The 57,007-nt window shown below is 74.1% G+C and carries 45 protein-coding genes and 1 pseudogene (2 of these 46 only partly in view); 26 read left to right on the forward strand and 20 right to left on the reverse strand.

Going from position 1 to position 57,007, the window contains the following annotated elements:
* A protein-coding gene (locus tag ACF9IK_RS33700) for a carbohydrate kinase family protein (protein WP_395297858.1) crosses the window boundary here: on the forward strand, window positions 1-604 show its 3' portion. The gene continues 314 nt to the left of window position 1, outside the view; the window shows 604 of its 918 coding nt (coding positions 315-918); its start codon lies beyond the left edge, outside the window; the stop codon is at window positions 602-604.
* Between the two features lie 33 nt (window positions 605-637).
* Here the strand turns inward: ACF9IK_RS33700 and ACF9IK_RS33705 are convergent, their stop codons facing one another.
* Window positions 638-1,180, reverse strand: a complete 543-nt coding sequence (locus tag ACF9IK_RS33705; RefSeq protein WP_395297859.1) for a GNAT family N-acetyltransferase — start codon at window positions 1,178-1,180, stop codon at window positions 638-640.
* Window positions 1,181-1,437: 257 nt separating this feature from the next.
* On the opposite strand from ACF9IK_RS33705, the gene ACF9IK_RS33710 reads away from it, so the two are divergent.
* Entirely contained in the window at window positions 1,438-2,388 is a 951-nt protein-coding gene (locus ACF9IK_RS33710; protein ID WP_428846377.1) for a polysaccharide deacetylase family protein, read from the forward strand.
* Between the two features lie 62 nt (window positions 2,389-2,450).
* On the opposite strand, the gene ACF9IK_RS33715 is transcribed toward ACF9IK_RS33710, so the two are convergent.
* Window positions 2,451-2,888, reverse strand: a complete 438-nt coding sequence (locus ACF9IK_RS33715) for a YchJ family protein (protein ID WP_395297861.1) — start codon at window positions 2,886-2,888, stop codon at window positions 2,451-2,453.
* Between the two features lie 465 nt (window positions 2,889-3,353).
* Between ACF9IK_RS33715 and ACF9IK_RS33720 the strand changes: the two genes are divergently transcribed.
* The 4 genes from ACF9IK_RS33720 to ACF9IK_RS33735 all read left to right on the forward strand — a co-directional run bounded on the left by ACF9IK_RS33720 (window position 3,354) and on the right by ACF9IK_RS33735 (window position 15,837).
* Window positions 3,354-8,354, forward strand: a complete 5,001-nt coding sequence (locus tag ACF9IK_RS33720; RefSeq protein WP_395297862.1) for an amino acid adenylation domain-containing protein — start codon at window positions 3,354-3,356, stop codon at window positions 8,352-8,354.
* On the forward strand, window positions 8,351-13,870 hold the full coding sequence (locus tag ACF9IK_RS33725) for a non-ribosomal peptide synthetase/MFS transporter (RefSeq protein ID WP_395297863.1): 5,520 nt from the start codon (window positions 8,351-8,353) through the stop codon (window positions 13,868-13,870). Before ACF9IK_RS33720 ends, ACF9IK_RS33725 begins: the two co-directional genes overlap by 4 nt.
* A 156-nt stretch (window positions 13,871-14,026) precedes the next feature.
* Window positions 14,027-15,334, forward strand: coding sequence for a tyrosinase family protein (locus ACF9IK_RS33730; protein WP_395297864.1), 1,308 nt, complete (start codon window positions 14,027-14,029; stop codon window positions 15,332-15,334).
* Window positions 15,334-15,837, forward strand: a complete 504-nt coding sequence (locus ACF9IK_RS33735) for a hypothetical protein (RefSeq protein WP_395297865.1) — start codon at window positions 15,334-15,336, stop codon at window positions 15,835-15,837. Before ACF9IK_RS33730 ends, ACF9IK_RS33735 begins: the two co-directional genes overlap by 1 nt.
* A 64-nt stretch (window positions 15,838-15,901) precedes the next feature.
* Here ACF9IK_RS33735 and ACF9IK_RS33740 read toward each other — a convergent pair whose 3' ends face one another.
* The gene (locus ACF9IK_RS33740; protein WP_395297866.1) at window positions 15,902-16,558 is read right to left on the reverse strand and encodes an NADPH-dependent F420 reductase; all 657 of its coding nucleotides are present in this window, start codon (window positions 16,556-16,558) and stop codon (window positions 15,902-15,904) included.
* 157 nt (window positions 16,559-16,715) lie between these two features.
* Here ACF9IK_RS33740 and ACF9IK_RS33745 point away from each other — a divergent pair, with 157 nt between their 5' ends.
* A complete protein-coding gene (locus ACF9IK_RS33745) occupies window positions 16,716-18,308 on the forward strand; it encodes a PQQ-binding-like beta-propeller repeat protein (protein WP_395297867.1) in 1,593 nt (530 codons plus the stop codon).
* A gap of 171 nt (window positions 18,309-18,479) precedes the next feature.
* On the opposite strand, the gene ACF9IK_RS33750 is transcribed toward ACF9IK_RS33745, so the two are convergent.
* Together ACF9IK_RS33750 and ACF9IK_RS33755 are read right to left on the reverse strand one after the other, a co-directional pair.
* Window positions 18,480-19,565, reverse strand: a complete 1,086-nt coding sequence (locus tag ACF9IK_RS33750) for a polyprenyl synthetase family protein (protein ID WP_395297868.1) — start codon at window positions 19,563-19,565, stop codon at window positions 18,480-18,482.
* Complete coding sequence (locus ACF9IK_RS33755) at window positions 19,562-19,981, reverse strand: hypothetical protein (protein ID WP_395297869.1); 420 nt, start codon at window positions 19,979-19,981, stop codon at window positions 19,562-19,564. Before ACF9IK_RS33755 ends, ACF9IK_RS33750 begins: the two co-directional genes overlap by 4 nt.
* A gap of 456 nt (window positions 19,982-20,437) precedes the next feature.
* Between ACF9IK_RS33755 and ACF9IK_RS33760 the strand changes: the two genes are divergently transcribed.
* Window positions 20,438-20,755 (forward strand): hypothetical protein, encoded by a 318-nt coding sequence (locus ACF9IK_RS33760; RefSeq protein ID WP_395297870.1) that lies wholly within the window; start codon window positions 20,438-20,440, stop codon window positions 20,753-20,755.
* 101 nt (window positions 20,756-20,856) lie between these two features.
* Here the strand turns inward: ACF9IK_RS33760 and qcrB are convergent, their stop codons facing one another.
* Entirely contained in the window at window positions 20,857-22,443 is a 1,587-nt protein-coding gene (gene qcrB / locus ACF9IK_RS33765; protein ID WP_395298757.1) for a cytochrome bc1 complex cytochrome b subunit, read from the reverse strand.
* Between the two features lie 441 nt (window positions 22,444-22,884).
* Between qcrB and ACF9IK_RS33770 the strand changes: the two genes are divergently transcribed.
* Complete coding sequence (locus ACF9IK_RS33770) at window positions 22,885-23,301, forward strand: hypothetical protein (protein WP_395297871.1); 417 nt, start codon at window positions 22,885-22,887, stop codon at window positions 23,299-23,301.
* Window positions 23,302-23,368: 67 nt separating this feature from the next.
* Here the strand turns inward: ACF9IK_RS33770 and ACF9IK_RS33775 are convergent, their stop codons facing one another.
* Entirely contained in the window at window positions 23,369-23,794 is a 426-nt protein-coding gene (locus ACF9IK_RS33775) for a DUF2267 domain-containing protein (RefSeq protein ID WP_395297872.1), read from the reverse strand.
* A gap of 232 nt (window positions 23,795-24,026) precedes the next feature.
* On the opposite strand from ACF9IK_RS33775, the gene ACF9IK_RS33780 reads away from it, so the two are divergent.
* From ACF9IK_RS33780 to ACF9IK_RS33800, 5 genes are all read left to right on the forward strand, one after another.
* Window positions 24,027-24,395, forward strand: coding sequence for an STAS domain-containing protein (locus ACF9IK_RS33780; protein ID WP_395297873.1), 369 nt, complete (start codon window positions 24,027-24,029; stop codon window positions 24,393-24,395).
* A 309-nt stretch (window positions 24,396-24,704) separates the two neighbouring features.
* On the forward strand, window positions 24,705-28,928 hold the full coding sequence (locus ACF9IK_RS33785; RefSeq protein WP_395298758.1) for a HAMP domain-containing protein: 4,224 nt from the start codon (window positions 24,705-24,707) through the stop codon (window positions 28,926-28,928).
* Complete coding sequence (locus tag ACF9IK_RS33790; protein WP_395297874.1) at window positions 28,925-31,438, forward strand: SpoIIE family protein phosphatase; 2,514 nt, start codon at window positions 28,925-28,927, stop codon at window positions 31,436-31,438. Before ACF9IK_RS33785 ends, ACF9IK_RS33790 begins: the two co-directional genes overlap by 4 nt.
* A gap of 146 nt (window positions 31,439-31,584) precedes the next feature.
* Entirely contained in the window at window positions 31,585-32,187 is a 603-nt protein-coding gene (locus tag ACF9IK_RS33795) for a hypothetical protein (protein WP_395297875.1), read from the forward strand.
* Between the two features lie 73 nt (window positions 32,188-32,260).
* Window positions 32,261-32,614 carry a hypothetical protein gene (locus tag ACF9IK_RS33800; RefSeq protein WP_395297876.1) on the forward strand — a complete coding sequence of 118 codons (354 nt, stop codon included), beginning with the start codon at window positions 32,261-32,263 and terminating at the stop codon, window positions 32,612-32,614.
* 75 nt (window positions 32,615-32,689) lie between these two features.
* On the opposite strand, the gene ACF9IK_RS33805 is transcribed toward ACF9IK_RS33800, so the two are convergent.
* Window positions 32,690-33,604, reverse strand: coding sequence for a LysR family transcriptional regulator (locus ACF9IK_RS33805; protein ID WP_395297877.1), 915 nt, complete (start codon window positions 33,602-33,604; stop codon window positions 32,690-32,692).
* A gap of 71 nt (window positions 33,605-33,675) precedes the next feature.
* On the opposite strand from ACF9IK_RS33805, the gene ACF9IK_RS33810 reads away from it, so the two are divergent.
* On the forward strand, window positions 33,676-34,458 hold the full coding sequence (locus ACF9IK_RS33810) for an NAD(P)-dependent oxidoreductase (RefSeq protein WP_395297878.1): 783 nt from the start codon (window positions 33,676-33,678) through the stop codon (window positions 34,456-34,458).
* Between the two features lie 451 nt (window positions 34,459-34,909).
* On the opposite strand, the gene ACF9IK_RS33815 is transcribed toward ACF9IK_RS33810, so the two are convergent.
* A complete protein-coding gene (locus ACF9IK_RS33815) occupies window positions 34,910-36,670 on the reverse strand; it encodes a serine/threonine-protein kinase (RefSeq protein WP_395297879.1) in 1,761 nt (586 codons plus the stop codon).
* A gap of 160 nt (window positions 36,671-36,830) precedes the next feature.
* Here ACF9IK_RS33815 and ACF9IK_RS33820 point away from each other — a divergent pair, with 160 nt between their 5' ends.
* Both ACF9IK_RS33820 and ACF9IK_RS33825 read left to right on the forward strand, forming a co-directional pair.
* Entirely contained in the window at window positions 36,831-37,715 is an 885-nt protein-coding gene (locus ACF9IK_RS33820) for an ArsR/SmtB family transcription factor (RefSeq protein ID WP_395298759.1), read from the forward strand.
* Entirely contained in the window at window positions 37,715-38,059 is a 345-nt protein-coding gene (locus ACF9IK_RS33825) for a hypothetical protein (protein ID WP_395297880.1), read from the forward strand. Before ACF9IK_RS33820 ends, ACF9IK_RS33825 begins: the two co-directional genes overlap by 1 nt.
* Before the next feature lie 81 nt (window positions 38,060-38,140).
* Here the strand turns inward: ACF9IK_RS33825 and ACF9IK_RS33830 are convergent, their stop codons facing one another.
* Window positions 38,141-39,022, reverse strand: coding sequence for an MBL fold metallo-hydrolase (locus ACF9IK_RS33830; protein ID WP_395297881.1), 882 nt, complete (start codon window positions 39,020-39,022; stop codon window positions 38,141-38,143).
* A 150-nt stretch (window positions 39,023-39,172) separates the two neighbouring features.
* Here ACF9IK_RS33830 and ACF9IK_RS33835 point away from each other — a divergent pair, with 150 nt between their 5' ends.
* The 5 genes from ACF9IK_RS33835 to ACF9IK_RS33855 all read left to right on the forward strand — a co-directional run bounded on the left by ACF9IK_RS33835 (window position 39,173) and on the right by ACF9IK_RS33855 (window position 44,337).
* Window positions 39,173-40,225 carry an AraC family transcriptional regulator gene (locus ACF9IK_RS33835; protein WP_395297882.1) on the forward strand — a complete coding sequence of 351 codons (1,053 nt, stop codon included), beginning with the start codon at window positions 39,173-39,175 and terminating at the stop codon, window positions 40,223-40,225.
* A 395-nt stretch (window positions 40,226-40,620) separates the two neighbouring features.
* Window positions 40,621-41,715: a sugar ABC transporter substrate-binding protein gene (locus tag ACF9IK_RS33840; RefSeq protein ID WP_238859207.1), complete on the forward strand. Its 1,095-nt coding sequence runs from the start codon at window positions 40,621-40,623 to the stop codon at window positions 41,713-41,715.
* Between the two features lie 113 nt (window positions 41,716-41,828).
* On the forward strand, window positions 41,829-42,617 hold the full coding sequence (locus ACF9IK_RS33845; RefSeq protein WP_395297883.1) for an ATP-binding cassette domain-containing protein: 789 nt from the start codon (window positions 41,829-41,831) through the stop codon (window positions 42,615-42,617).
* Window positions 42,614-43,891 (forward strand): sugar ABC transporter permease, encoded by a 1,278-nt coding sequence (locus ACF9IK_RS33850; protein WP_395297884.1) that lies wholly within the window; start codon window positions 42,614-42,616, stop codon window positions 43,889-43,891. The genes ACF9IK_RS33845 and ACF9IK_RS33850 overlap by 4 nt, the downstream gene beginning before the upstream one ends.
* Before the next feature lie 209 nt (window positions 43,892-44,100).
* On the forward strand, window positions 44,101-44,337 hold the full coding sequence (locus tag ACF9IK_RS33855; RefSeq protein ID WP_395298802.1) for a hypothetical protein: 237 nt from the start codon (window positions 44,101-44,103) through the stop codon (window positions 44,335-44,337).
* Between the two features lie 118 nt (window positions 44,338-44,455).
* Here ACF9IK_RS33855 and ACF9IK_RS33860 read toward each other — a convergent pair.
* From ACF9IK_RS33860 to murQ, 4 genes and pseudogenes are all read right to left on the reverse strand, one after another.
* Window positions 44,456-44,881 (reverse strand): annotated as a pseudogene (locus ACF9IK_RS33860) (Rieske (2Fe-2S) protein); the annotation flags it as partial.
* A 137-nt stretch (window positions 44,882-45,018) separates the two neighbouring features.
* On the reverse strand, window positions 45,019-45,777 hold the full coding sequence (locus ACF9IK_RS33865) for an SOS response-associated peptidase (RefSeq protein WP_395297885.1): 759 nt from the start codon (window positions 45,775-45,777) through the stop codon (window positions 45,019-45,021).
* 113 nt (window positions 45,778-45,890) lie between these two features.
* Window positions 45,891-46,274, reverse strand: a complete 384-nt coding sequence (locus ACF9IK_RS33870) for a hypothetical protein (protein ID WP_395297886.1) — start codon at window positions 46,272-46,274, stop codon at window positions 45,891-45,893.
* Between the two features lie 203 nt (window positions 46,275-46,477).
* Window positions 46,478-47,452, reverse strand: coding sequence for an N-acetylmuramic acid 6-phosphate etherase (gene murQ, locus ACF9IK_RS33875; protein WP_395297887.1), 975 nt, complete (start codon window positions 47,450-47,452; stop codon window positions 46,478-46,480).
* A gap of 122 nt (window positions 47,453-47,574) precedes the next feature.
* Between murQ and ACF9IK_RS33880 the strand changes: the two genes are divergently transcribed.
* Complete coding sequence (locus tag ACF9IK_RS33880; protein WP_395297888.1) at window positions 47,575-48,231, forward strand: endonuclease; 657 nt, start codon at window positions 47,575-47,577, stop codon at window positions 48,229-48,231.
* Window positions 48,232-48,286: 55 nt separating this feature from the next.
* Here the strand turns inward: ACF9IK_RS33880 and ACF9IK_RS33885 are convergent, their stop codons facing one another.
* Window positions 48,287-48,967 carry a DUF6445 family protein gene (locus ACF9IK_RS33885; protein ID WP_395297889.1) on the reverse strand — a complete coding sequence of 227 codons (681 nt, stop codon included), beginning with the start codon at window positions 48,965-48,967 and terminating at the stop codon, window positions 48,287-48,289.
* Between the two features lie 195 nt (window positions 48,968-49,162).
* On the opposite strand from ACF9IK_RS33885, the gene ACF9IK_RS33890 reads away from it, so the two are divergent.
* Window positions 49,163-49,825 (forward strand): GOLPH3/VPS74 family protein, encoded by a 663-nt coding sequence (locus tag ACF9IK_RS33890; protein WP_395297890.1) that lies wholly within the window; start codon window positions 49,163-49,165, stop codon window positions 49,823-49,825.
* Window positions 49,826-49,911: 86 nt separating this feature from the next.
* On the opposite strand, the gene ACF9IK_RS33895 is transcribed toward ACF9IK_RS33890, so the two are convergent.
* From ACF9IK_RS33895 to ACF9IK_RS33910, 4 genes are all read right to left on the reverse strand, one after another.
* A complete protein-coding gene (locus ACF9IK_RS33895) occupies window positions 49,912-51,465 on the reverse strand; it encodes an extracellular catalytic domain type 1 short-chain-length polyhydroxyalkanoate depolymerase (RefSeq protein WP_395297891.1) in 1,554 nt (517 codons plus the stop codon).
* Between the two features lie 279 nt (window positions 51,466-51,744).
* Complete coding sequence (locus tag ACF9IK_RS33900; RefSeq protein ID WP_395297892.1) at window positions 51,745-52,743, reverse strand: YdcF family protein; 999 nt, start codon at window positions 52,741-52,743, stop codon at window positions 51,745-51,747.
* Between the two features lie 18 nt (window positions 52,744-52,761).
* Window positions 52,762-53,238, reverse strand: coding sequence for a hypothetical protein (locus tag ACF9IK_RS33905; protein ID WP_395297893.1), 477 nt, complete (start codon window positions 53,236-53,238; stop codon window positions 52,762-52,764).
* A 114-nt stretch (window positions 53,239-53,352) separates the two neighbouring features.
* A complete protein-coding gene (locus ACF9IK_RS33910) occupies window positions 53,353-54,621 on the reverse strand; it encodes an MFS transporter (RefSeq protein ID WP_395297894.1) in 1,269 nt (422 codons plus the stop codon).
* Window positions 54,622-54,700: 79 nt separating this feature from the next.
* On the opposite strand from ACF9IK_RS33910, the gene ACF9IK_RS33915 reads away from it, so the two are divergent.
* Entirely contained in the window at window positions 54,701-55,249 is a 549-nt protein-coding gene (locus ACF9IK_RS33915) for a MarR family winged helix-turn-helix transcriptional regulator (RefSeq protein ID WP_395297895.1), read from the forward strand.
* A gap of 84 nt (window positions 55,250-55,333) precedes the next feature.
* Here the strand turns inward: ACF9IK_RS33915 and ACF9IK_RS33920 are convergent, their stop codons facing one another.
* On the reverse strand, window positions 55,334-56,011 hold the full coding sequence (locus tag ACF9IK_RS33920; RefSeq protein ID WP_395297896.1) for a TetR/AcrR family transcriptional regulator: 678 nt from the start codon (window positions 56,009-56,011) through the stop codon (window positions 55,334-55,336).
* Window positions 56,012-56,187: 176 nt separating this feature from the next.
* Here ACF9IK_RS33920 and ACF9IK_RS33925 point away from each other — a divergent pair, with 176 nt between their 5' ends.
* Window positions 56,188-57,007, forward strand: the 5' portion of a protein-coding gene (locus tag ACF9IK_RS33925) for an MFS transporter (RefSeq protein WP_395297897.1). 788 nt of this gene lie beyond the right edge of the window; 820 of the gene's 1,608 nt are visible here — the first part of the coding sequence; it begins with the start codon at window positions 56,188-56,190; its stop codon lies beyond the right edge, outside the window.

The raw sequence follows: 57,007 nt of genomic DNA on the forward strand, positions 1-57,007 counted from the left end.
GAGCCTGCCCGACCGCCCGGACCTCGAACTCCCCGGCCCGCCGGGTCACCTGCACCTCGGTTCGATCGCCGCGGTCACCGAGCCCGGTTCCTCGGCGGTGCTGGCGCTGGCCGAGCGCCTGCGCGGCCGGGCCGAGGTCAGCTACGACCCCAATGTGCGGCCGGCGCTGATGGGCGACCACGGGGCGGCCGTCCGTCGGGTGGAGCGCTGCGTGGCGCTCAGCGGCCTGGTCAAGGCCAGCGACGAGGACCTCGCCTGGCTCTACCCCGGGCAGGACGCCGAGGACGTCGCCCGGTACTGGCTGGGTCTCGGACCGGCCGTGGTGGCGGTCACCCGCGGGGCGGTGGGCGCCTTCGCCGTCACGGCGGACGGTCGCCGGGCCGAGGCGCCGGCGCGACCGGTCGCGGTCGCGGACACGGTGGGGGCCGGCGACTCCTTCATGGCCGCCCTGCTCGGTTCCCGGTGGGCCGGCGCGGGCCTGGAGCAGGCGCTCGCCCGGGCCGTCGCCGCCGCTGCCGTCACCGTCTCCCGCCCCGGCGCCAACCCGCCCGACGCCGCCGAGCTCCGAGCCGCCCTGGCGGCCGGGGCCGCCGGCCGCCCGTAGCGCCGACTGCCGCGGCCCGCCCGGGCATCGGGCTCACCTGCTGTCGGCCACCTCGGCGGTGAGGTCCTTGCCGTACCAGATCTGGGCGTACGGGCCGCTGTTGTAGGCGGGTATCTCGCGGTAGCCGTGCCGGGTGTAGAGCGCGCGGGCCTCGACCAGGTCGAGCCGGGTGTCGAGCACGATCCGCTCGGCGCCGAGCTCGCGGGCGGCCGCGTCGACGGCGGCGAGCAGCCCGGCGCCGCCGCCGGTCCCGCGCACCGCGGGCCGGACGAAGACCCGGGTGAGCTCGACGGAGCGGTCGTCCAGGACGCGCAGGCCTGCGCAGGACTGCGGTTCGCCGTCGTAACGGCCGAGCAGGAAGACGCCGGTGGGTCCGGCGAGGTCGTCGCTGGGGGAGTCGGCCAGTCCGGTCTCGATCTCCTCGGGGGTGCCCTCGCGGCCGAGGTGGAGGAGGTAGTAGCGGTTGGCGACGTCGACGAAGTACTCACGCAGCAGGGCCGCCGCCTCGGGGGAGCCGACGTCGGCCCTGGAGACGGTCCAGAGGCCGGTGGCGGTGTGCGGCGTGCTGATCGTCATGCGCGCATTGTCGAGGACGGCCCGTCCCATGGCGAACGAATAGTCGGTCCGGCCGGCCCGTGGGGGCGCGGGAGCCGTGACCCGGCCCGGGGCGGGGGGTGGTTGCGCCGGGAGGGTGACGAGGGGATTGGGCGGCAGGCGTGTCGGGGGAGCACTGCTCCATGGACAGACAATCAGTTAATCGTAATTCTTGGGGGTTGAGGGGGCGTCTACAGCCGGGCCGTGCGGCCCGAAGCGCCGGGGCCGGAGTGGCCGCGGTGATCTGCCTGTCGGTCGCGGTGGCCGGGTGCACCGCACCCGTCGGCCCGGGCGGCCCGTCCGCGGGGGCCGGTGCCGCTGCCGGCCCGGCCGGGGCCGCAACGGAGGCCGGGGCGGGTGCCGGTCAGGCGGCCGGCCGGGGCGCGCCCCGGCCGCCCGCCGTGCCGCTGAGTCTGCCGGGGCTGGCCCGGGTCGAGGAGGAGAGCAGCAGCGAGGCGGTGGCCCGTCAGCAGGCGGCCGTCCGGGCCGGGCTGGCGACGGCACACCGGTGGGGCCTGGAGCGGCTGCCCGCTCGGGCGCCGCAGCGGCCGGCGGTCCGGCCGGAGCTGAAGGCGGGGCAGGGCGTGAAGCTCTCGTCCGGGCGGCCCCCGGTGGTGTACCGCGTCCCGACCGACGAGAAGATCGTCTTCCTGACCGTCGACGACGGGGCGGAGAAGGATCCGGAGTTCTCCCGGATGGCCGCCGAGCTGGGCGTCCCGCTCAGCGCGTTCGTCGCCGACTACCTTGCCCGCGAGGACTACGGCTACTTCCGCCGGCTCGCCGCCCAGGGCGACATGGTGAACAACCACACCATCAACCACCGCGACCTCAGGCAACTCGGCTACGACCAGCAGCGCGACGAGATCTGTCGGCAGCAGGACCAGCTGGAGCAGCAGATCGGCGTCCGGCCGAGGCTGTTCCGCCCCCCGTACGGCGAGTACAACGACGACACCCTGCGGGCCGCCGCCTCCTGCGGCATCGAGGCGGTGCCGCTCTGGAACGAGGAGGCCTTCCCCGACCGGATGGAGTACCGCTACGAAGACCAGCGGCTGCACCCGGGGGACATCATCCTCACCCACTTCCGCGGCACCTCCCTGTGGAACGGCACCATGACCGACCTGCTCCGCAAGGTGGTGAACGAGGTCGGCGCGCAGGGCTTCACACTCGCGCGGCTCGACGACTACCTGTAGGCCCGTGGGAGGAGTCCCCGGACCCCGCGGCCCGTGCCCCGTCCGGCACGGGCCGTCCGGTGTCAGCCGAAGGAGAGGGCGTCGACGTAGACCCAGGCGCCCTCGTGCCGGACGAAGCGGCTGTGCTCGGTGAGCACGCCCTCCTCCCGCCCCTCGGTGTAGTGGGCGCGGAAGGCGACCGTGCCCTCGGCGTGGAACGCGCCGCCCTCGGTGGTGGAGAGCACCTCCAGTCCGGTCCAGCGCAGGGCCGGGTCGAGGTCGACCGCGTCCGGCCGGGTGTCGGGGTGCCAGCTGCGCAGCAGGTAGGCCTCGTCCTGGGCGACGAACGCGCTGTAGCGCGAGCGCATCAGGGCCTCGGCGGTCGGCGCGGCGGCCTGCCCCCGGTGGTAGCGGCCGCAGCAGTCGCCGTACGCGGCGGGCAGGCCGCACGGGCAGGGCGAGGACGGCAGCAGCCGGGGTGCGGGGGCGGCGGCGCGGGGTGTGGAGCGGCGTCGGGACATGGCGTCCATTCTGGCGCGTCCGCGGAGCGCTGTCCGCCGGGGGTGGCGGGGGCGCCGCGAGGACGGTCCGGCCCGGCCCGGAACGGAACAACCCTCCGTGGGCCCGGCTCCGCCCCGCCCGACCCCGCCTCAAGGACGAGTAAAAGGGCAGGTCAAGGACGTGTGTGCACAGAGTGCGCACGAAGTGTCCGCACCCGCTGCCGACGATGCGTCAGGTGGCCCGCCAAGAAGGTAGCGCCACCGGGCCCGGATGTCAGGGGGATCTGGAAATCCGGCAAAATCGTCAACGAACCGTCACTTCGCCGCGGCGCTGCGTGAGGGTCGGAGAGTGATCTTTCCGGCATATCGAACACGTGTGGGACTTGTGCTGGTCATTCGGAGATCTTTACCCCACCATCTCCGGTGGCACACCGCCCGAATCCGGCCGACCACAAGTCGGCGCAGGGCCATCCCTCAGGAGAGTTGATGAGTTCGACGGGACATCCGCCGCTCGATCCGACCGATTCGCTGGCCGCACTGTTCGGCGCCCAGGTCAGACGCACCCCGCAGGCCATCGCCGTGATCGACGGCGAGCGGCGCCTGACCTACCGTGAACTGGCCGACGCCGCCGACGCGATGGCCGGCAGGCTGGCCGGATCCGGCGTGCGCGCCGAGACCCTCGTCGGGGTCTGCCTGCCACGATCGGCGGACCTCGTGGTCACCCTGCTGGCGGTGCTGCGCGCCGGCGGTGCGTACGTACCGCTGGACCCGGCATACCCGCGGGACCGGCTGGAGCTGGTGATCGGCGACGCGCAGGCGCCCGTCGTGGTCACCGACCGTGCACACGAGAACCTGCTGGCCGGCACCGGCGCGACCCTGCTCCACACCGACGGCGACAGCCCCGCCGCGCCCCTCCCGCCCCTCGCCCCGGCCGCCGGGACCGACGCGCTCGCGTACGTGCTCTACACCTCCGGCTCCACGGGCCGGCCCAAGGGCGTCTCGGTCACCCAAGGCGGCGTCAACGCCATGCTCCGCTGGGCCGCGAACACCTACACCCCGGCCGACGTGGCCGGCGTGCTCCTCGGCACCTCGGTCTGCTTCGACATCTCGGTCTACGAGCTCTTCTTCCCGCTCGCCGTCGGCGGCACGATCGTGCTGGCGGAGAACGTGCTCGCCCTGCCCGACCTGCCGGCGCGCGACGAGGTGACGCTGGTCAACACCGTGCCGAGCGCCATGGCGGCGTTACTGCGCGGTGGCGGCCTGCCCGGCGGCGGGGGTCTGCCGGGCAGCGTACGCGTGGTCAACCTGGCGGGCGAGGCGCTGCCGCGCCACCTGGCCGACCAGGTCTACGCCCAGCCGCAGGTCGAGCGCCTGTACAACCTGTACGGACCGACCGAGGACACCGTCTACTCCACCTGGTCGCTGGTCGGCCGGAACGAGTCCGGCGAGCCCGTCATCGGCCGCCCGCTCGACGGCACCACCGGCCACGTGCTCGACGAGCAGCGGGTCGCCGTGCCGGACGGCGGCATCGGCGAGCTCTACCTCGCCGGCGAGGGCCTGGCGCGCGGCTACCACGGCCGCCCCGACCTGACCGAGGAGCGCTTCGTCACCGTCCTCGGCGAGCGCTGCTACCGCACCGGGGACCTCGTCCGCCGGCTGCCGAACGGCGACCTGGAGTACCACGGCCGCGTCGACCACCAGGTGAAGGTGCGCGGCTTCCGGGTCGAGCTCGGCGAGATCGAGGCCGTGCTCGCCGCCCACCCCGCCGTCGAGGCGGCCGCCGCCGTCGTCCAGCGCGACGGGACGGGCGACTACCTGGCCGCCTTCGTCCAGGCCGCGGCCGGTGCCGCCGAACCGACCGCCGCCGAGCTGCGTGCCCACTGCGCCGCCGCGCTGCCCGGCTACATGGTGCCGCTCGCCGTCGGGGTGCTGGACCGGATGCCGCTCACGCCCAACGGCAAGACCGACCGCAAGGCACTGCCGCCGGTGGCACGCGGCCGGGGCGGCCAGGAGGTGTTCACCGCGCCCCGCACGCCCGTCGAGGCCCGGATCGCCGAACTCTGGCGGCAGCTCCTCGGCGTCCCCGAGGTCGGCGTGCACGACGTCTTCCTTGACCTGGGCGGCCACTCGCTGCTCGCCGCTGGCCTGCTGGCCCGGATCGAGCGTCTGTTCGGTACCCGGGTCCCGCTCGCCGAGTTCTTCGCCGCGCCGACCGTCGCCGCGCTGGCCGTCCGGGTCGCCAACGGCGGCGGCGGACGTCCGTCCGTCGCGCCGCCCGAGCGCGGTGCCGCGCTGCCCGCCCGCCCCACCGCGTTCCAGCGCGAGCTCTGGCTGCACGAGTCCGTCCAGCCCGGCTCCGCGCTCTACAACGTGCCGCTGCGGGTGCGCGCCACCGGCGACCTCGACCTCGCCGCGCTCGGCCGCGCCCTGACCGAGGTGGTCCGCCGGCACGAGGTGCTGCGCACCGCGTTCGGCGGCCGCGACGGCGAGGCCTTCGCCGAGGTCCGCCCGCCCTACCCGGTCGACGTTCCGCTGCGCGACCTCACCGGTGCGGGGGAGGAGGAGCTCGACACCGCGCTGCGGGCCGAGGCCGCCCGCCCGCTCGACCTGGCCGGGGGCCGGCTGCTGCGCGCCCTCGCCCTGCGCACCGGTGACGGCCGGCACGAGCTGCTGATCACCGCCCACCACGCCGCGATGGACGGCTGGGCGGCCGGGCTGCTCCTCGCCGAGCTGGGCCGCGCCTACCGGGACGGCCAGCTCGCCGAGCCCGCACTGCAGGTCTCCGACGTCGCCCGCTGGGAGGAGCGCGCCAACGCCGCCGTGCGCGAGGACGCGCTGCGCTGGGGCGAACGGCTGGTCGGCCTGGACGCCGACCAGCACCTGCCCGGCGACCGCCCGCACCCCAACCCGCAGGACACCGCCGGCCGCCGGATCGCCCGCCGGCTCGACGCCGAGCTGGTCCGCTCGGCCGAGCGCTGGGCCGCGCAGGAGGGCGCCAGCCTCTACATGGCGGTGCTCGCCGCGCTCGGCGGCGTGCTGCACCGCTACACCGGACGCTCCGACCTGGCCGTGCTCAGCCCCTTCGCCGTCCGGCCCGTGCCCGAGCTGGAGCAGGTGCTCGGCTCGTTGATCAACACCGTCGCGCTGCGCTTCGACGCCGACGGCACCGACACCTTCCGCGACCTGGTCGCCAGGGTCCGCCCGGTGGTGCTGGAGGCCGCCGAGCACAGCGGCTTCCCCTTCCTGGAGCACGCCCGCCGGTTCGGCGACATGGCCGGGCTGACCGCCTCGCCGATCGCCCAGGTGCTCCTCGCCGTCCAGAACCACCCCGTCCCTGGCCTCGAACTCCCCGGTCTCAGCCTGCAGTTCGTCGCCGAGGTGTGCAACGGCACGGCCAAGACCGACCTCTCGCTGTTCCTGGAGTTCCCGCCCGAGGGCCCGCTGCTCTCCGCCGAGTACCGCACCTCGCGCTACGACGAGCGCTCGGTGCACGCCGCGCTCGACCACCTGGTCGCACTGCTCGCCGCCGCGGTGGCCGAACCCGACCGGCCGATCGGCGAGTTGGCGATGCTCGCGGCCGGCGACCCGGCCCTCGCCGAGACCGGCAGGGGCACCGCCGCGCCGGTGCCCGACCTTCGGCTGCACGAGCTGGTCGCCGCCCAGGCGGCCCGCAGCCCCGAGGCGGTCGCCGTCTCCGCGGCCGACGGCGTGCTCGACTACGCCGGTCTGGACGCCGCCGCGAACCGGCTGGCGCACCTGCTGGCGGCCCGCGGAGCCGGGCCCGGCACGCTGGTCGCGGTCGCCGTCCGGCGGGGCCGGCTGCTACCCGCCGCTCTGCTCGGCGTGCTGCGCAGCGGCGCCGCCTACCTGCCGCTCGACGTCGACCAGCCGCTCGCCCGCAACCGCGGGGTACTGGACGACGCCGGCACCACGCTGCTGGTCGCCGAGCGGGCCACGGCCGACGACCCGCTGCTCGACGGCCGGGCCGCCGTCCTGGTCGACGGCCCGGAGGCGGCCGCCGCCCCGCCGACCGCGCCGGCCCCGCCCGCCGCCGCCGGCCCGGAGGACCCGGCCTACCTGCTCTACACCTCCGGCTCCACCGGCCGCCCCAAGGGCGTCGCCGTCCCGCACCGGGCGATCGTCAACTTCCTCACCTCGATGGGCCGCGAACCCGGCCTCACCGAGCAGGACGTGATGGCCGCGGTCACCACCGTCACCTTCGACATCGCCGGCCTGGAGCTCTGGCTGCCGCTGGTCACCGGCGCCCGGGTGGAGATCGCCGACCGTGCCACCGCCACCGACGGCCGCGCGCTGGCCGCATGGCTGGAGCGGCGCGGCGTCACCCACCTCCAGGCGACCCCCGCGACCTGGCGCATGCTGGTGGATGCCGACTGGCCGGGCCGCCCGGGCCTGACCGCGCTCTGCGGCGGCGAGGCGCTCACCGCCGACCTGGCCGAGGCACTGCTCAAGCGCACCGACGTGCTGTGGAACCTCTACGGCCCGACCGAGACCACGGTCTGGTCCACCGTCCAGCGGGTCACCCCCGAACTGGCCGCCCACGGTGGGGTGGTGGCGCTCGGCGCGCCCATCCACAACACCCGGCTGCACCTGCTGGACGCCGGTGGCCGGCCGGTGCCGGTCAACGGCATCGGCGAGCTCTGCATCGCCGGTGCCGGCGTCGCGCTCGGCTACCACGGCCGGCCCGACCTCACCGCCGAACGGTTCACCGCCGAGCCCGGCGGCAGCGCGGGCGCACCGATGTACCGCACCGGGGACCTCGTCTGCCGCCGCGCCGACGGCCGGCTGGAGTACCACGGCCGCACCGACGCCCAGGTCAAACTGCGCGGGTTCCGGATCGAGCTCGGCGAGGTCGAGGCGGCGCTCACCGCCGTCCCCGGCGTCGGCGCGGGCGCCGCCCGGCTCGCCGACACCCCGGCCGGACCGGTCCTGGCGGGCTATGCCGTGACCGACGGCACACTCACCGAGGAGGCGCTGCGCACCGCCCTGGTCGGCCGGCTGCCGGACTACATGGTCCCGGCCGCGCTCGTGCTGCTCGACGCGCTGCCGCTGACGCCCGCCGGCAAGGTGGACCGCGCCGCGCTGCCCGCACCGGTCCTCGGCGGCACCGGGGCACCGCCCGAGGGTGACTGCGAGGAACTGCTCGCCGACCTCTGGCAGGAGGTGCTCGGCGTGCCGGCGGTCTCCCGGCACGACGACTTCTTCGCGCTCGGCGGCCACTCGCTGCTCGCCACCCGGCTGGCCGCGCGGGTGCGCGACACCTTCGAGACCGACCTGCAACTGCGCACCGTCTTCGAGGCCCGCACCCTGGCCGCGATGGCGCGCCGAATAGAGGACCGATTGCTCGTCGAGCTCGACGAGCTCGACGAACCGGACGGGCTCGACGGCCCGGACGCCGCCGGCGGGTTCGCCGGCGGTACGGACGACATGGGCGCCGGCACCGGCGCCCGCACGGGGGAGAACGCATGACCGACCAGAACGCCGCGGAGGCCCGCGAGGCCGCCCCGCTCGCCCCGGACGCCAGACGGCAGGAGCTGCTCCGCCGCCGGCTGGCCAAGGCCAGGGCCGCCAAGGAGGCCCAGCAGTCCGGCGCCGCCGCCCCCGCCCGGGGCGGCGTCCCGCGCCGGCCGGAGGGCGCACCGGCGCTGCTCTCCTCGGCCCAGCGGCGGATGTGGTTCCTGGCACAGTACGAGCCCGACAGCGCCGCCTACCACATCCCGCTCGCCCTCCACCTCGACGGCGAGCCCGACACCGCCGTCCTCGGCGCGGCCCTGGCCGACGTGCTGGCGCGGCACGACGTCCTGCGCACCGTCTACCGCACCGTCGACGGCGACGTCCGCCCCGAGCTGCTGGACGCCGCCGGCGCCGTCCTCACCACCGCCGACGTGCCCGCCGACGAGGTGGAGCGGTGGCTCGCCGACGAGGCCCGGAGGCCGTTCGACCTCGCCGCCGACCTGCCGCTGCGCGCCACCCTGCTGCGCACCGGCGGGAGCAGCGTGCTCAGCCTGGTGCTGCACCACATCGCCGCGGACGGCTGGTCGATCGGCGTCCTCTTCGCCGACCTCGCCACCGCCTACGCGGCCCGCCTGGAGGGCCGCGCGCCCGCGTTCGACCCGCTGCCGGTCCAGTACGCCGACGTCGCGCACTGGCAGCAGACCGGTCTGGCCGAGGAGCTGGCCCGTCAGGAGGCCTGGTGGCGGGAGCGGCTGAGCGGCGCCACCGCCACCGTCACCGTGCCCACCGACCGGCCCCGGCCGGCCGTGGCCGACACCCGCGGCGAGCGGATCACCGCCGACTTCGGCGCCGAGCGCAGCGCCCGGGTGCGCTCGCTCGCCGAGGGCACGGGCAGCACCACGTACATGGTGCTGCTGGCGGCGCTGCAGACCGTCCTCTCCCGCTACACGGGCGCCGAGGACGTGGTGGTCGGTACCCCGGTCGCCGGGCGCACCCGCAGCGAGACCGAGCCGCTGGTCGGCTGCTTCGTCAACACCCTCGCGATGCGCACCGACCTCTCCGGCGACCCGACGGTCCGGCAGCTGCTGGAGCGGGTCCGCGAAGGGACGCTTGGTGCGTTCGGCCACCAGGACCTGCCGTTCGAGCGGCTGGTCGACGTGCTGGGGCTGGAGCGGGAGCTCGCGCACACCCCGCTCTTCCAGGTCATGCTCAACGTCCACAACCAGGCCGAGGCCACCGTCCGGCTGCCCGGCCTGAAGGCCGGCTGGCGGCCCGTCGGCACCGACACCGCCAAGTTCGACCTCTCCGTGGCCGTCGTCGACCAGGGCGGCGACCTCATCGCCGACCTGGTCTGGCGCAGCGAGCTGTACGACGAGGCGACCGTCCGCCGTGTCTTCGGCCACCTCACCACGGTGCTCGACGCGATGGCCGAGGACCTCGACCGTCCGCTCGCCGAACTGCCCCTGCTCACGCCGGCCGAGGAACGCCTGCTCACCGAGTGGGACGACACCGTGCGCGACTGGGACCTCGGCGACACGCTGCACGGCCTGGTCGAGGAGCAGGCCCGGCGCACCCCCGACGCGCCGGCCGTCCGCGGGGCCGACGGCGTGCTCGACTACGCCGGGCTCGACGGCCGGGCCAATGCGCTGGCCCTGCGGCTGCGCGCGCTCGGGGTCGGCCCGGACCGCCCGGTCGGCCTGCTGATGGAGCGCTCGGCCGCGCTGGTCGTCGGCATGCTCGGCATCCTCAAGGCCGGCGGCGCCTACCTGCCGCTCGACCCGGTCTACCCGGACGAGCGGATCCGCGACCTGCTGGCCTCGGCCGGGGCCGCCGCGGTGGTCACCACCGAGGACCTCGTGAGCCGGCTCGACGCGGCCACGCCGGTGGTCGTCCCGGACGGCTCGACCGCCGCGCACGGCCCCGAGGTGGACGTCCGCCCCGAGCACCTCTGCTACCTGATCTTCACCTCCGGCTCCACCGGCGCGCCCAAGGGCGTCGCCGTCGAGCACCGCAGCTACCGCAACTACCTGCACGGACTGCGCGAGCGGATCGGCGGCGACCAGCAGGGCTGGAACTGGGCGCTGGTCTCCACCTTCGCCGCCGACCTCGGCACCACCAACGTGTTCGGCGCGCTCACCGGCGGCGGCTGCCTGCACCTGCTCACCCGTGACCAGGCCACCGATCCGGAGGCCTTCGCCGCCTATGCGGCCGAGCACCGCATCGACGCGATGAAACTGGTCCCCAGCCACCTGGAGGGGATCGCCGCGCACGGCGCCGGCCTCGACGGGATCCTGCCCGGCAGGCTGCTGATCTGCGCCGGCGAGGCGCTGCGGCCGGACCTGGTCGCCCGGATCAGGGCGGCGCGCCCCGACCTGCTGCTGCACAACCACTACGGGCCGACCGAGACCACCGTCTCCATGCTCGGCGCCCCCGTCCCGGCCGACCTCGTGGACGCGGCCACCGCGCCGCTCGGCCGGCCCTTCGGCAACGTCGGCGCGCACGTCCTGGACGCCCGGCAGCGACGCGTCCCGGTGGGCGTCCCCGGCGAGCTGTACGTCTCCGGTGGCGGCGTCGCCCGCGGCTATCTCGGCCGGGAGGACCTCACCGCCGAGCGCTTCACCCAGGTGCGCGGCCGGCGCTGCTACCGCACCGGCGACCTGGTCCGGCGGCGCCCGGACGGCGCGATCGAGTTCCTCGGCCGGGTCGACCACCAGGTCAAGATCCGCGGCTTCCGGGTCGAGATCGGCGAGGTCGAGGCCGAGCTGACCGGTCGCCCCGAGGTGCGTGAGGCCGTGGTGGTCGCCCGCGGCGAGGGCGCCGCCCGTAACCTGGTCGGCTACCTGGTGCCCGCCGACCCGGCCGGCGCCCCCGACCCGGGTGAGCTGCGCGCCGCGCTGCGCAGCCGACTGCCCGACTACATGGTGCCGGCCGCCCTGGTCGTCCTGGACGCCCTGCCGCTGAACCCCAACGGCAAGGTCGACCGGACCGCCCTGCCGGAGCCGATCGCCGTCCAGCCCGTCGGGGGAGGCGGTGAATTGGCCACGGCGACCGAGCGTGAGGTGGCAGCCGCGTACCGGAGCGTCCTGGCCTCCGACGAGATCGGCGCCGCGGACGACTTCTTCGCGCTCGGCGGCGACTCCTTCTCCGCCGTGCACGCCGTCCGCCTGATCGGCCGCGGTCTCTCGGTGATCGACCTGTTCCAGCATCCGACCGTCCGCGAACTCTCCGCACTGCTCGACGCCCGGGCCGGCGGCACCGCGGACGAGGGCCCGCGCACCCTGCTGCACAAGCTCACCCGTGGCAACGCGCCCGCCGGGCTGAACGTCGTCTGCGTGCCCTACGGCGGCGGAAGCCCGATCACCTTCCAGCCGCTCGCCGACGCCCTGCCGGCCGACCACCGGCTCTACGCCGTCGAGCTGCCCGGCCACGACCCGAGCCGACCCGACGACGAGCTCGCCGAACTCGACTCCCTGGCCGACCGGTTGACCGAGCAGATCGCCGAGCGCATCGACGGCCCGGTGCTGCTCTACGGCCACTGCCTCGGCGGCGCGCTCGCCACCGCGCTGGCCTCCCGGCTGGAGGCGGCCGGCGTCGAACTGCGCGGCGTCGCCCTCGGCGGGACCTTCCCCGCGGCCCGGCTGCCCGGCCGGTTCGCCGAGTGGATGGCCAAGCGGCTGCCCGGCGACCGGATGCTCTCGAACCGCTCCTACCTCGACTACCTGCGCGCCATGGGCGGCTTCACCGACGTCTACGACCAGGCCGAGCAGGACTTCCTGGTCCGGGCGCTGCGCCACGACGTGCGGCAGGCCGAGGAGTTCTACACCCGAGCCTACGGGGACGGCCGGCCGGCGCCGATCGCGGCGCCGATCCTGTGCGTCGTCGGGGAGAAGGACCGCGCCACCCAGCTCTACGAGGAGCGGTACGCCGAGTGGGAGCACTTCGGCGACACCGTCGACCTGGCCGTGATCCCGCGCGCCGGGCACTACTTCCTCAAGCACCAGGCCGACGAACTCGCCCGCGTCATCTCCGGGTTCGGTGCCACCGGTGCGGTGGCCGAGCAGGTCGCGGCCAAGCGCCCGGCCGCCCGGGCCGACCTCGCCACCTTCGCCAAGGTGGCGATCGGGCAGTTCGTCTCGATGATCGGCACCAGCCTCTCCACCTTCGCGCTGGGCGTCTGGGTCTACCAACAGACCGGCTCCGCATTCGACTTCGCGATGATCTCGGTGGTCGCGGTGCTGCCGGCCGTCCTCCTGCTGCCGATCGCGGGCGCGGTGGCCGACCGGGTCGACCGGCGCAAGATCATGATCGTCACCGACACCGTGGCGGCCGCCGGCATGCTCTCGCTCGGGTTGCTGCTCTGGGCCGACCTGCTGGAGGTCTGGCACATCTACGTGGTGGCCTGCATCGGCGCGGTCTGCTCGGCCTTCCAGCGCCCCGCCTACCTCGCGGCGATCACCCAGCTCGTCCCCAAGCGCTACCTGGGCCAGGCCAACGGACTGGCCCAACTCGGCACCGGGGCAGGCGACATGATGGCCGTCCTGGCCGGCGGCGTGCTGGTCTCGCTGATCGGCCTGCACGGCGTGGTGCTCTTCGACATGGCGACCTTCCTCACCGGCGTCACCTGCCTGCTGCTGGTGCGCTTCCCGGACGCGATGTTCGACAAGCAGGAGGAGCCGCTGCTGCGCGAGGTCGTCACCGGCTGGCGGTACATCGTCCGCCGGCACAGCCTCGTCGCCATGGTGGTCTTCTTCGTCGTCTTCAACTACCTGTTCGCGGTTGCCACCGTGCTGATCACCCCGATGGTGCTGGCCGGGGGATCCGCCGTCCAGCTCGGCGTGATCACCGCCGTGGGCGGGGTCGGCGCGATGACCGGCGCGCTGGTGATGGCCCTGTGGGGAGGCACCCGGCGGCGCGCCCTCGGCATGATCGGCTTCACCTCGGTGGTGGGCCTGGCCGCCGTCGTCGCCGGCAGCCGGCCGCAGGCCGCGCTCACGGCCTGCGGGCTCTTCGTCCTCTGGGCCGCCCTGATGATCCTCAACTCGCACTGGATGGCGCTGATCCAGACCAAGGTCGGGATGGAGCTGCAGGGCCGCGTCCTGGCCACCAACCAGATGCTCGCCATGTCGATGATGCCGCTCGGCTTCCTCACCGCCGGACCGCTCTCCGACCACGTCTTCGAGCCGCTGATGCGCCCCGGCGGCGCGCTCGCCGACTCGGTCGGCATGGTCCTCGGGACCGGCCCGGGTCGCGGTGCCGGCCTGCTGCTGGTCCTGGTCGGCCTGGTGCTGGCGGTCTGGGGCCTGATCGGCCTCGCCTACCGCCCGCTGCGCCTGATCGAGGACCTGCTGCCGGACGCCCTGCCGGACGCCGAGATCGGCGACAAGGACGCCATCCAGGCCGAGGCCGACCGCCTGCTGGCCCTCGCCGAGGCCGCCCGCTCGGGTGGTGCGGACGCCGTGGTACCCGGTGCCCGCCCCGCGCCCGCCGCGGACCGGCCCGAGAATCCCGTTCCCGCCGGCGCCGGCCGGTAGCCGTACCTCGCCGGGCCCGTCCCGGCCCGTCCCGCCCCGCTGCCCGACACCGGGCAGCGGGGCGGGCACCCGCCACGCCGGTGACCTCGAGCGACGCTCTGCCTGCAAGTGGTGATCATGTCCTTCGCGTGCGACGCTCCGGGCGGAGGTAGCACCATGACCAAGAACCGCCGGGACATCAACTCCCTCAGCCAGACCGAGCTGGACGACTACATCCACGCGATCGGGATCCTTCGCGCCCGGTCGGCGGCCGACCCGGACGACCCCACCGGGTACGACTTCCAGGCGGCCCTGCACAACGACATGTTCGTCGGCCCCTGCGAGCACGGCAGCGACCTCTTCCTGCCGTGGCACCGTTCGCACCTCTACCACTTCGAGAGGCTGCTCCAGGAGTCCGACCCGCCGCGGACGGCCGACGTCACGCTGCCGTACTGGGACTGGCTCCACCCGGAGCCGGTCGGGAAGTTCCCGCCCGCCTTCGCCCTGCCCGGCCTCGCCGCCCAGCGCAACGATGTGGCGACCGACCTACCGCCCGACACCCTGCAGATCGTCACGCAGGAGACCGACCAGGGAGAGTTCGCCGGCTACCCGGCGGCGCACCCGGGCGGCGACTTCGGGCGCCTGGAACTCGGCCCGCACAACTACATGCACGGGGTGTTCATCGGCGGGGACATGGAAGACCCGTCGACGGCCGCACAGGACGCGATCTACTTCAGCTTCCACGCCTTCATCGACCTGCTCTGGGCCGAGTGGCAGCGCCGCAACGGCGCGCCGCCCGTCACCTCGCCCGACCACGACCTGCGTGGCTTCCTCTCGCAGGCCAGGCACAAGGTGGCGGACTTCGCCGACACCGTGGCGCTGGGCTACGAGTACGAGTACACCGAGCGGCTGAAGAACGACTTCGCGGTGCCGGTGCCCGTGCCGGTCGAGCGCAGCCTGCTCGCGACCCGGCCGCTCAGCCTGGTCTCGGCGCCCGACCTCGCGACGCAGATGCGGGAGGCCTCCCGGGCCCAGTTCGGTCTGGTGGCCACACCGAAGGGCGGCCGCAAGGTCGTGGTCCGCCTCGACGAGCTGAAGGTCCCGCTGACCGGCAGCTACCTGCTGCACGCATACGTGCACCCGGGCGACGTTCCGTTCCGTGCCGACGACGCGGAGTTCGCCGACCGCTACGGCGTCGGCTACGCCGTGCTGTGGCGGGCCCACGCGGGCCCCGCGGACGGCGGTCACGAGCACGGGACCGGCCGCGACCACGGCGGCGAGCAGCCCCACGCCCACCACCCGAGCACCTGCACCGTCCGGTTCGACGTGACGGCGGTCCTGGCGAAGTCACCGGAGGCCCCCGGGGCCCAGGTCCTGACCCTCCGGTACAGCCCCGCGCCCACCGCCACCGGTCAGCCCCAGCGCCCGCCCGAGCTGGTCCGGGAGGTCGCCCTGAAGGACGTCATGATGGAGGTGTACGGCTGATGCGCACTCCGGTGTACGAGCTCCACATCAAGCCGCTGTTCCGGGCCACCGACCGGGAGCACATGGCCTTCTCCCTCGACCTCTGGGACTACGACTCCGTGGTCGCCAACGCCGACGACGTCCTCGCCCGTGTGGACGGCGCCGGGATGCCCCCGGACGACGGCGGAGGTCCCTGGCCCGAGGAGTGGATCGCGCTCTTCCGCCGCTGGCACGAGGGCGGACACAAGCGCCTGGAAGTCGGCACGGCGGACTTCACCCTCGCCCGGACGGCCACCGTCGTGACCCTCACCGCGACCGGGACGTTCCCCGGCGCCGGCTTCGAGGGCTGGCTCCAGCTGGAGAGCGAGACGGACAGCGCGAAGACCTACGTCCTCTACTTCGAGGCCCCGGACAGCCCGGGCGCCGGCACGCCCGGCACGTTCACCCGGAAGGAACGGTACAAGGCGACCGACACCCGCGCCGTCTTCGTGCACGACAGCAAAGGCGTGCACGAGCTGGGCTGAGCCCGCCGGCCCGTCCGCGAGCCCCGCCGAGCCGAAACCGGCCGGCGGGATCGCCGTGCGCGTCCTACCGGGCGCGCCTGATGGAGTAGTTGAACTCCGCCGTGCCGAAGCTGCGCATCAGCCGCAGCCAGAACGGCATCAGCATCTCCATGCCCCGGGCGCCCGTGATGTCCCCAAGGTCGATCACCGAGTCCGCCGGCCAGCCGAACTCGCCGAGCAGGGCGACCGCCGCGGCCTTGGCACCGGCGTCGTTGCCGGCGATGAACAGGTTGTGCTCGCCCGCCAACCGGCCCGGGTCGACCATCAGCGGCGCGGTGACCGTGTTGAGCGCCTTCACCACCCTGGCGTCCGGGAACTCCCGCTGGATCTGCTCGCCCACGCTGTCCGTGTCGACCGGGTCCAGCGAGACCTCGCCCTCGGCCGAGAAGACCAGCGGGTTGGAGATGTCCACCAGCAGCTTGCCGGCCAGCCGCTCGGCGCCGGCCGCCCGCAGGGCCGCCAGCGAGACCGTCCCCGAGGTGGCGTTCAGCACCACCTCGCCGAAGGCCGCCGCGTCCGCGAACGTCCCCGCGTGCCCGGTCGGGCCCGCCTGCTCCGCCCAGGCCAGCCCGGTCTCGTTGTCCTTGGTCCGCGAGCCCAGCGTCACCTCGTGGCCGAGCGCCACCAGCTTGTCCGCGATCGTGCGGCCGACCGTACCAGTGCCGATGATTCCGAATCGCACAGTTTCTCCGTCTCTCCGGGCCCGTGCCCCGTGACCCGGGCCGCGATGACGATAGTTCAAGCAGCCCGGTCCGTGCGGGGAATAGCCGCGAACGGGCGACCGCCGACCGGACCACCCCCGCTGGTGGCGGCCGGTCCACCGCCGAACCATGGTCGCCATGAACCGAACCAACAGACCGTACGTCCGGGCCGCCTCCCTGCTCGCCGGCCTCGCGCTGCTCGGCCCCGCCGCCGTGGCCCGCGCCGACGTCACGACCGTCTCCTTCGGCACCGACCGGACCGCCTGGGACCGCAACGAGCCGGGCCTCTCGCCCGAGGAGGTCGCCGAGTCCGACTTCGGCGTCCGCTTCTCCGTGCCGCTCGACGGCCAGGTCTTCGCCCAGCCGCTGGTGATCGGCCCGACCGTGGTCGTGGCCACCGAGACCAACCACGTCTACGGGATCGAGGCGAAGACCGGGAAGATCACCTGGCACCGGGCGATGGGCGCGGCCTGGCCCTCCGCCGCGATCGGCTGCTCCGACCCGGGGCCCAACGTCGGCACCACCTCCACCCCGGTCCACGACCCGGCGACCGGCACCGTCTACCTCACCAGCAAGGTGAACGACGGCCCCGACGACAAGCACCCGCACTACTACGTGCACGCCGTCGACGCCCAGACCGGCGCAGAGCGCAGCGGCTGGCCGGTCACCGTCCAGGGCGACCCGGTCAACGCCCCCGGCAAGCCGTTCAACGCCTACCGCTCGCTCCAGCGACCCGGGCTCCTGCTGCTCGGCGGCTCGATCTACTTCGGCTTCGGATCGCTCTGCGGCATCGGCGACTACATCGGCACCCTGGCAGGCCTCGACACCCGCACCCGCAAGCTCACCCTCTGGTCCACGGTGGCCGGCTCCGACACCCAGCGGGCCTCCATCTGGATGGCCGGCAGCGGCCTCGTCTCCGACGGCCCCGGCCGGATCATCCTGACCACCGCCAACGGCCCGGGCGCCGGCGCCTCGCCCGCACAGGGACCCGGCAGCAAGCCGCCCGGCGGCCTCGGCGAGTCGGTGATCCGCTTCGCCGTGAACAGCGACGGCACCTTCGCGCCGAAGGACTTCTTCAGCCCCACCAACAACGCCACCCTCGACAAGAAGGACACCGACCTCGGCTCCGGCGGCCCGGTCGCCCTCCCGTCGACCGTCTTCGGCACCCCCGCCCACCCCCGGCTGCTGGTCCAGGTCGGCAAGGACGGCCGGATCTTCCTGCTCGACCGGGACGACCTCGGCGGCATGGGCCAGGGGCCCGGCGGCACCGACAAGGCGGTCGGCATCACCGGCCCCTACGGCGGCGTCTGGGGCCACCCCGCGGTCTGGGGCGGCGACGGCGGATACGTCTACACGGTGGAGAACTTCGGCAAGCTGCGCGCCCTGAAGTACTCCGTCAACTCCGCCGGCGACCCGCAGCTGACCAGCGCCGGAACCAGCGCCGAGGACTTCCTCAAGATGTCCGGCTCACCCGTCGTCACCTCCGACGGCACCCGCTCCGGCTCGGCCCTGGTCTGGGCGATCTGGTCCGGCACCGGCCAGTACGGCGAGGGAGGCGAGCTGCGCGCCTACGACCCGGTGCCGGTCGGCGGCACGCTGAAGCTGCGGCGCTCCTTCGCGCTCGGCACGGTCAGCAAGTTCTCCGTCCCGGCCACCGACAAGGGCCGGATCTACGTGGGCACCAAGGACCACCACCTGGTCGCCCTCGGCCGACCCGCGGCCTTCGCCTGACCGGCGGCCGCCGACCGGGCCGGAGCGGCCGAGCTCGTCGGGCGGTTCGTCGCCGAAGCCGATCGAGCGGACGTGCACCGGACGTTCACCGGGCCGTCGTGCGGGTGGGCGTACGGGTGGACGGCGGCAGTGGACGGCCCGCGACACCCGGGTGGGCCGGCGTCCCGGTGCTCAGCGGCCCCGGGTCACCACGAAGCCCGGCAGCGCCAGCAGGAACTCCCGGGCCTCGGCTGCCTCCTCGGACGGCTCGGCCGGCGCGGGCGCGGCCTCCATCACCTCGGCGATCTCCCGCTCGGCGGCGGCCACCAGCCCGTCAGCCGCCGCCCGGGCGCTCTCCACGCACCCGTACGCGGTCAGCCGCTCCGACAGCCAGCGGACCTCCTCCGCCGCACCCGGGCCCCGCTGCGCCCGCGTCCCCTCCAGGTAGCGCTCGGTGCGGGCGCGCTCCGCCGGGGTGCAGCGCTCCAGCAGGTGGATCAGCAGCAGCGTGCGCTTGCCCTCCCAGAGGTCCCCGGCGATCTCCTTGCCGTAGTCGGCCAGCGTGCCGACGAGGTTCAGCACGTCGTCCTGGATCTGGAAGGCCGCGCCCAGGTACCAGCCGAACCGGTCGAGCCGGGTGGCCTCGGTGTGCGCACCCTCGGCGACCAGCAGTCCGGCGCGGCACGGGTAGAGGAAGGTGTACCAGGACGTCTTCTTGAGGCACATCCGGTAGTAGTCGGCGGGCGCCAGGTCGCACGCGTTGTCGCGGATCCAGGCGATCTCCATCGCCTGCCCCTCCAGCGACTGGCGGCACATCAGCTCCGTCTCCTCGAACAGCCGCCAGGCCAGCTCGCCGCCGAGCTCCCGCCGGTTGGCCATCAGCCGGCGCAGCCCGAGCAGGTTGGTCGCGTTGCCGACGTTCAACGCCACCTCGACCCCGTACGCGGCGGAGAGCGTCGGCAGACCCCGGCGCAGCTCGCTGCCGTCCTGGATGTCGTCGTGGATCAGGAACGCGTTGTGGAACATCTCGACGGTCACCGCGGGGTTGAGCGCCCGCTCCGGCCGGCCGCCGAAGGCCTCACAGGTGGCCAGGCAGAGCGCACCCCGCAGTCCCTTGGACGGCCGGACGGGGTAGTCGCCCGCCAGGTCGTAGAGATACGGCGGACTCTGCTCGGGGATGTGCCGCAGCAGTTCGGCGACGGTCCGCTCGCGGTGGCGGGTCAGGACCCGGTCGACCAGCGGCTCGGCGTCGGCGAGTGCCCGCCCCGGCCCCGTCACCCCTGCCGACCTTCGGCGCCGTCGCCGGACCCGGCCCCCTCGCGTTCGGGGCCGAAGGCGGCGCGCAGCGACCGGTTGGCGAAGGCCGGTGCCAGCGCGCTCAGGTTGAGCAGCAGGTCGAGGATGTCGTGTGCGTTGGCGGTCAGCTGCCGGGTCTGCTCGGCGGCGTCGCCCCGGGTGCCGTCCTGGACCCGGGCGCTCACGGCGTCGATCAGCTGGTGGGTGTTCTCCGAGACCCGGTGGACCAGGCGGTCGAACTCCTCCTCGTCGACGCGGTGCTCGGAGGTGAGCCGGGTACCGGCCGCCTTCGCGTCCGCCAGTCCGGCGGCCAGCTCGCGCTCCAGCACCGCGGCGGCCTCCATCACCGCCCGCGAGCCCTGCTCGCCCAACTCACTGAACCGACCGGCGTCGGGCATGGCTGACCTCCTGGTTCGCGCTCCGGACGGCCCGGGGCGGCGGGGCCGGCGGCAGGGCAGAGCGCCGCCTCGATCGCAGATCGTACCCGCTCGTGAGCGGAGCGTGTCCGTCCGCCCGCTCCGGCGTGGCTGCGGCTCGGGGCGGGGGTTCGCCCGCGCGCTTCCGGGGTGCGGGATCGCCCTGTTCGGGCGCGGGTGGCGCTCCGGGTGGGCCCCGGCGCGTCGCGGGTCGCCTCCGCGGCGGTCACTGGTAGTAGTTGCGTGGCTGCGCCGAGGGATCGTGTGATGCCGGGCGGCCGACTCGACAAGGTGTGCGCCGCTGCCGCCGTCCTGCTCGCCGCGGTGCCGGGTTCTGGACAAGGAGCGGTCATGGGTGGCAGGCAGCGCCGGCCGAGAGTGCGGAGCCCTCGACCGGGCGGGAGCGTCGGGGCCGGCCGGGCGCGGGTGGACACCCGGGTGGAGATCGCCCGTTTGGAGGGCTACCTGGCATGGGAGGCCGAGGTGTCGGCGGCCGCTCGGGACGCCAAGGCCTTCGCCGCGCAGTTCCCCTGGCTGTCGCCGGGGGAGCGGGAGAGCCTCGAACAGGCCTACGCCGCCGAGCGGTTGCGCTACGCCGAGGATGTCGTGGACCGTGCCGTGGAGCGCTGCCGGCAGCTGGCGGCCCGGTACCGCGAGGAGTGCCGCGGGATCTGCGCCCGCTGGGCGGCGGTCTGCCTCTCGGTCGCGTTCGGCGTGGTGCTGCTCGCCGTGGTGCCGTTCGCGCTGCGCCCCTGACCGTCCGTCCGTCACCCGGTCGATCGGGCGACCGCCGGCCCGAAGCGACGGGGCCCGCCACACCTCGACGGTGCGGCGGGCCCGTCGCTTCGGGCCGCGGATCAGTGGTGGCCGTGGCCGCTGGCGATCTCCTGGTGTTCCTCGGCGGTGGGCTTGGCGATCTGGCTGCCCTGGCCGTAGAAGCCGCGGGAGAGCTTGACCCGGGTGCGCTCCAGCAGGCCGACCTTGCGGGCCACACCGTTCTCGTCCACCTCGGCCGGCAGCATGTGCGGCTGCGGCTGCTCGTGCGAGGTGAGCGTGTACAGCCGGTCCTGTGGCAGCGGGGCGTGCACCTCGATGTACTCGCCGTGCTGCAGTCGCTGGATGACGCCGGTCTCCCGGCCGTGCAGCACCTTCTCCTTGTCCCGGCGCTGCAGGCCGAGGCACCACCGCTTGGTGATGACGAAGATCACCACGGGCACCACGAAGAAGCCGATCCGTGCGGCGTTGGTGATCGCGTTGATCGACAGGTCGAAGTGGGTGGCGAGCAGGTCGTTTCCGCCGGCGGCGAGCAGGACCAGGTAGAGGCTGACCCAGGCCGCACCGAACGCCGTCCGGACCGGTGCGTTGCGCGGACGGTCCGCGATGTGGTGCTCGCCCCGGTCGCCGGTGATCCAGGCCTCCAGGAACGGGTAGCCCCAGATCGCCGCGAGCACCAGCGGGAAGATCATCAGCGGGACGAACACCCCCATGTTGAGGGTGTGGCCCCACAGGCCGATCTCCCAGCCCGGCATGATGCGGATCAGGCCTTCGGAGTAGCCCATGTACCAGTCGGGCTGGGCGTCCGTGGAGACCTGGTCGGGCCGGTACGGCCCGTACAGCCAGATCGGGTTCACGGTGGCGATGGCCGACATGAAGGCGACGACGCCGAACACCAGGAAGAAGAACCCGCCGGCCTTGGCCATGTAAACCGGCATCAGCGGCATGCCGACCACGTTCTGCTCGGTCCGGCCGGGCCCCGCGAACTGGGTGTGCTTGTGGTAGAAGACCAGGATCAGGTGGGCCACCAGCAGGCCGAGCATGATCCCCGGGATCAGCAGGATGTGCACGGTGAACAGTCGCGGCACGATGTCGACGCCGGGGAACTGGCTGCCGAAGATGAAGAACATCAGGTAGGTGCCGACGATCGGCACGGCGAGGACCGCGCCCTCCATGAACCGGATGCCGGTGCCGGAGAGCAGGTCGTCGGGCAGCGAGTAACCCATGAAGCCGTCGAACATGCCGAGGATGAGCAGCCCGGCGCCGAAGAGCCAGTTGATCTCGCGCGGCTTGCGGAACGCGCCGGTGAAGAACACGCGCATCATGTGCACCAGCATGGCGGCGACGAACACGATCGCCGACCAGTGGTGGATCTGCCGCATCAGCAGGCCGCCCCGGATGTCGAAGCTGATGTCCACCGTCGAGCGGTAGGCCTCGGACATCTCGACGCCGCGGAGCGGGATGTACTGCCCCTCGTAGATCACCTCGGCCATGGAGGGCTTGAAGAAGAGGGTCAGCCAGACGCCCGTCAGGATGATGATGACGAAGGTGTACAGGCAGATCTCGCCCAGCATGAAGGACCAGTGGTCCGGGAAGATCTTGCGGATGTTCGACTTGGCCAGGGCGTAGATCCCGAGCCTGCCGTCGGTCCAGTCGGCGAGGGCCTCCACCTTGTTGGCGGGCTCGGCCCGCGTGCTGGTGACCGGTCCCGGGCTCGACTGCTGGTCGGCTCTCACGACGGGCTCCCCGGCGTCCGCTGCGAACCGACCGGGGAGCCTGCCTGCGGGGCTGCCGGCCGGCGGAGTGTTGTGATCATGGGACCTCTCGATGCGGGGCGGCCGGGGGGCCCGGCGTCGCGGATCCGCCGATCCGCCGGCCCCGTTGCTCAAAGTGATGGAGCGCTTACTCTGCCATGCTGTCGGCAGCGGGCCGCCTGTGCACGTCCATCGGCCCGTCCGGCGGCTCGTGTCGGCCCGTCCGGGGGGTCTTGACGCCGTTCGGCCGCCGGTGGGGGGTGCCGGGGGCCGCCCGAGTGCTGGTGACGTCTCGCTGAATCGATTCGCCGCGCGCCGTGCGCCGGGAAGGCGTGGTCCCCGTCCTACGCTGCGCCAATGGTGGATCACCGTGAACTCTTCGAGGACGTGACCGCGACCCTGGCCCACGCCGGGTTCGACACCGGACGGGGGCCGTCGGGCCTGCGGATCGGCCACCGGCCGCAGGGCGTGGTCGTCGGTTGGACGCCGACGGAGGCGTGGGCCGACGGGCCGGCCGGGTGGCCGGACGGCGTCGACGGCTTGGACGGCTTGGACGGCATGGACGGCGACGGCGGCGCGGCGGGCCCGCCCCCGGCCGACGTCGTCCGGGCGGCGGTGAGCGGTGCCGTCGCCGTGGTACTCCGGGCCTCCGGCTACCGGGTGACCGAGACCGCGGCCGACAGCGTGCTCGTCACCGCCGGCCCGCCACCGGTCGAGGCCGCGCCCGACCCGCGGGCCGAGCCGGCCGCAGTCCCCGAGCAGTGGTGGGGCTGACGGCGGCGGTGGCGCAGCGGGGGTCCGCCCCGCGGCAACACGGGGGCCGCGCCGTGACCGGGTCGCGTCAGTCGGCGGAGGTGGCGCGGCGGGAGGGCAGCAGTTCCGCGATGTCGTGCGGCAGCACGGCGGCGATCTTGTCCATCAGCTCCGGTGCGAGTGCCGCGTCCAGGACTTCGAGGACGGCGGCCGACTCCAGGATCCCGCCGTCGTCGCTCGTCCCCGCCCGGGCCGCGACCCGGCCGGCGAAGACGGCCAGGCTGAACCGTTCGCCGGAGGCGTGTGCCAGTCCGTGCTCCTCGGTCTGGTGCGCGGCCTCCCGGACGGGGGCCGCCAGCTCGGGCGGCAGCTGGGCGGCCACATGCGCGGCGAGCCCGGCCGGGAGGCGCTCGCCGAGCGTCTGCAGGACGGCCGCGGTGGCCTGTGCGGCGGCGGGCCGGTCCGGCAGGCCGGTGAGCTGCTGCACGGTGGCGATGATCTCGTCGTACCTCATGGCCGAGTCCCCTTCCGCCCGCCCCGGCGAAGCCCTGTCTGCGAGGCTACGCCGCCCACTTCGACGGCTGCCACAGCGCCGCGTGCAGCGGTGGCGGACAGGCGGGCCCGGGCCCGGCTCCCCGGGCAGGACCGGGACGGCTCGATCGCGCGCTCGCCCGAACGGGTGAGCGGGGCCCGGCGCGTCCTATGGTGGAAGGGCCCGGCAGACGCGGGCGCAGGAGCGGATCCCGATGGAGCGTCGCACGCCGAAGAACGAGGACCGGACGACCGGGCCCGGCGGCCTGACCGTCTCCGTCCGCCCCTGGGCCGGTGGGACCGTGCTGACCCTGAGCGGCGAGCTGGACATGGTCTCCGCCGACCTCCTCCGGACCGCACTCGACTCGGCGCTGCAGACCGCCGGCACGACCGTCGTGATCGACTGCGGCGGTCTGGGGTTCTGCGACTCCACGGGCCTGAACGCGATGCTGCGCGGTCGGGCGATCGCGGACGCCGGTGGCAGCCGGATCGAACTCGTGCGCCCTCGCCCGCTCGTCCTGCGGATGCTCGAACTCACCGGCGCCACCGATGCCTTCCGGATCCGCGACGAGCCGCCCGACTGACCGGAATCACGTCCTGGGCCGGTGCGCGGCCGGAACCGCGCGGCCGCGGTTCGGGTGCGGGCCCGCACCGCCGGGACCGGTGCCGGACCTCCCGCCTCCGCCGCCTGTCACCGCGCGCGAACCGATGGCACAGTGGTAGCTGGGGCGGCGTAGCCGCTCCCGCGGCCCGGTGGCGTCCGGACGGCCCGCCCCGCCGTACGGCCGATCCGGAGGACGGTACCCGTGAGCGATGCACCGGTGACGCCCCCGTACGGGCACGGGCCCGTACCGGAGGACGCCGAGCAGCGGGCCCGGGCCGCCGATCAGGGACTGCGGCAGCTGCTGGCCGGTCTGACGGCGGTGCGCGACGGCGACTTCCGCACCCGGCTGGCTCCCGGGCAGCCCGGGGTGCTCGGGGAGATCGCCGACGTCTTCAACGGCATGGCCGACCAGCTCTCCCGGGTGGCCGACGAGGTGACCAGGGTGGCCCGGGAGGTGGGCACCGACGGGCGGCTCGGCGGGCAGGCCGACGTCCGGGACGTCTCCGGGACCTGGCTCCAGCTCACCGACTCCGTCAACGCGATGGCGGGGAACCTGACCTGGCAGGTGCGCAACATCGCGCAGGTGACCACGGCGGTGGCCCGCGGTGACCTCACCCAGAAGATCGAGGTGGACGCGCGCGGCGAGATCCTGGAGCTGAAGATCACCGTCAACACCATGGTCGACCAGCTCTCCTCGTTCGCCGACGAGGTGACCAGGGTGGCCCGGGAGGTGGGCACCGACGGGCGGCTCGGCGGGCAGGCGCAGGTGCCCGCGGTGGCCGGCACCTGGCGCGACCTGACCGACTCGGTCAACTCCATGGCCGGCAACCTGACCAGCCAGGTCCGGGCCATCGCCCAGGTGGCGACCGCGGTCGCCGAGGGCGACCTGACCCAGAAGGTCTCGGTCGCGGCGCGCGGCGAGATCCTGGAGCTGAAGACGACCATCAACACGATGGTCGACCGGCTCTCCTCGTTCGCCGGCGAGGTGACCAGGGTGGCCCGGGAGGTGGGCACCGACGGGCGGCTCGGCGGGCAGGCGGACGTCCGGGACGTCTCCGGGACGTGGCGGGACCTCACCGAATCCGTCAACGTCATGGCGGACAACCTCACCGCACAGGTGCGCTCGATCGCCGAGGTGACCACCGCGGTCGCCGAGGGCGACCTCACCCAGAAGATCCGGGTCGACGCCCGGGGCGAGATCCTGGAGCTGAAGGAGACCATCAACACGATGGTCGACCAGCTCTCCGCCTTCGCCGACGAGGTCACCCGGGTCGCCCGGGAGGTCGGCACCGCCGGGAACCTGGGCGGCCAGGCCACCGTCCGGGGCGTCTCCGGCACCTGGAAGGACCTCACCGACAACGTCAACGTGATGGCCTCCAACCTGACCGGGCAGGTCCGCTCGATGTCCGAGGTCGCCACCGCCGTCGCCCGGGGCGACCTCTCCCGGAAGGTCACCATCGAGGCCAAGGGCGAGGTGGCCGCTCTCGCCGACGCGATCAACACCATGGTCGACACCCTGTCGGCCTTCGCGGGCGAGGTGACCAGGGTGGCCCGCGAGGTCGGCACCGAGGGCATCCTCGGCGGCCAGGCACGGGTACCCAACGTCGCCGGGACGTGGAAGGACCTCACCGAGAACGTCAACTCGATGGCGACCAACCTCACCAACCAGGTCCGCAACATCGCCCAGGTCACCACGGCGGTGGCCAACGGTGACCTCACCCGCAAGATCGACGTGGACGCGCGCGGCGAGATCCTGGAGCTCAAGACCACCATCAACACCATGGTCGACACCCTCTCGGCCTTCGCCGCCGAGGTCACCCGAGTGGCCCGCGAGGTCGGCAGCGAGGGCCGGCTCGGCGGGCAGGCCGAGGTCGAGGGCGTCTCCGGCACCTGGAAGCGGCTCACCGAGAACGTCAACGGGCTGGCCGGCAACCTCACCCGGCAGGTCCGCGCGATCGCCGAGGTCACCAGCGCCGTCGCCGCCGGCGACCTCACCCGCTCGATCACCGTCGACGCCTCCGGCGAGGTCGCCGACCTCAAGGACAACATCAACGCGATGGTCGGCTCGCTGCGCGAGACCACCCGCGCCAACCAGGAGCAGGACTGGCTCAAGACCAACCTCGCCCGCTTCTCCGCCGCCATCCAGGGCCGGCGCGACATCCGGGCCGTCGCCGAGATGATCACCGATGAGCTCACGCCGCTGGTGGGTGCGCAGTTCGGCGCGTTCTACCTCGTCGAGGAGGCACCGGACGGCACCGAACTCGCCCTGATCAGCAGCTACGGCCGCCCGGCGGGCGAGGGCCCGCACCGCGTACGGCTCGGCGAGTCGCTGGTCGGGCAGGCCGCACGCAGCCGTCGCGGGATCACCGTCGACGACCTGCCGCCCGGCTACGCCACCATCGCCTCCGGGGCCGGCCGGACGGACGCCCGCTCGCTGGTCGTCCTGCCGATCGCCCTGGAGGAGTGGCTGATCGGGGTGCTGGAGTTCGCCTCGGTGCACTCGTTCAGCCAGGTCCACCGGGACTTCCTGGCCCAGTTCGCCGAAGCCTGCGGCGTCAACATCGGCACCCTGCTCGCCAACGCCCGCACCGACGAGCTGCTCGGCGAGTCCCAGCGGCTGACCGCCGAACTCCAGGACCGCTCCGATGAGTTGCAGCATGGGCAGGAGGAGCTGCGACGCTCCAACGCGGAGCTGGAGGAGAAGGCGGCACTGCTGGCGGAGCGCAACCGCGACATCGAGGCCAAGAACCTGGAGATCGAACAGGGCCGTCAGGAACTGGAGGAGCGGGCCCGGCAGCTCACCCTCGCCTCGATGTACAAGTCCGAGTTCCTGGCCAACATGAGCCACGAACTGCGCACCCCGCTCAACAGCCTGCTCATCCTCGCCCAGCTGCTCGCCCAGAACTCCAGCGGCAACCTGACGGCCAAACAGGTCGAGTACGCGGGCGTCATCCACTCGGCCGGCTCCGACCTGCTCCAGCTCATCAACGACATCCTCGACCTCTCCAAGGTCGAGGCCGGCAAGATGGAGCTCAGCCCCGAACCGTTCCCCGTCCGCGAGTTGTTGGAGTACGTCGACTCCGTCTTCCGGCCGCTCGCCGACCAGAAGGACCTGGACTTCACCGTCACCGTCGACCCCGCCGTACCGGCCGAACTCGTCACCGATCAGGCCCGGTTGCGGCAGGTCCTGCGCAACCTGATCTCCAACGCGGTCAAGTTCACCGACGTCGGGCGGGTCGAGCTGCGGATCGAGCGCGCCGCCGAGGCCGACCTGCCGAACGAACTCGGCCACGCCACCGCGGCGGTGGCCTTCCGGGTCCAGGACACCGGGATCGGCATCGCCCCCGAGCACCTGGACACCGTCTTCGGGGCGTTCCAGCAGGCCGACGGCACCACCAGCCGCCGCTACGGCGGAACCGGCCTCGGGCTCTCGATCAGCCGCGAACTGGCCCGGCTGCTCGGCGGCACCATCACCATCCGCTCCGTCGTCGGCGAGGGCAGCTGCTTCACCCTCTACCTGCCGGTCGGCCCGCACGACAGCGGGGTGCGGCCGGCTCCGGCGGGCGTGAGCGAGACGGCGGGCGCGGGGGCGGACGAGCCGAGCGAGACGGAGGGGGCCGGGGCAGGGGAGACGGGCCGCGGGCGGGCCCCGCAGGCGCTCGTGGTCGAGCCGGACCCGCCCGGCCTGCTCACCCTGCTCGCCCGCAGCGTGACCGCCTCGCCCGGTGAGCCGGCGGCCCCGGCCCGGATCCGCAGCGTCGGGCACCCGGCCGAGCTGCGCGCCGCGCTCGGCGACGGCCCGTACCGCTGCGTCGTCCTCGACGTCGGCGGCTCCGCCGACCTCGCCCGGGAGGCGCTCGCCGCCCTGGCCGAGCCCGCGGCGGGGACAACCGAGGAGGGGGAACACGGGGACGGGGGGCCGGTACTGCTCGGCTACCGCGGTGGCGGCGAAACCGGCCGGGGAGCGGACGCACCGGCGGGCCCCGGTGCCGGCTGGGAGGGTGTCGAACTCGTCGCCGGACTGGACGAGTTGCGCGAGCGGATGGCCGCCTGCCTCGGCGGCGGCCGGCGGTCCGACGCCGCCGGGGCCGACACCCGAGCCGGGACAGCGGGCCGCGCCCCGGCCGACGAACCGCTCGCCGGCCGCACGGTCGTCATCGTCGACGACGACGTGCGCAACGTCTTCGCCCTCACCTCGGCCCTGGAGGAGCACGGCGTCTCCGTCCTGCACGCCGCCGACGGCCGGGCCGGGATCGACCTGCTGCGCGCCCACCCCGAGACCGCGGTGGTCCTGATGGACGTGATGATGCCCGGTCTGGACGGCTACGCCGCGATCGCCGCCATCCGCGCCGACGAGCGGCTGGCGCAGGTCCCCATCATCACCGTCACCGCCAAGGCGATGCCCGGTGACCGGGACAAGAGCCTGGCCGCCGGCGCCGACGACCACGTCACCAAGCCGGTCGACACACCCGCACTGCTCGACCGGATGCGCGACCGGCTGGCACCGCCGTGAGCGGGCCGGCGGGGCGGCAGGCCGGCGACCCGGGCACCGCCGTGGTGGCCCGCGAGCTCGCCGAGAACGTCCGCCGACTCCAGCAGGACCTCGACCGGTTCCGCGCCGAGGGGATCGCCCGCTCGGCGGTGGACCTCGCGACCGGCATCCTCGCCGAGCGATTGCGCTGTTCCCCCGACGAGGCGGCCGTCCACCTCGCCCGGCTCGCCAGGGAGACCGGGGTACGGGTCGCCGATCTCGCCGCGGACGTCGCCGGCCGCCCCGGGGAAACGGTCGAGATCCGTGCGGGCGGGGTGGGGCGCCGCTCCGGCGACGAGCTCCGGCCGGCATCCGGGACGCGCCCCGACGACCGGCCGGCGGGACCGGCGAGCCTTCCGCCGACCCCGGCCCTGGCCGCCGTCCCGGATCTGCAACAGGCCGTCGACGCGATACTCGACCAGACCGCCCGACCGCTGGGGAGCAGCGCCGTCGCCGTCTGGCAGCAGCTGCCCGGGGGCGCCCTCGTGCTCGCCGCCCACGCCGGCATCGGCGCCGTGGAGGCCGAGAGCTGGAGCCGGGTGCCGCCGGGCGTCGACACGCCGGCCGGGCGCGTCGTCCGCTCCGGCCGGGTGCTCTGGCCGGAGCCGGCCGACGGTGCGGACGGCCCCGGGACGGTAGCTCCGGGGCCGGCAGCGGAGCCGGGGGCGGCGAACGGCCCCGGGACGGCGAGTTCGGTCCAGGCAGGAGGGACGGAGCTGGCGGGACGAGCGGAGCGGACGACCGGGACCGGGGAGCGGGCCGTCGAGTCGGGAGCCCCGGCCGCCAGAGGTCCCGGCGACCGCGTCGTCCTCCCGCTGATCGACGGCGGCCGCTGCCGCGGCGCCCTGGAGCTCCGCTGGCCGGGACCGGTCCCCGCCCTGAACCAGTCGCTGCGCCGGCAGCTCCACGCCCTCGCCGAACTCTGCGCCGGACTGCTCGGCGAGAGCGCCCCGGCCGGTCCGGCCGCCCCCGGCGTTGCCGCGGACCAGGCCGGACCGCTGCTCGACGGCCTGCTCACCCCCGGCCTGCTGCTCGCCCCGGTGCTCCGCGACGGCGAGCTCGTCGATTTCCGGATCGACCAGGTCAACGCCCACTTCCGCGACCCGCTCGGCCGCCGCCGAACCGCGCTGGAGGGCACCACACTGCTGGAGAGCTATCCGAATGCCTCCGCCACCGGTCTCTTCGACCGGCTGCAGCACGCCCACCGCACCGGCGAGCCCCAGCCGGCCGAGCTGCTGCACCTGGTCTTCCAGAGCGGTTCCACGCCGCTGCCCGCGACCGTGCGGATCGCGGTCGCCCCATGGGGCCGGCGCCTCCTGGTCAGCTGGCAGGTGGAGACCGACCGCTCGGGGGAGGGCGACCAGGCCGCCCTGCTCCGCCAGGCCCAGCGGATCGCCCGGGTCTGCGGCTTCGAGGAGCACACGGCCACCGGCCGGATCCTCTGGAACGAGGGCCTCCGAGAGCTCTACGGCCTGGCCGCCGAGGCGGACCCCGTCCCGCTCGCGCGGCTGGCCGACCACGTCCACCCGGACGACGCGCCCGCCCTCCGCCGGCTGCTCGACTCCGTGCAGCGGCGGCACCGCACGTCCGCGGCCGTCTTCCGGATGGTGCACCCGGACGGCACCCAGCGCTACACCCGGGTCGTCGCCGAGCCGGTCCTGGACGAGGCGCGGCGGGTGACCGGCGTCCGCGGCGCGTACCAGGACGTGTCGTCCCAGCGCTGGACGGAGGTCGCGCTCGGCGCCACCCGGGAGCGGCTGGCCGACAGCGAGCAGGAGACGGCCGAGAGCGAACAGCTCGCGCTCCGGCTCCAGCAGGCCATCCTGCCGGCCGAACCGCCGCCGCTCGGTGCCACCGGCCTGAGCGCCGCGGTCCGCTACCGCCCGGCCGCCAAGCGCGACCGGGTGGGTGGTGACTGGTACGACGTCCTGCCGCTGCCCGACGGGCAGGTCCTGCTGGCCGTCGGAGACGTGGCCGGCCACGGCGTCGGCGCGGCGACCGGCATGGTGGCGCTCCGGCACTCGCTGCGCGGCCTCGCGATCACCGGCGCGGGGCCCGGCCGGCTGCTGGAGTGGGTCAACACCCTCGCGCTCCGCGAGCCGGGTCAGGTCACCGCCACCGCGGCGTGCGCCCTCTACGACCCGGCGGCCGGCGCGATCCGCTGGGCCCGGGCCGGCCACCTGCCGCCGATCCGGCTCGGCGCGGACGGTGCTCACGTCCTGCCGCTGCCGCACGGCGTGCTGCTCGGCGCCCTGGAGGACGCGGAGTACGAGGAGTACACCACCGGTCTGGCGTCCGGGGAGGTCCTGCTGCTCTACACCGACGGCCTGGTGGAGCGGCGGGACCGCCCGGTGGAGGAGTCGGTCGACCAGCTGATTCGGGCCGCGGGCGCGCCCGGCGCCGACCTGGAGCGCTACCTCGACCATCTGCTGGAGGTCAGTCCGGCCGACACCGACGACGACACCTGTCTGATCGCCGTCCGGGTGGAGTGAGCGACCGGACCGGGCCCCCCGGGGCCCGTGGAGGGCGGCGTCCGTTCGGGCCGGGTGGGGTTCGTTAGGTTCGGCGAGGTCGGGGTAGGCGCGGCCGAGCAGACGAACCGAAATGCGGGGGAGCACGGACTGAGAGGACGACCGCCATGCTGCTGCTCGGACTACTGCTGATGGCGACCACCGGTGCCTTCGCCGGTCTGCTGATCGCCGACAACCTCGACGGCGGCCCCGACTACACCGCGAGCGTCCTCGGCAACGACGTGGCGACCCTGAGCAGCCTCGGGATCTTCCTCGCCGGCATCGCGCTCGCCCTGCTCTTCTGCCTGGGCCTGGCCATGATCGCCCGAGCCCGTCGGGCGCATCGCCCGGTCCGCCTCGGTACCGAGCCGGCCTACCGGACCGGGGAGTCCGCCCCGGCCGCGCGGGCCGAACGCCGTCGGCCGTACGACCGCTGGTACGGCGTGCCCTACACGGAGGCCGAGCGGGCGGCGCGCAGCGGCGGGCGCGAGCCGGGGACCGCGGCTCCGCCGCCCGACGCCCCCGGCCGGTCCGAAGCCGCGGACGTGGACGCCGGACCCGGTACTCCCGGCACGTCCGGTACTCCCGGCCCGTCGGGAGCGTTCGGTGCTCCCGAGGCCTCCCGCGCGCCGGATGCCCGGGTCGCGGAGGAGCCGGGCAGCCGGGAGACTGCGGATCCTGCCGTCCCGGTCCGCTCCGGCGGCCGGTTCCGGCACCTGCTCGGCCGGTGACGGCAACTGCGATGGAAGCGGTCGGTGCTGACGGATTGCCCGGCGCCCAGGGGGTGGCCCTACGATGGTGATCATGACCAAGGAAACCGCCCTGGACCGCGAGAGAACCGACGTCCGGGTGAGCATCGTCGGCGGCCACAAGCTCGACGGGAAGACCCTCCACGAGCGGACCGTCACCGCCTCGCTGATCGGTGGGGCCGACATCGACCTCACCGACCTCGACCTCCCCGACGGCGCCGAGATGAAGATCACCAAGCTGAGCCTGATAGGCGGCGTCAGCATCACCGTGCGGCCCAACGTCCGCGTGGTGGTCGGCGGCGTGCGCCTGGGCGGCGTGAGCGACGACGGCCCCACCGTGGCCGGCGGCCCGACCGTCCGGGTGGACGCCTGGGGCCTGCTCGGCGGGGTCAGGGTCAACCGGGCGTAGGAGTGTCCGACACGCCTTTGCCCTTCCGGTAGACCGGTGCGGGGGAGCCGACGACCGGGCGTCGCCGACGCCCGGTCAATCCCGTCGGCCGGACATGGCGGCCGGTGCGCCTCCCGCCGCCTCGCGCAGGAGGGCGAGGAAGGCGGCGGAGGCCGGAGGCAGCGACCGGGCCCGGAGCGTGGCCGTCTGCACCAGCCGAACGGGTGTGTCCTCGGGGTGCAGGGCGACGAGTGCGACGTCGGTCCGGGCCGCACGGGCGGCCAGCGAGGGGATGAGCGTCGCCCCGAACCCGGCGGCGACCAGACCCAGCTTGCCCGTCCACCCCGCCACCACGTACTCGACGCGCGGCCGGAAGCCGCTCCGCACGCAGGCGGCGAGGAGGGTGGACTCGGTGTTCCGGCTTCCCGCGATCCAGTCCTCCCCGGCCAGTTCGGCGAGCCGCACCCGGTCTCGCGCGGCCAGTGGGTGCTGCCGGGGGAGAGCTACCAGGACCGGGTCCTGGACCAGCGGGTGGAGGTCGAACAGCTCGCTGTCGTAGCCGTGTTCGGGATAGCCGGCGACCACGGCGAGGTCGATCGCCCCGTCCTGGAGCCGGTCGAGCAGGTCGGCCGACAGGCCCTCGGTGAGCGAGATCGCCACCTTCGGATGGGCCGTGCGGAAGGTCGCCAACGCCCCCGGCACGAGCGCCGCGTTGGCACTGTCGAACGCGCCGACCCGCAGCCGGCCGAGGTTCAGATCGGTGAGCGCCGCCAACTCCTTCCGGGTGCAGTCGAGTCGGTCGAGCATCGCCTCGGCGTGCGGCAGCAGGGCGCGGCCGTGCTCGGTCAGCCGGACGCCGCGCGCCAGGCGGTCGAAGAGCTCGACACCGAACTCCGACTCCAGCGTGGAGATCTGACGTGATATCGCCGACTGGGTGAACCCCAGCCGGTCCCCGGCGGCGGTGAACGAGCCCAGATGTGCGGCGGTGCGGAAGACTTCGAGCCATGCCATGTCCATACCGCATGGCTACCATGCGAGACATTCGCTTGTCGCCTGCCTCCGCTCTCCCTAGCGTGGAGGCCATGGAGAAGATCGCATTTCTTGGACTCGGCCGCATGGGCCTGCCGATGGCCCGTCGACTCGTCGACAGCGGGTACCCGCTGACGGTCTGGAACCGGACCCCCGGCCGTGCCGACGGCCTCACCGAGGCCGCGAGCCCCGCCGAGGCGGCCCAGGGCGCCGGCATCGTCATCACCATGCTTTCGGACCCGGCGGCGGTCGAGGCGGTGGGCGGACGGGTCGCCGACGGACTCGCGCCCGGCACGCTCTGGATCGACATGTCGTCCATCGGCCCGGCCGCCACGGCCGCCCTGCGCGACCGGCTGCCCGACGGTGTCGCGCTGGTCGACGCCCCGGTCCTGGGCAGTGTCGGCCCCGCGGCCACCGGGGGGCTGACAGTCCTGGCGGGCGGCCGGGCCGAGGACCTCGACCGGGCGCAGCCCGTGCTCGGGACGCTCGGCACGGTGCTGCGCTGCGGTGGCCCGGGCTCCGGCGCGGCGCTCAAGCTCGTCGTGATCAGCGCGGTGGTCGGGGGAGTCGCGCTGATCGGCGAGACGCTGGCGCTCGCCGACTCGCTCGGCCTGCCGGAGGAGCTGGCCCTCGGCGTCCTGGCCAACGGGCCGCTCGGCGGAGCGGTGGCCCGTGCGCGCAGCCGGGACGCGGACTTCCCGATCCGGCTGGCCGCCAAGGACGTCGACCTGGCCGGCGGAGGACCGGTGCTCACCGCCGTCCGCGACCTCCTGCTCGCCCACCCGGACCTCGCCGAGCAGGACCTCTCCCGGATCGTCGACGCGATCCGCCGGTAGGCGCGCCGCGCCGCCGGCGGGTACGGTCCCCACCGCGGACCCGGCCGGAGGCGTCCCGGAGCAGCCCCTCGCACCGGGTGCCGGGCATCGGTGTGACCCCGGGGAGGTCCAGCACCCGGCGGCGGATCCGCCGCTCCAGCTCGTCGCGGGTGAAGCTCTGGATCGTCACGCCGGTGCGGTGTCTCGGTGCGAACCCGCCGGGGAGGAGGAAGTCGATGCCCAGCCCGTAGTCGAACACGGGCGCGCCGTCGGCCTCCAGCTCGCCGCGCAGCCCCGGGAAGAGCTGCTCCAGGAGGTCGCCGCCCCTCGCGAGCATCGTATGCGCGCGCCCGAACTCCCCTTTCCCGCACCGAATTCCATCCGAACGAGCGACGGGCGCCCGCTCGGTGGTGGCAGCGGTGGCGGCCGGGGGACCGGGGCGGGGAGGGCCGACGGTCCGGTCGGCGCGGACTCAGGAGAGCTTGCGCAGGGCCTTGGTCATCAGGGCCGAGGTCTCCTCGGCGGGTGGGAAGGGGTAGCTGTCGGTGGCGAAGAACTCGACGAGGTATCCGCCCCTCGCGGCGGTGAACTTCTCCACGACGGCGGGCGCGTAGAGGGTGCCGCCCTCACCGCAGGTCAACGTCTCCCGGCGGCCCACGATGTCGAGGCCGGGAGCCTGCGGGGCCGGCAGCGCGGTGATGGTGATCTCGCAGCGCATGGAGCTTCGACCGGTCTTGAGGTCCGCCGTGAAGGACGCACACTCGGAGACCTCGTCCCGGACGGCCTGCAGGTGCCGGGCGGCTGCGGCGGGATCGGCCTTCCGGAGGCCTTCGTTGAAGCCGTAGTGGGTCCTCGCGTCGCCGCCGTCCCGGATGTACTCCACGGTGTCGTCCTCCGAGTGCTTCCAGACGACCTGCCGGTTGCGGGCCGCGCACGGCCAACTGCCGGAGACGGGCTTGAGGTAGCCCATGTCACCCGCACCCCAGTCGGTCCTGTAGCCGGCCGGCAGCTCGCTCTTCTGCAGGAGTTTGGACTGGATCTCCCCGGTCGAGGAGAAGTAGGGCACGGCGAAGGCCACACCCAGCGCGGTGACGCCCGCGACGAGGGAGGCCGTGATCACGCCCCACCGCCGCTTCGGGCGGCCGCCGGGGGCCGCCTCGTCCGCCTCGGGTGCGGGAACGCCCGGTGCAGCGGTCTCCGGCACGAACGTGTCCGGCGCGGCGGCAGGTCCGGCCGCGGCCGGTGTCGGCGCCGGCCCGGGATCGAGGACGGTGAACGGCGTGGTGGGCGGGGGGACGGCCGGCCCGGTCGGGTGGGCGGCGACGAGCTGTGTGGGCGCCTCGCTGCCGGCCGCCGTCGTGGTCGCCGGAGTGGGGCGGGGCACGGCGGCCGGCCCCCCGAGGAGCGCGGTGGCCGCCTCGACGGTGAGCCGCTGCCGCGGGTCCTTGGCCATCAGGCCCTGGATCACCGTCGCGAGGATGCCGGTGTGCCGCATCGGCGGGGCCTCCTCGGAGACCGCGGCCAGCAGCGAGGCGGTCGGCGTGGCCCGCCGGAACGGGGACCGCCCCTCGACGGCGTGGTACAGCGCGACGCCGAGGGAGAAGAGGTCCCCCGCCGGCCCGTCGCCCTCCCCCTGGATCCGCTCGGGCGCCATGTACTCGACGGAGCCGATGACGGCGCCGGACACCGTCAGCGCGGTCTCCTCGTGCCGCAGCGCGATGCCGAAGTCGGTCAGCAGGATCTGGCCGTCGTCGGCCAGCATGATGTTGGCCGGCTTCACGTCGCGGTGCACGATGCCCGCCGCGTGCGCGGCGCCGAGCGCCGAGAGCATGGCGGCGGCGATCCGGGCGGCGTGGTCGGGCGCGAGCGGCCCGCCCGCCTCCAACCGGTCGGCCAGCGAGCCTCCCGCGACCAGCTGCATCACCGTCCACGGCACCCCGTCCGCCACCACGACGTCGTGCACGGCGACGACGTGCGGGTGGTCGCGGAGCCGGGCGGCGCTGCGCGCCTCGCGCTGCGCCCGGAGCAGCCGCTCGCTGGTCTCGGCCGCGTCCATGGCCGGGGCGAGCCAGACCTGCTTGACCGCGACGTCGACGTGCAGCACGGTGTCGGCCGCCTGCCAGACCTGCCCGAACCCGCCGGCGCCCAGTCGGCGCACCAGCCGGTACCTGTCCGCGATGACCAGGCCCTCGCGCGCCTCTTCGCCTGCCGTACCGCCCGCAGCGGCTGCCATCGCCGTCCCCCCTCGTCGACCGGCGCCATGATAGCGATCACGCCTCGACGCCCGGTCGGGATGGTCATGTCCGCGACCGTCCTCGCTGCTCAGGGCGGCTCGTTGACAATAGGCAGGTAAATGCCTGCGTAATCGGGTGGTGAGCCCCGACGAGACAGCGATGGGCGCGGTCTTCAAAGCACTGGCCGACCCCACCCGACGACTCCTCCTCGACCGCCTGCGCGAGCAGAACGGCCAGACGCTGCGCGAACTGTGCGAGCGGCTGGGCATGGCGCGCCAGTCGGCGACCCAGCACCTCGACGTCCTGGAGCGCGCCGGCCTGGTGGCCGTGGTGCGGCGCGGACGGGAACGGCTTCACTACCTGAACCCGGCGCCGATCCAGGAGATCGAGGAGCGCTGGATCTCCGGGTTCGACCGACCGCGTCTGCAAGCGATCGGTGCCATCAAGAGCCGGGCCGAGGAGCCAGCCGTGACCGTCGCATCGCAATCCGTACCGACCTACGTCTACGTGACCTACATCCGCGCGAGCGCGGCCCGGGTCTGGGAGGCCCTGACCGACGCCGACCTGACGGCGCGGTACTGGGCCCACGCCAACGTCTCGGACTGGAAGCCGGGCTCGACCTGGGAGCACCGCCGGGTCGACGGCTCGGGCGCCGTCGACGTCGTCGGGCGGGTGATCGAGGCCGAGCCGCCGACCCGCCTGGTGGTCACCTTCAACGACACCCCCGGCGCCGATCCCGCGGCGGAAGCCTCGGTGGTCACCTTCCTCGTCGAGCCGCACCAGGACATCGTCCGGCTCACCGTGACCCACGAGAACCTTCCCGACCCGGAGATGCGCGACGGCATCGCGCACGGGTGGCCGGCCGTGCTGGCGAACCTGAAGTCGCTGCTGGAGACGGGCGACGTGCTGCCGCAGGCGCCGTGGGAGATGTCCGGCCGACGCCGCACGCATGAGCCGCAGCACGCCGGGCCCGGTGGGGCCCGGCCCGGCGCCGTGGGGCCGCCGAGGGACCACCGTCGAACGAAGAGGAGGGGGCACACCTGATGGACCTGATGGACACCACCGCCCTGCGTGACGCGTACCGGGCGCTGCTGGACGCCGCCGCCGCGGTCACCGCGGCCGGCGACCGGGTCTCGGCTCCGCCCGAGGGGGAGTGGGACGCCGATCGGATCCTCGCGCACGTCGCGCTCGTCACGGCGGCGACCGTCGGAGCCGCCGCCTCGGTGGCCGCGGGCGCGAACACCACCTACGACAACCGCCTGGCGCAGGACACCTGGACGATCGACCGCGTCATCGAGCTCGCCGGCGACACGGCGGGACTCCGGGAGCGCATCCGGTGCCAGGCGGAATCGCTCTGCACCCTCGGTGGCGCGGAGGCGGCGGCGTGAAGCGGCCGCCGCTGCGCCCCGCGCCCGGGTGCGGGTACGCGGCGCAGGGGCGGCCGGGGAGGAGGGGGGACCCGGGCAGGTTCAGCCCGCCCAGCGGGTGACCTCGAACCCCGCGCCGTTGCGCCGCACTTCGGCCGCCCCGGTGCCGCCGAAGTGTGCGGGGACCACCAACTCGCGCTCGTCCGCAGCCCGCTGGAGGACGCGCAGGCGGCTGGCGGCGGCCCGCTCGGGGTCCTCGCAGAAGCAGCTGTTGGAGCCGGGGTGCAGGATCTGGACCGGACTGTGCATCATGTCACCGACGAAGACGGCCCGTTCGCCGTGCGAGGCGAGTCGCAGCACCGAGGAGCCGGGGGTGTGTCCGGGCGCCTCCTCCAGGGTGAGGGCGTCGTCGATCCGGTACTCGCCCTCCCACAGCACCGCCTTCCCGGCCTGCTGGATCGGCAGGATGCTGTCGGCGTACATCAGACCGCGGGCGCCCGTGCGGTCCCGCTCTGCCTCGGCGGTGAGCCAGACGTGGTCGGCGGCCGGCATCAGGTAGACGGCGTTCGGGAAGGTCGGTACCCAGGTCCCTTCCCGGTCCATGGTGTTCCAGCCGATGTGGTCGACGTGCAGGTGGGTGTTGACCACCACGTCGACTTCCTCCGGCTGCACGCCGGCCGCGGCGAGCCGGCTGAGCAGGTCGCTGGGCCTCCGGTGGAACAGTGCGTTCCCCGGGCGGTCCCGGTCCCGCCCCACTCCGGTGTCGACCAGGACGGTGCGCCCGCCGTGGCGCACCACCCACGTCTGCAGCGCCCCGACGTGGCTGTCGGTCGCCGGGTCCCAGTGGTCGGGCGCCAGCCACTCCTCGTTCTCCTTCCAGACCTCGGCCGCCAGGCCCGGCACGATCGCCTGCGCGGGGGCGAACGGCCCGTCCCACTCCCTGACCCTGGTGATCTCGGCGTCGCCGAGCACGATCCGCTCCACGGTGTTCCTCCCGATGAGGTCCTGCGGCGACCCCCTCGGCCCCGCTGCTGTCGAGCCTAGGAGCTACCTGATGAGCCGTTCAATGCGTGATCGGATCGTCTGGATACGACATCGGCTCAGATCGGATTCGCCCGCGGTATCCTGGCCCGCATGGACGTGGTGAGCGACGCGATCGCGGCGGTTCGGATCGGGCGGCCTTCCACCAATCGGCTGCGGGTCGCGGGCCGGTGGAGCGCCCGGATCCCCGGCTACGACGGGGCCGGCTTCCACGTCGTGCTGGAGGGCGGCTGCTGGCTTCTCCCGGACGGCGGGGCGCCGCTGAGCCTGGCCGCCGGCGATGCGGTCCTGCTCCCGCACGGCACCGGACACGTCCTCGCGGGTGTGCCGCTGGAACCGGCGGAGGCGGAGCGGGCGGTGCCGATCGACCGCCTGCTGGCCCCGGGCGGGTCGGTGCCGGGACCGCGACCGCCGCGGGTCACCGGTGAGGCGGACCCGCAGCGCCGGGCGGCCGACGGCCCGGTGACCGAGCTGCTGTGCGGGAAGTACCGGCTGGAGCACAGCCGTACCCATCCGCTGATGCGCGAGCTCCCGGACGTCCTGCACCTGCCGACCAGGGTCGGCAGCCACCCCGAACTGCGTTCCGCCGTCGATCTGTTGGGCGGTGAGCTGGCTGCGGACCGGGCCGGCGGTGCGCTCGCCGTGCCCAGCCTGGTCGACCTGCTGCTGGTGTACCTGGTCCGGGCCTGGCTGGAGCGCGGCCCGGATGCCGGGCCGGACGGCGACCCGCGCGGCGACGGGGCCGGCACGGGCACCGGGACCGCGCGTGGGCGGTGGCCGGCGGCGCTCAGCGACCCGGTGGTGTCCGAGGCGCTGCGCGCGGTGCACGAGGATCCGGCGCGTGACTGGAGCACGGACGGGCTGGCGGCGCGGGCGGGCGTCTCGCGGGCCACCCTGACCAGGCGCTTCACCGCGCTGGTCGGCCGCCCGCCGATGGCCTACCTCGCCTGGTGGCGGATGACCCGGGCCGCGACCCTGCTGCAGGAGACGGACGACCCGCTGGAGGCGATCGCGCGCCGCGTCGGCTACAGCACGCCGTACGCGCTGTCGCACGCGTTCAGCCGGCTCTTCGGCACCACTCCGGGCCGCTACCGCGCCGCCCGGTCCGCGGCTGCGACCGCCGTCGACCGACCGGCCCTCGCTTGATCCGGTCCTAGCCGGACCGCTGCCGTCCATGAGGTGGCCTTCGCTCCGCTACCGATCAAAGTCTTGAACACAAGAGTTGTTTTGCCCTGCCCCTGTCAAGGTAGTGTGCTTAGGAAGGGGTGGATCGGTGGTGGATCGCCACGATTCCATCACTGCTGGTCCGTACCAGGGGGAGGGGGGTAATCGTGGCTATTCGCCCGTTCTGTCCGTCCTTGCCGGATGGGTCTTCGGAGTTTCCTCCAAGTTTCAACCCCGGGTAGGCGTTCACAAAGATAACGAATAGCCGTCGACTCGCCCCGTCTTGAATTTACTTATTGACGTCATGCGAGACGGCCGGGTTAACTCCTCCCACTCCGCCGCAGCGCTGCGGCACCGTCAGGGAGGCACCCCCCACCATGAACGCAACGATGCGTCGCGTCGTCATCGGCACCGCCGCGGTCTCGATGGCCCTGTCCATGGCCGCCTGTGGCAAGGCCGGCGCAGACAAGAAGGACAGCGCGAGCTCCGGCGACAGCAAGTCCATCGGCCTGCTGCTCCCGGAGAACGCCTCCTCCACCCGTTACGAGTCCTTCGACCGGCCCTTCATCGAGGCCAAGGTCGCGGCGCTGTGCCCGGACTGCAAGGTCCAGTACAGCAACGCCGAAGGCAGCGCGTCGAAGCAGAAGCAGCAGTTCGACACCCTGATCGCCCAGGGCGTGAAGGTGATCATCCTGGACGCCTTCGACGCCAAGTCCACCCAGTCCTGGGTCAAGGAGGCGGCCGACAAGGGCGTCAAGGTCATCGCCTACGACCGCCTGGCGACCGGCCCGGTCTCGGCCTACGTCTCCTTCGACAACGAGAAGGTCGGCGAGCTCCAGGGCCAGGCGCTGGTCGAGGCGCTCGGCGCCAAGGCCGCGGACGCCAACATCGTCATGATCAACGGTGACGAGGCGGACCCGAACGCCGCCAAGTTCAAGTCCGGTGCCCACAAGGCGCTGGACGGCAAGGTGAAGAAGGTCGTCTACGAGCAGTCCGGCGAGTGGAAGCCCACCGTCGCCGGCCAGAAGATCGGTGCCGCGATCACCCAGCTCGGTAAGGACGGCTTCCAGGCCGTCTACTCGGCCAACGACGGCATGGCCGGCGCCATCATCACCCAGCTGAAGTCGGCCGGCATCGCCGTCCCGGTCGGCGGCCAGGACGCCGGTCTCGACGCCGTCCAGCGCATCGTCGCCGGCGACCAGGCCTACACCATCTACAAGGCCTACAAGCCGCTCGCCGACAGCGCCGCCGAACTGGCCGTCAACCTCCTGCAGGGCAAGGACCTCAAGTCCGTCGCGCCCTCCACCATCGACAGCGACACCGACAAGGGCATCCCGGCCAAGCTGCTGGAGCCCAAGATCGTCACCAAGGCGAACATCAACGACACCGTGATCGCGGACGGCCTCTACAAGGCCGCCGACATCTGCGCCGGCGACTACGCCGCCGCCTGCGCCGCAGCCGGCCTCAAGTAACGCGCCCGCCGGGCCCGGTGGCCACGGCGCTCCCCACCACACCCGGGGAGCGCCGGCCCCGGCGTCCGCGCACCCACCACACCCACCCCGCCCCGAGCACTACCCCGCAGGAGATGGTTCACGTGACAGGCGCACCCGTACTGGCGCTGCGCGAGGTCTCCAAGCGCTTCGGCGCCGTCCAGGCACTCACCGACGTCGACCTCGACGTCCACGCGGGCGAGGTCGTCGCCCTGGTCGGCGACAACGGCGCCGGCAAGTCCACTCTGGTCAAGACGATCGCCGGGGTCCACCCGATCGACGAGGGCGCCATCAGCTGGGAGGGGCGCGAGGTACGCATCGCCCGTCCCCAGGACGCCCAGGCGCTCGGCATCGCCACCGTGTACCAGGACCTCGCCCTCTGCGACAACCTCGACGTCGTCGCCAACCTCTTCCTCGGTCGTGAGCTGCGCCGCTTCGGCACGCTGGACGAGGTGGCCATGGAACGCCGCGCCAAGGAGCTCCTGGACACCCTCTCGATCCGGATCCCCAGTGTGCGGATCCCGATCGCGGCCCTCTCCGGCGGGCAGCGCCAGGTCGTGGCGATCGCCCGCGCCCTCGTCGGCGACCCGCGGATCGTCATCCTCGACGAGCCCACCGCCGCCCTCGGCGTCGAGCAGACCGCGCAGGTCCTCGACCTGGTCGAGCGCCTGCGCGAGCGCGGCCTCGGCGTGATCCTGATCAGCCACAACATGGCCGACGTCCGAGCGGTGGCCGACACCGTGGCCGTCCTGCGCCTCGGCCGCAACAACGGCACCTTCCCGGTCGCCGGCACCACGTCCGAGGAGATCATCTCCGCCATCACCGGCGCCACCGACAACGCCGTCACCCGGCGCCAGGCACGCATCGCGGAGGAAGCGAAGTGAGCACCAGCCAGACCACCCCCACCGCCGAGACCCCCGCCACCCCCGCCTCCCCGGCGGTGGACCCGCGCCTGCTGGTGCGCCAGGGCGGTGTCGCCGGCTACGTGGACGAGTTCCGTCGCAAGATCAAGAGCGGTGACCTCGGCTCGCTGCCGGTCGTCATCGGCCTGATCCTGATCGCCGTCATCTTCCAGAGCGTCACCGGCCACTTCCTGCAGGCCGACAACCTGACGAACATCACCAAGTGGATCGCCGGCCCCGGTCTGATCGCCGTCGGTGTGGTCTTCGTCCTGCTGCTCGGCGAGATCGACCTCTCGTTGGGCTCCATCGCCGGTGTCACCGCGGCGATCACCTCCGTGCTGGCCGTGCGCGAAGGCCTCAACGAAGGCCTCGCCATCCTGATCGCGATCGCCGCCGCGGTGGCCATCGGCGCCCTGCACGGCTTCTTCTTCGCCAAGATCGGCGTGCCCGCGTTCGTCGTCACCCTGGCCGGCATGCTCGCCTGGAGCGGTCTCCAGGACTACGTGCTCGGCAAGCTCGGCACCGTCAACAACATCAACGACGGTGTCGTCGCCAACCTGGACACGTACTTCCTCGGCGACGGCGACATAGCCTTCGCCTGGGTGCTCGCGCTCCTCGCGATCGGCGTCTTCCTGACCGGCCAGCTCATCGAGGCCCGTCGCCGCAGCGCCGCCGGCCTCCCGGGCCGCACCACCGGCGAGATCGCGCTGCGCACCGGCGCCCTCGCGGTTCTCGCCCTCGTCGGCGCGTACACCCTCAACCAGGACCGCGGCCTGCCGCTGCCCCTGGTGATCCTGCTCGGCGTGGTCGTGCTGACGGACTTCGTGCTGCGCCGCACCTCCTACGGCCGGAAGATCTTCGCGGTCGGCGGCGGCATCGAGGCCGCGCGCCGGGCGGGCATCAACGTCGCCCGGGTCCGCATCTCGGTCTTCATGATCTCGGCCGGCCTGGCCGGCCTCGGCGGCCTGTTCATCGCCTCGCAGCAGGGCTCCGCGGACAAGGCGCTGGGCAGCGGCAACGTCCTGATGAGTGCCATCGCGGCCGCGGTCATCGGTGGCACCAGCCTCTTCGGCGGGCGCGGCAAGACCTGGTCGGCGCTGCTCGGCATCCTGGTCATCCAGTCGATCACCACCGGCCTGGACATGGTCCACGCCGCGCAGGCCATCCAGTACATGATCACCGGCGCGGTGCTGCTCGCCGCCGTCGTGCTCGACTCGGTCTCGCGCCGTACCCAGAAGTCCTCGGGTCGCGGCTGACCCGCACCCCGAGTCCGGCCCGGTACCCACCCCCTGGGTGGGTACCGGGCCTTGGCGTGTTCCGGGGCGGTCCGGGGCGGGGCCGGGTCGTGCGAACGGGACGTTCGTCCCTGCCGGGCGGTGGGCGGCTCACCGCACCCTGGAAACCGTGCGCCCCGGCCCGGGGAGGTCGGCGGCGCGAACCGAGCGAACGAGGAAGTGTTCCCGCCATGCCCGCCGAGTCGATCGTGCACCGTCTGGTGAACGCGTTCTTCAGCCACTGCGACGAGTGCGACGAACCGGCCGACCCCCACTGTCACTCCCGGGCGCACTGGCGGCTCTACCTCGACATCGACCCGGAGACCCTCGTGCGGATCCGCCGGTGGGCGCTGGACCCGGCCAGCCACGCCGGCACCGAGGCGGAGCGGGCCGTCCTGCTGCACTGGCTGGACGCCCAGGAGGCCTGACCACGGCGGCCGGGCCGCCCGTACCTCGGCCGTTCCCGCCGTCGTCACCCGGAGCCGGGGAGCCGGGGAGCCGGGCCTCCAGGTGGCCGCCGAGCACCCGGGTCTCGAACACCGGCTGCCGGGCGGTGGCAGGCCCGCTCGCGGCCTCGCTCTCCCGCAGCCGGAACCGGCTGCCGTGCCAGGGGCAGCGCAGACACCCGTCGACCGCCGGGCCCTGGGAGAGCGGACCGGACAGGCGCGCGCAGCGCTCGGCGGGCACCGCGAAGGAGTCGCCGGTCCGGACCACCACGACGGCCGGCCCGTCGGCGGTCCGCAGGGCCGGAACGCCCTCGGTGAACCCGTCCACCGGCCCGAGCCCGAACCAGCCGGGGGGAGCCGGCCGGTGCACCGCGACCGTGCCTTGAAGGCGCTGTGCGGGGATCCGGCCGGTGCGTCCAGGAAGTCCCAGTCGGCCGGTGCGTCCAGGGCGTCGCGCAGCCGTCGGGAGCGAAGGGGGATGTGCACGATGGCGTCCGTGCCCGGCGGCTAGCCGCAGCCCGCACACTCGAACGTCGGTGCGCCGCCTCGCCGCCGGGCAGGGGGGTCGCGGTCACGGTGACTGTCGCGGGCAGGTCGGCCAGGTAGGTCCGGTCGGCTCGGGCCGCCGCGGGACGCAGCGGACACCAGGTCCGGCGACGGAGCCTACGCCGGGCCGTCGCCGTGGCCGAGCGGGTCCGGGACGGGGGCGAGCAGGTCGGCGCCGTTGTTGCGGACGCTGTTGACGGCGGTGGAGACCGGCCGCAGGAGCAGTTCGCCGCCGGCCGGCGCGTGGAGCAGCCCGCGCAGCCCCACCGGGTCGGTGTGCTCGGGGTCGAGCCAGGCGTCCAGGCCGTCCGGGGCGATGGTGAGCGGCATGCGGTCGTGGACGCGGCCGGCCGCGTCGGTGGCATCGGTGGTGATGATCGTGGCCGTGGTCAGCCAGGCCGCCGGGTCGTCCTCGGGCAGCGAACGGTCGCGCCAGAACTCGTAGAGCCCGGCCATCACCATCGGCCCGCCCTCGGCCGGGTGGAGGAAGTACGGCTGCTTGTACGCCTTGCGGCCGCCGTCGGCGGGCACCTGCACCCACTCGTAGTAGCCGTCGGCGGGCAGGACGCAGCGCCGCCTGGCGAACGCGGACCGGAAGGCGGGCTTCTCGTGCACCGTCTCGGACCGGGCGTTGATCATCCGGGCGCCGCCGTTCGCGTCCTTCGACCAGGACGGGACGAGGCCCCAGCGCACCGGGCGGAGCTGCCGGGCGAGTTCGCCGGTGTCGTGGTCGACCCGCTCCAGCACCGTCCAGACCGGGTCGGTGGGCGCCACGTTCCAGCTCGGCGCCAGGGTCTCGACCGGGGTCCACCTGGTCACCCCGAGCAGCTCGACCAGGTCCTGCGGGGTCGTGGTGGAGACGAAGCGTCCGCACATGCCCACCACTCTGCCACCCGCGGCGGGCCGATCGCCCGTGCAGCGCGTCGGTGGCTCCGGTCCGCGCGGTGCGGCCGGTTCGAACGGCGGCTGCGGGGACGGCTCCGGCGGGTTCAGCCGTTGTGCCCCGCCGCCGACAGGTGCCGCTCCGCGGGTCGGTGGTGCGAGCCTGCGGACAGCATCGGCGCCGTGTGCCGCTCCGGCCGGTGTGCGGCCGGCTCGGTGATGCGGCTGCGCGGCACGGTCTCCCCGTCGGGGATGACCGGCACCAGTCGGCGTGCGACCAGGTGTCCGACCCAGTGCCGGTGGCACTCGGGGCAGGCCTGCGCGCCGTCGGGGGAGTAGGGGGACGCGACGGGGATTCCGTTGAGGGAGAAGTACTCCCAGTCGGTACCGTCCTCGTCCCGGACGTGCTGGAGGTCGAAGTCCGCGCTCCACTGGTGCCAGCAGTGACCGCAGATGAACTCGACCCGTTCCACGGCCAGTTCGGTGATCATCTCCTGCTCCTCTCCGGTCTCGCGGTTCCGGGGCCTGCGGCAGGGCGCCGTGCGGGGCCGGCCGCAGCCGGATCCCATCCACTGCTTCGTATACCCCCACGTTCCTCCGATGGCAAGGGGGGCGGTGGCGGGCGGGCGCGGTGGCAGGCCCGAGACGGCCCGCTGAGGGCGGGGCCGTCCCGGCAGTGCGTCCGGCCGGGGCGTCAGTCCTTCGGCGGCGCGGATTCCAGCGCCTCGCGCAGCCGCCCGCCCGATCCGGCGAGGAGTGCGGCGGCCGCGGGTGCGTCCACCCCGGCGAGGACGACCAGGACGGCGTCCTTCACCCGGCCTCCGGTCGCCGCCAGCGCGGCGCGCACGGTGGTCGCGTCCGCGCCGGTCGCCTCGGCGACGATCCGCTGCGCCCGGTCGCGCAGCTTCGCGTTGACCGCTCGCAGGTCGACCATCAGATTGCCGTACGTCTTGCCCAGCCGGACCATGACGGCCGTCGAGAGCAGGTTCAGCACCAGCTTCTGCGCCGTGCCCGCCTTGAGCCGCGTCGAGCCGGCCACCACCTCGGGGCCGACCTCCACCTCGATCGCCAGCTCGGCCGCGGCCGCCAGCGCCGAACCGCGGGCGCAGGCCAGCCCCACGGTCAGCGCCCCGGCGGCGCGTGCCCGGCGGACGGCCGCCACCGTGTACGGCGTCCGGCCCGAGGCCGAGATGCCCACGAGCGTGTCGGCCGGCGTGAGGGCCAACGGCTCCAGGTCGGCGACGGCGAGGTCGGGACGGTCCTCGGCGCCCTCGACGGCGCCCGCCAGGGCCGCCTGCCCGCCCGCGACGACGCCCACCACCCGCTCGGGGCCGGTGCCGAAGGTCGGGGGGCACTCGCTCGCGTCCAGCACCCCGAGCCGCCCCGCCGTCCCCGCGCCCGCATAGACCAGCCGGCCGCCGGCGCCCATCCGGGCCGCGACGGCGTCGACCACGGCCGCGATCGGCTCCAGTTGGGTCGCGACCGCCTCGGCGACTGTGCGGTCCTCGGCGTTCATCAGCCGGAGGAGGTCGATCGTCGGCAGCCGGTCGATCCCGGACCACTCCGGCCGTACCGCCTCGGTCACCGCGGGCCCGGCCGCCGGGCCGGGCGGACCATGAGGCGCCGGGGACGCCGTGGGGGCCGGATCGGCCGGCTGCTCGCTCTTCACGAGGCCCTTCTCCCCAGAGTGGGGCGGAGTCAACCAGGTCGGCTCCGTCGGGGCGGGTTCTGCGGCGCCGCACGCATGGGCGGACCGGATCTGGGCAGGTGCCCGGGAGAGGGAGGCCTGCCATGAACGCGGACCGGACGGTCGCCGCCCTGATGGAGCAGTACGGGCGGACCTACGCCGACGAGGCGGGGATCACGCTGCGCGACACGCCCGCGCCGCTCTACCAACTGCTCGTCCTGACGGTGCTCTGCTCGATCCGGATCAGCGCCGCCACGGCCGTCGCCGCCGCGCGGGAGCTCTTCGCGGCCGGGTTGCGGACGCCGCGCGCCATGGCCGGATCGACCTGGCGGGCACGCGTGGACGCGCTCGGGCGCGCCCACTACGTGCGGTACGACGAGAGCACCGCGACCGCACTCGGCCGCGGCGCCGGCCTGCTGCTCGACCGCTGGCACGGCGACCTCCGGCGGCTGCGCGACGAAGCCGGCGGATCACCCGAACGGGTGCAGGGCCTGCTCCAGGAGTTTCCCCGGATCGGGCCGGTCGGGGCGGGGATCTTCTGCCGCGAGGCCCAGGAGGTCTGGCCGGAGCTCCGGCCGTTCTTCGACGACCGGGTGCGCCGCGTCGCCGCGGACCTCGGCCTGCCGTACTCGGCGGAGGGCCTGGCGCGCCTGGTCGGCGCCGATGAGTCGGCCCGGCTGGCCGCAGCGCTGACCCGGGTCGGCCTGGCGCGCGGGGAGCCGGGCGAGCTGCTGGGCACGACGGCGGCGGCGCATCGCTGACCGGGTCGATCCGGGGCCGGCGCCACCGCCCGCCGGCTCGGGCCGTCCGGCCGGCTCAGGCCATCCAGAAGAAGACCGCCGTCATCCGCCGCTCCTCCAGCGTGATGCCCGTGTACGCGGTGGCGCTGTGGATCAGGTTGGCGTGGTACAGCAGGAGCCGGTTGTAGCGGTTGGGGACGCGGACGTCCTCGGTGAACGCGTCCCCGGGGACGTGCCGGGTGCCCAGGGCCTCGACCAGGTTGTTGTGGGGCGCGTTGACCAGGTTGCCGCCGAGCCGGCCGCCCGGGAACTGCTGGCGGTAGAAGCTGGTGCCGGCGTCCTTGGGAGCGTCGGGGGAGAGGTAGAGCACTGCGGCGTAGCGGCAGAGCGCCCGCGAGTCGGTGTGCGGGCGCGACTCCGACTCGCCGGCGCCGACGAGCTGGACGCAGTTGTGGTTGAGCGTGCCGCCGCCGGGCGTGCTCTGCACCCAGAGCCGGGAGGCGCCGGTCGACTTGCGGACCAGCGCCTCCACCCGGGCGAGCTCGTCCGGTTCCAGGCCGGGCATGGTGCGCAGGCCGGGCCAGGCCTCGGGCCGGTAGGGGCGCCCCTGGGTCCAGTCGCCGCGGGCCAGGACCCGCTCGCGGACGGCGTCGGGGTCCGGCAGGACGTCGTCCAGGACCCAGTAGTCCCGGCCGGGAGTGGGCTTGCGGTAGGGCAGGACGGGCAGCGCCGTCCGCCTGGGGGGCTGTGGGGGCATGCGCCGACCATAGGGGCGGAGATCGCCAACGTTCTGCCGTGGGCAGGTCAACCTTTCGCCAACTGTCCGGAGCCTGCGCTCCGCGGCGGACAAGGCCGCGCCCGGATCCGTCGGCATGCGGCTCCGGGAACCTTTCCGAGGGCGGAATCGTCCCGTCCGGATGCATGTGTGTTTCCTGAGCACAAGGGGTGGGACATGCCCGTCACGCTGGGCGAAGAGATCATGCTGCTGTCGTTGGACGACGAGAGCGGCCAGGCGAAGGACCGGTGGGCGGCCGGTTGGACCGTCACCAGCGGTCTGCTGCTGGAGCTCGCACTCGCCGAGCGCGTCCGGGTCGACGGCGGAGCCGTGGAGGTGGTCGATTCCTCGCCGACCGGCAGTGCGCTGCTCGACGGCGTTCTGGAGCGGATCGACGCCTGGGCCCGGAGCAGCAGGTCGCCCACCGTGGCGGGCTGGCTGAGGAAGGACCGGGGCAAGAGCGCCGAGGCGAGCCTCGCGAGCCTGTGCGCACAGGGCATCGTCACCGAGGAGAGCCACCGGGTGCTCGGGCTCTTCCCGGTCCGCCGCTACCCGGAGGCGGACGGCGCCGCCGAGCGGGAGCTGCGCGGCCGGCTCGCCGCGGTGGTGCTGGAGGGCGCAGAGCCGGACGACCGTACGAGCGGACTCATCGCGCTGCTCCACGGTGCGGGCCTGCACCGGCTGGCCTTCCCGGACGTGCCGCGGGGCGAGGTCGAGCCGAGGATGGCCGAGATCGCCGACGGCCAGTGGGCGGGGGATGCCGTCCGGGACGGGATCCGTGCCACCCAGGCCGCGCTGGGTGTCCTCGCAGCCTCAGCAGCGGTCGCGGCGGTCTCCTGACGCCGGCCCGGCCCGGCCCGCCACGGCGCACCGCCGCCGGCCCGCCGCCCGGCAGCCCACTGGGGGAAGGACCCTCCCGACCTCGTTCAGCACCGGCCGTCGGCGAGGACGAAGTAACCGGGGGCGGTCTGCCGCAGGGTGTGGGTGGTGAAGGTGTTCCACAGGCCCATGGACTGGCCGGAGCCGAGTGCGTGGGTGAGGCCGCCGCTCCGGGTGGCGCGGCCCGCGCTCACCTGGTTGTAGTTGTTGTCCGTGAAGCAGGGCTGTGCACTCCCGGCGGTGGTCGCCGTCGCCACGGCCGAGCGCGCGCCCTCGGCGCCGGTCGCGTCCACGGCGGCGACCTGGTAGCCGTACGACGTGCCCGCGCTCAGGCCGGTGTCCGTGTACGAGGTGGCCGCCGGGCCGGCCACCTCGGCGCCGTCCCGGTACACCGCGTACGAGGCCGCGCCGGTGACGGCCTGCCAGGTGAGCGCGACCGCGTCGGCCCCCGCGGCGGTCGCGCTCAGGGTGGCGGGCGCGGGCAGTGAGGGGGTGGCGCCGCCGCCGTCCAGGCCCCAGAACCGCGCGGTGTAGTAGCTGGAGCAGATCGTGTCGAGGAAGTAGCCGCGGGACGCCCCGCACTGGTCGGTGCCGGTGCCCGGGTCGACCGCGAGGCCGTGCCCCATCCCCGCGATCGAGTAGAGCGCCACGGCGGGCCGGCCGCCCGGGTCGTGGTAGACCGACTCGGTGGTGCCGCCGGGCAGGCTCCGGGTGGCGGACGCGACCTGACCGATGCCCCACACGTCCGTCCACTGGTCGCGCAGTTCGGTGGCGTTCACCGGCTTCACGGTGGTGTCGGCGCTGCCCTGCCAGATCGCGACGCGCGGCCACGGTCCGCCGTACCCCGGGTACGCCCGTCGGGCCTTGTCCCCCCACTGGGCGGGGGTGAGTCGCTGGTCGGAGTTCTGGCAGCCGGACGCGGCGCTCTGGGCTGTTGCACAGTGGGCGGGCAGCCCCGAGTCGACGGCCCCGCCGGCGAAGACGTCCGGATAGTCGGCCAGCAGGTCCGCCGCCATGCCGCCGCCCGCCGAGAGGCCCGTGACGAACACCCGGTGGCCGTCCGAGCCGTACAGCGACTCGGCCTTGGCGACCATCTCGACCACCGACTTCGCCTCACCCGTGCCCCGGCTGTCCTCGGCGGCGTCGAACCAGCGGAAGCAGGAGAGGCTGTTGTTGGTGGGGCCGGTCTGCGGGAAGACCACCGCGAAGCCGTAGAGGTCGGCGAACTTGGTCCAGCCGGAATCGCGGTGGTAGTCGTCGGCGGTCTGGACGCAGCCGTGCATCGCGACCACCAGCGGGGCACCGGCCGGCAGGCCTGCCGGAACGTAGCTGAACATGGCCAGGTTGCCGGGGTTGGTGCCGAAGCCGGTGATCTGCCGGAACGTCCCGCTGACCGCGGCACCTGCGGCGTTCGCGGCGGAGCCGTCGGTCGCCGCGGTGGCGGGGCCGGAGCCGGCGGCGAGCGCACCCGCCGCCAGCACGGCGGCGGCCGCACAGCGGGCGAGCCGGCCGCCCCGCCTGCCCGGTACGGCGGATGAGCGGGGGGTGGACGAGCGGACGGCAGGGCGGCGGGCGGGCGGGGGAGCGGGTAGCTCGGCCATGCGGTGACTCCTGGGTGGAGGAGGAGCACGGGTGGAATGCCCTGCATCGTCGTGCGTCGGACCGCCGGGAGGTATGGGACGGTCAGACGGCCTGTCGCCGCCCTTCATGGCGGGTGGTGCCATGGCGGCGCAGCCACCCGCAGCCACCCGCAGCCACCCGCAGCCACCCGCAGCCACCCGCGGCCACCCGCAGCCACCCGCGGCCACGCGGTTCCGGCCCCTGACCCGGCCGCCGCGACACGGCCGGGGCCCGCGGCGGCGCAGGGGAAGGGCGGTGGATCAGAGCGCGGCGAGCAGCCCGCAGAGGGCGAGGAAGCCGCAGATCCCGAAGTTGATCAGCTTGTGGGAGAGGAAGACCGCCGCGAACTCGCGGATCGTCGCACTCGGCCAGTAGTACGCCGCGGTCGGTGAGCCGAACACCTGCCCGTTGACACCGGTCTTCCGGGCCGTCAGCGCGGCCCGGAAGGCGTGGAAGTTGTTGGTGACGACGACGCAGCGGTAGCCGGGGTCGGCCTGCTCCATGATCACCTTGCTGAACCGCAGGTTCTCCTCGGTGGTGCGGGAGCGGTCCTCGCGGGTTATCCGTTCCTCCGGGAACCCCTGCGCCACCAGGTAGTCGGCCATCGCGTGGGACTCCGGCAGCTTCTCGTCCGGTCCCTGGCCGCCCGAGGTGATCAGAACCGGCGGATTGCCGCGCGCGGCCTGCCTCTCGTAGACCTCGCGGCCGCGGTTCAGCCGGCTGGCCAGCAGCGGCGGCACCCGCTCGCCGCCGATCAGGCCGGAGCCGAGCACCACGACGAAGTCCACGTCCCCGCGCGGCCGGTGGCGGCCGTACAGGAAGGCGTAGCCGACGAAGCAGACGAACAGGAAGGAGACGTAGCCGACCACCAGGGCGGCACTGCCCGCGATGATGCCCAGCCGGACCGAGTGGGTCGCCGCGGCGGCGCCGAGCAGGGCGATCACCCCCAGGATGCCGAGGCCGGCGAGCAGCGAGAGCAGGTTGGCGGGCCGGAGACCCTCCTTCCGGATCATGGTCAGGCCGTTGGAGATCAGGAAGCCGATCAGGGCCAGCGTGCCGATCGCGGGCAGCAGGACGATCGCGGCGGCCGCCAGCTCGACCACCAGGGTCGGCGCCTTGCGCAGCTCGGCGAGCAGGGCCACGGCGAGCAGGGAGACGGCGATGCCGAGCAGCACGGCGTTGCTGAACCGGCGGCGGTCGCGCAGGACCCCGATCCCGCACAGGACGAAGAACAGGGCTGCTGGGGCATAGGCGATCATGCCCGTATCGTAGGTTCTTCAGATGTACGGCCTGCCGTGGCCCGGGAATGCCTGACGGTCGGCCACTCGACCTCCGTGCCCTGCCAGTAGCTCCGCCACCCGCCGCCCCGTCCGTTGCCCGGCCCGTTGCCGGACGAGCCCCTCCTTGGCCGCGGCCCGCAGGTGTACGAACGTGCTGCCGGGCTCGGGCTCGGGCTCGCCCACCGCGGTGAGGCGGACCGTCACCAGGACCGGGTTCAACCCCCACACCCCTCCACCGGCCATCACCCGGAACGTCCGCGTGCCCCGAGACACCGGCGGGACCCGCCGGCCGAGGCCGCGCAGCACCGCCTTCACCCGGGCCGCGGCCAGCGCGTACGGCAGCGGCAGCTCCAGCTCCTCCTCGTGGACGTCCTTCGGCAGCCGGCGCGCCACCCACTCCACGCCGCGCCGGCCGCTCGGAGCCCAGGCGCCGATCGCCTGGGCGAGCAGTGCGTCCTCGTCGTCCCCGTCCATGCGCCCGGGCCTCCCTTCCCGCGCCGACCATGCCACCCGCCTACGACAACGCGCCCGGCCGGACGAGGAGGTGACGCGCGGCAGGGTGCGCGCCGTCGGCGGGTGGCCGACGCGCTAGGAGTCGCCTGCAGCGGCCCGCGCGGCCGGGGCCGCGACGGTCGTGCCCGCCTCGTCCGCGTCGGCCGCCGCCACCGCCGCGCGTCCGATCCGGCGCACGCCGGGTACCAGCGCCGTGCCGGCGCAGCTCACCCCGACCAAGGCGGCGGTGACCAGCAGGGGAGCGCGGGCGCCCCACGTGTCGGCCGCCGCCGGGGCGAGCGCGTAGCCGAGCGGTGCGGCGGCCAGGGAGAACAGCCAGTCGTAGGAGGTGACGCGGGCCAGGACGTGGGCGGGGAACTCCTGCTGGACGACGGTCTGCCAGACCGGGCTGAGGTAGCCGACCCCGGCCATGGCCAGCCCGTACACGGGGACGGTGACCGGCGCCGGGAGTGGACCGGCGAGGGCGAGCAGGGGTAGCGCGAGGAGTGCGAGGCCGAGGTTGGCGGCGAGCACCGGTCGGCGCGGACGGAGGCGCCCGGCGAGCAGCGAGCCGGCGAGGACCCCGACGGCGCCGGCCTGGGTCATGGCGACCCAGGCGCCTTCCCCGCCCAGGTCGCGGGCGGCGATCAACGGGCCGAGGGTGAGCAGCACCGCGCTGGCGCCGTTCCACATGCCGTGTGCGATCAGGCTGGTCCAGTACCAGTCGCGCGAGCGCACCTCGGTCCAGCCCTTGGCCAGGTCGGCGAGGAGGGCGCGGCGCGGCGCGGGGGCGGGCCGGACGGTGAGGCTGGCGAGCAGGGCGGCGGAGGCGAGGAAGGTGACGCCGTCCAGGACGAAGGCCGAGCCGGCGCCCGTGGTGTACACCAGCAGGCCGGCCAGCGCGGGGCCGCCGAGCCGGGCCGCGTTGGTGGTGGAGGCCAGCAGCGCGTTGGCCCGCATGCGCTGCGGGCCGTCGACGGTCGCCGCGACGAGGGGCGTGGCGGTGGGCATGGCGAAGGCGGAGGCGGTGCCGCCGATCGCCTCGGCCACCGCGATGGCGGTCAGGCGCGGCTCTCCGCCGAGCAGTTCGACGCCGACGGCCAGTTGCGCGGCGGCCCGGACGAGGTCGGTCACCAGGGCCACGGTCCGCGGGTTGAAGCGGTCCCCGACGACGCCGCCGAGGGGGAGGAACAGCAGCCGGGGCACCATCGCGCAGCCGAGGACGAGGGCGAGGGCGCCGGAGGAGCCGGTCGCCTGGGTGATGGCGATGGCCAGCGCCGTGGGGACGACGGCGTCGCCGAGGGTGGAGACGGTCCGCCCGATGTAGAGCAGGCGGAAGCCGGGAAGTCTCAGTGGATGCGTCACGGCGGGGACTATATTTCGGCACCAAAATTTCGGCAACGAAATATTCGGTGAGCTGATCGACTCCACCTACACTCGTCCCATGGACCACGCCGCGCGACGACCCGACCCGCCGGGCGACTGGACGGACGGGCACGTCGAGCGCTGGCGGCCGGTCCTGCCGGAGCTCGACCCGGACGTCGAGGGCGCCGTCACGCGGATGAACAAGCTCACCAAACACCTGGGCCGGGTGCGTGAGCAGGGTGTCGCCGACTACGGACTCCAGAAGCACGAGTTCGACACCCTGCACGAGCTCGCCGGCCGCGGCGGCCGGGCCACCCCCTCCGAGCTGCGCGCCGACCTCGACCTCGCCCCGGCCTCGGTGACCGGCCGCCTGGAGGCGCTGGAACGCCGGGGCTTCGTCGTCCGCACCCCCTCCAGCGAGGACCGTCGCCGGGTCGACGTCGAGCTGACCGGCGCCGGCCGGGAGGCCTGGCACGAGGCGCTGGACGTGGTCGGCCGGGAGGAGCGTCGCGTGCTCGGCGTCCTGGCGCCGGACGAGCGGCGTCTGCTCTCCGACCTGCTGCGCCGCGTCCTCCTGGCCGTCGAGACCCCCGCCGCCCCGCCGGGCCGGCCGTCCGAGCCGAGCTGAGCGCGGCCGGCGGGCCGGCGCCGAGCAGCGGCCGGGGCCGACCCCTTGTCGCCTCCGTCCCGGGCCGCTCGGGCGGGGCGTCCGTCAGCGCCTCTCCGCCGGCAGCAGGGCGGCGAGGCCGTCCAGGATGCGCTCGACGCCGAAGGCGAAGCGGGCGTCGAGGTCGGGTCCGGTGAGGTCGCCCGCGAGCGCCGTCAGATGGGGGAACTCCTCCGGCGGCAGTGCGCGCAGCCGGTCGGCGGCCGCGTCGACGGCCTCGCGGCGGGTCGCCCCCATGGCCTCCGAGGCCGAGATGGGCGACTGCTCCTGGAGGACGAAGCCCTGGACGTAGGTGCCGAGCAGGTAGGTGACCATGGCCGCGTCGGCGTCGGTGAAGCCGGCCTCGCGCAGCCGGCCCAGCTGGTCCTCCTGGAGGCGCAGCAGGTTCGGGCCGGGGGCGAGCCGGCCGGCGACCACCTTGGCTGCATCGCGCCGGTCCAGCAGGTGGCGGCGATGGCGGTGACAGTACTCGCGGAACTGGCTGCGCCAGTCGCCGACCCGTGGCGGGGCCTCGGCGCCCGTCATGATCGCGTCGTTGAGGAGGTCGAGCAGCTCCTCCTTGTTGCGCACGTGCCAGTACAGCGAGGCCGCCTTGACGCCGACCTCGGCGGCGACCTTGCGCATCGAGAGTCCGGCGAGGCCGTCCCGCTCCAGCACCCGCAGTGCGGCCAGGCCGAGGGCCTCCCTGGTGAGCGGCGGCTGCGTGTCGTCGTCGTTCGGCATGGGCCTCGCCTCCGTCGGGTCGGTGGGTCGCGTCCGGCCGGCTCCGGCTCCGGCTCCGGCTCCGGCTCCGGGAATCCGACTTGCCCTCTAACAGTGTTAGGGGCATTCTATCCGTGCCAGGCGATCCCTAACACTGTTAGGGGCGTGAATCGGGGTTGTGGAACGGAGGCCTCCCGATGGGGGAGACAGGGGTGCCGGGCGCTCGGCACAAGCGGCTCGCGCTGGTGACGCTCTGCGTCACGATGTTCATGTCGATGCTCGACAACGTCATCGTCAACAACGCGCTGCCCCGGATCGGGCAGGACCTGGAGGCCGGCATCAGCGGCCTGCAGTGGGTGGCCGAGGGCTACAGCCTGGTCTACGCCGCCCTGTTGCTCACCGGCGGCACCCTCGGGGACCGGTTCGGCCGCACCCGGGTCTTCCGGCTCGGCCTCGGTCTGTTCACCGCGGGCTCGGCCGCCGCCGCGCTCGCCGGCACCACCGGCTGGCTGGTCGCCGCTCGGATGCTCCAGGGCGTCGGTGCCGCGCTGCTGACCCCGGGGAGCCTGGCGATCCTGCGACACGTCTTCACCGACGAGCGCGAGCGCGCCCGGGCGGTCGGCCTCTGGTCCGGCGTCTCGGCGCTCGGCCTCTCCGTCGGACCCGTGATCGGCGGGCCGATGGTCGAGACCTTCGGCTGGGCGAGCGTGTTCTGGATCAACGTCCCGATCGGGCTGGGCGGCCTGCTGCTGGCCGGCCGGGTGCTACCCGCCATCGCGCCGCGCGCTCGCCGGATCGACCTCGCGGGGCTCGCACTCTCGGCCACGGGCCTCGGCGCGCTCGTCTACGCCCTGGTCGAGGGGCCGTCCCGGGGCTGGAGCGACGGGCCGGTGCTCGGCTGCGCGGGCGCGGCGGTGCTGCTGCTCGCCGCCTTCGTCCTGCTCGAACTGCACGTTCCCGAGCCGATGCTGGACCTCCGGCTGTTCCGCGACGGCGTCCTCGGCGGTGCCCTGCTCA

This window comes from Kitasatospora hibisci (assembly GCF_043950205.1).
In the GTDB taxonomy this organism is placed as follows: domain Bacteria; phylum Actinomycetota; class Actinomycetes; order Streptomycetales; family Streptomycetaceae; genus Kitasatospora; species Kitasatospora hibisci.

Bases quoted from the DNA above. Each gene is read 5' to 3' on its own strand.
- ACF9IK_RS33865 (WP_395297885.1), bottom strand. From the start codon at position 45,777: ATGTGCGGACGCTTCGTCTCCACCACGACCCCGCAGGACCTGGTCGAG.
- ACF9IK_RS33905 (WP_395297893.1), bottom strand. From the start codon at position 53,238: ATGGACGGGGACGACGAGGACGCACTGCTCGCCCAGGCGATCGGCGCC.
- ACF9IK_RS33890 (WP_395297890.1), top strand. From the start codon at position 49,163: ATGCCCGTCACGCTGGGCGAAGAGATCATGCTGCTGTCGTTGGACGAC.
- ACF9IK_RS33770 (WP_395297871.1), top strand. From the start codon at position 22,885: ATGGTGGATCACCGTGAACTCTTCGAGGACGTGACCGCGACCCTGGCC.
- ACF9IK_RS33835 (WP_395297882.1), top strand. From the start codon at position 39,173: ATGGACGTGGTGAGCGACGCGATCGCGGCGGTTCGGATCGGGCGGCCT.
- ACF9IK_RS33915 (WP_395297895.1), top strand. From the start codon at position 54,701: ATGGACCACGCCGCGCGACGACCCGACCCGCCGGGCGACTGGACGGAC.
- ACF9IK_RS33820 (WP_395298759.1), top strand. From the start codon at position 36,831: ATGGGCGCGGTCTTCAAAGCACTGGCCGACCCCACCCGACGACTCCTC.
- ACF9IK_RS33920 (WP_395297896.1), bottom strand. From the start codon at position 56,011: ATGCCGAACGACGACGACACGCAGCCGCCGCTCACCAGGGAGGCCCTC.
- ACF9IK_RS33715 (WP_395297861.1), bottom strand. From the start codon at position 2,888: ATGTCCCGACGCCGCTCCACACCCCGCGCCGCCGCCCCCGCACCCCGG.
- ACF9IK_RS33855 (WP_395298802.1), top strand. From the start codon at position 44,101: ATGCCCGCCGAGTCGATCGTGCACCGTCTGGTGAACGCGTTCTTCAGC.
- ACF9IK_RS33705 (WP_395297859.1), bottom strand. From the start codon at position 1,180: ATGACGATCAGCACGCCGCACACCGCCACCGGCCTCTGGACCGTCTCC.
- ACF9IK_RS33730 (WP_395297864.1), top strand. From the start codon at position 14,027: ATGACCAAGAACCGCCGGGACATCAACTCCCTCAGCCAGACCGAGCTG.
- ACF9IK_RS33780 (WP_395297873.1), top strand. From the start codon at position 24,027: ATGGAGCGTCGCACGCCGAAGAACGAGGACCGGACGACCGGGCCCGGC.
- ACF9IK_RS33725 (WP_395297863.1), top strand. From the start codon at position 8,351: ATGACCGACCAGAACGCCGCGGAGGCCCGCGAGGCCGCCCCGCTCGCC.
- ACF9IK_RS33745 (WP_395297867.1), top strand. From the start codon at position 16,716: ATGAACCGAACCAACAGACCGTACGTCCGGGCCGCCTCCCTGCTCGCC.
- ACF9IK_RS33810 (WP_395297878.1), top strand. From the start codon at position 33,676: ATGGAGAAGATCGCATTTCTTGGACTCGGCCGCATGGGCCTGCCGATG.
- ACF9IK_RS33870 (WP_395297886.1), bottom strand. From the start codon at position 46,274: ATGATCACCGAACTGGCCGTGGAACGGGTCGAGTTCATCTGCGGTCAC.
- ACF9IK_RS33885 (WP_395297889.1), bottom strand. From the start codon at position 48,967: ATGCCCCCACAGCCCCCCAGGCGGACGGCGCTGCCCGTCCTGCCCTAC.
- ACF9IK_RS33735 (WP_395297865.1), top strand. From the start codon at position 15,334: ATGCGCACTCCGGTGTACGAGCTCCACATCAAGCCGCTGTTCCGGGCC.
- ACF9IK_RS33805 (WP_395297877.1), bottom strand. From the start codon at position 33,604: ATGGCATGGCTCGAAGTCTTCCGCACCGCCGCACATCTGGGCTCGTTC.
- ACF9IK_RS33880 (WP_395297888.1), top strand. From the start codon at position 47,575: ATGAACGCGGACCGGACGGTCGCCGCCCTGATGGAGCAGTACGGGCGG.
- ACF9IK_RS33895 (WP_395297891.1), bottom strand. From the start codon at position 51,465: ATGGCCGAGCTACCCGCTCCCCCGCCCGCCCGCCGCCCTGCCGTCCGC.
- ACF9IK_RS33775 (WP_395297872.1), bottom strand. From the start codon at position 23,794: ATGAGGTACGACGAGATCATCGCCACCGTGCAGCAGCTCACCGGCCTG.
- ACF9IK_RS33795 (WP_395297875.1), top strand. From the start codon at position 31,585: ATGCTGCTGCTCGGACTACTGCTGATGGCGACCACCGGTGCCTTCGCC.
- ACF9IK_RS33825 (WP_395297880.1), top strand. From the start codon at position 37,715: ATGGACCTGATGGACACCACCGCCCTGCGTGACGCGTACCGGGCGCTG.
- ACF9IK_RS33840 (WP_238859207.1), top strand. From the start codon at position 40,621: ATGAACGCAACGATGCGTCGCGTCGTCATCGGCACCGCCGCGGTCTCG.
- ACF9IK_RS33800 (WP_395297876.1), top strand. From the start codon at position 32,261: ATGACCAAGGAAACCGCCCTGGACCGCGAGAGAACCGACGTCCGGGTG.
- ACF9IK_RS33720 (WP_395297862.1), top strand. From the start codon at position 3,354: ATGAGTTCGACGGGACATCCGCCGCTCGATCCGACCGATTCGCTGGCC.
- ACF9IK_RS33900 (WP_395297892.1), bottom strand. From the start codon at position 52,743: ATGATCGCCTATGCCCCAGCAGCCCTGTTCTTCGTCCTGTGCGGGATC.
- ACF9IK_RS33755 (WP_395297869.1), bottom strand. From the start codon at position 19,981: ATGCCCGACGCCGGTCGGTTCAGTGAGTTGGGCGAGCAGGGCTCGCGG.
- ACF9IK_RS33845 (WP_395297883.1), top strand. From the start codon at position 41,829: ATGGTTCACGTGACAGGCGCACCCGTACTGGCGCTGCGCGAGGTCTCC.
- ACF9IK_RS33815 (WP_395297879.1), bottom strand. From the start codon at position 36,670: ATGGCAGCCGCTGCGGGCGGTACGGCAGGCGAAGAGGCGCGCGAGGGC.